The 57671-nt window shown below is 75.0% G+C and carries 51 protein-coding genes (1 of these 51 running past the window's edge); 31 read left to right on the top strand and 20 right to left on the bottom strand.

Going from position 1 to position 57671, the window contains the following annotated elements:
• A protein-coding gene (locus tag ACI78S_RS17540) for an acetyl-CoA C-acetyltransferase (protein WP_456975636.1) crosses the window boundary here: on the bottom strand, nucleotides 1-428 show its 5' end (the start). It extends 868 nt beyond the left edge of the window; only the first 428 of its 1296 coding nucleotides appear in the window; it begins with the start codon at nucleotides 426-428; the stop codon falls past the left edge of the window.
• A gap of 86 nt (nucleotides 429-514) precedes the next feature.
• On the opposite strand from ACI78S_RS17540, the gene ACI78S_RS17535 reads away from it, so the two are divergent.
• From ACI78S_RS17535 to ACI78S_RS17525, 3 genes are all read left to right on the top strand, one after another.
• Nucleotides 515-1192 carry a TetR family transcriptional regulator gene (locus ACI78S_RS17535; protein WP_456975634.1) on the top strand — a complete coding sequence of 226 codons (678 nt, stop codon included), beginning with the start codon at nucleotides 515-517 and terminating at the stop codon, nucleotides 1190-1192.
• Entirely contained in the window at nucleotides 1189-3198 is a 2010-nt protein-coding gene (locus tag ACI78S_RS17530; protein ID WP_456975632.1) for an acyl-CoA dehydrogenase family protein, read from the top strand. Before ACI78S_RS17535 ends, ACI78S_RS17530 begins: the two co-directional genes overlap by 4 nt.
• Nucleotides 3199-3278: 80 nt before the next feature.
• Nucleotides 3279-3968, top strand: a complete 690-nt coding sequence (locus ACI78S_RS17525) for a trimeric intracellular cation channel family protein (RefSeq protein WP_456975630.1) — start codon at nucleotides 3279-3281, stop codon at nucleotides 3966-3968.
• A 3-nt stretch (nucleotides 3969-3971) separates the two neighbouring features.
• Here the strand turns inward: ACI78S_RS17525 and ACI78S_RS17520 are convergent, their stop codons facing one another.
• Nucleotides 3972-6710, bottom strand: a complete 2739-nt coding sequence (locus ACI78S_RS17520) for a SpoIIE family protein phosphatase (protein ID WP_456975628.1) — start codon at nucleotides 6708-6710, stop codon at nucleotides 3972-3974.
• Between the two features lie 189 nt (nucleotides 6711-6899).
• Between ACI78S_RS17520 and ACI78S_RS17515 the strand changes: the two genes are divergently transcribed.
• Together ACI78S_RS17515 and ACI78S_RS17510 are read left to right on the top strand one after the other, a co-directional pair.
• Entirely contained in the window at nucleotides 6900-7988 is a 1089-nt protein-coding gene (locus ACI78S_RS17515) for an EAL domain-containing protein (RefSeq protein ID WP_456975626.1), read from the top strand.
• A 63-nt stretch (nucleotides 7989-8051) separates the two neighbouring features.
• Entirely contained in the window at nucleotides 8052-8225 is a 174-nt protein-coding gene (locus tag ACI78S_RS17510; RefSeq protein ID WP_456975624.1) for a DUF1059 domain-containing protein, read from the top strand.
• 51 nt (nucleotides 8226-8276) lie between these two features.
• Here the strand turns inward: ACI78S_RS17510 and ACI78S_RS17505 are convergent, their stop codons facing one another.
• Nucleotides 8277-9200: an aldo/keto reductase gene (locus tag ACI78S_RS17505; protein ID WP_456975622.1), complete on the bottom strand. Its 924-nt coding sequence runs from the start codon at nucleotides 9198-9200 to the stop codon at nucleotides 8277-8279.
• 306 nt (nucleotides 9201-9506) lie between these two features.
• Between ACI78S_RS17505 and ACI78S_RS17500 the strand changes: the two genes are divergently transcribed.
• From ACI78S_RS17500 to ACI78S_RS17470, 7 genes are all read left to right on the top strand, one after another.
• A complete protein-coding gene (locus ACI78S_RS17500; protein ID WP_456975620.1) occupies nucleotides 9507-9791 on the top strand; it encodes an HU family DNA-binding protein in 285 nt (94 codons plus the stop codon).
• Nucleotides 9792-9873: 82 nt separating this feature from the next.
• Nucleotides 9874-11118, top strand: coding sequence for a serine hydrolase domain-containing protein (locus ACI78S_RS17495; RefSeq protein ID WP_456975618.1), 1245 nt, complete (start codon nucleotides 9874-9876; stop codon nucleotides 11116-11118).
• A gap of 63 nt (nucleotides 11119-11181) precedes the next feature.
• The gene (gene folP / locus ACI78S_RS17490) at nucleotides 11182-12042 is read left to right on the top strand and encodes a dihydropteroate synthase (RefSeq protein WP_456975616.1); all 861 of its coding nucleotides are present in this window, start codon (nucleotides 11182-11184) and stop codon (nucleotides 12040-12042) included.
• Nucleotides 12043-12067: 25 nt separating this feature from the next.
• A complete protein-coding gene (locus ACI78S_RS17485) occupies nucleotides 12068-13003 on the top strand; it encodes an acetamidase/formamidase family protein (RefSeq protein WP_456975614.1) in 936 nt (311 codons plus the stop codon).
• Between the two features lie 38 nt (nucleotides 13004-13041).
• Nucleotides 13042-13422 carry a VOC family protein gene (locus tag ACI78S_RS17480; protein WP_456975612.1) on the top strand — a complete coding sequence of 127 codons (381 nt, stop codon included), beginning with the start codon at nucleotides 13042-13044 and terminating at the stop codon, nucleotides 13420-13422.
• A 72-nt stretch (nucleotides 13423-13494) separates the two neighbouring features.
• The gene (locus ACI78S_RS17475; protein ID WP_456975610.1) at nucleotides 13495-13920 is read left to right on the top strand and encodes a PaaI family thioesterase; all 426 of its coding nucleotides are present in this window, start codon (nucleotides 13495-13497) and stop codon (nucleotides 13918-13920) included.
• A 68-nt stretch (nucleotides 13921-13988) separates the two neighbouring features.
• On the top strand, nucleotides 13989-15584 hold the full coding sequence (locus ACI78S_RS17470) for a 4-coumarate--CoA ligase family protein (RefSeq protein ID WP_456975608.1): 1596 nt from the start codon (nucleotides 13989-13991) through the stop codon (nucleotides 15582-15584).
• 51 nt (nucleotides 15585-15635) lie between these two features.
• Here ACI78S_RS17470 and ACI78S_RS17465 read toward each other — a convergent pair whose 3' ends face one another.
• Nucleotides 15636-16331, bottom strand: coding sequence for a hemerythrin domain-containing protein (locus ACI78S_RS17465; RefSeq protein WP_456975606.1), 696 nt, complete (start codon nucleotides 16329-16331; stop codon nucleotides 15636-15638).
• 81 nt (nucleotides 16332-16412) lie between these two features.
• Here ACI78S_RS17465 and ACI78S_RS17460 point away from each other — a divergent pair, with 81 nt between their 5' ends.
• The gene (locus ACI78S_RS17460) at nucleotides 16413-19730 is read left to right on the top strand and encodes a BTAD domain-containing putative transcriptional regulator (RefSeq protein WP_456975604.1); all 3318 of its coding nucleotides are present in this window, start codon (nucleotides 16413-16415) and stop codon (nucleotides 19728-19730) included.
• Here ACI78S_RS17460 and ACI78S_RS17455 read toward each other — a convergent pair.
• The 3 genes from ACI78S_RS17455 to ACI78S_RS17445 are packed head-to-tail and all read right to left on the bottom strand — an operon-like array spanning nucleotide 19727 to nucleotide 21729.
• A complete protein-coding gene (locus ACI78S_RS17455; protein ID WP_456975602.1) occupies nucleotides 19727-20431 on the bottom strand; it encodes a hemerythrin domain-containing protein in 705 nt (234 codons plus the stop codon). The two genes, ACI78S_RS17460 and ACI78S_RS17455, sit on opposite strands and share 4 nt — an antisense overlap.
• Nucleotides 20432-20476: 45 nt before the next feature.
• Nucleotides 20477-20650 carry a hypothetical protein gene (locus ACI78S_RS17450; protein ID WP_456975600.1) on the bottom strand — a complete coding sequence of 58 codons (174 nt, stop codon included), beginning with the start codon at nucleotides 20648-20650 and terminating at the stop codon, nucleotides 20477-20479.
• 53 nt (nucleotides 20651-20703) lie between these two features.
• Nucleotides 20704-21729, bottom strand: a complete 1026-nt coding sequence (locus tag ACI78S_RS17445) for a nitronate monooxygenase (protein WP_456975598.1) — start codon at nucleotides 21727-21729, stop codon at nucleotides 20704-20706.
• Nucleotides 21730-21794: 65 nt separating this feature from the next.
• On the opposite strand from ACI78S_RS17445, the gene ACI78S_RS17440 reads away from it, so the two are divergent.
• Nucleotides 21795-22787 carry an NAD(P)H-quinone oxidoreductase gene (locus ACI78S_RS17440; protein WP_456975596.1) on the top strand — a complete coding sequence of 331 codons (993 nt, stop codon included), beginning with the start codon at nucleotides 21795-21797 and terminating at the stop codon, nucleotides 22785-22787.
• Here ACI78S_RS17440 and ACI78S_RS17435 read toward each other — a convergent pair.
• Entirely contained in the window at nucleotides 22774-23997 is a 1224-nt protein-coding gene (locus tag ACI78S_RS17435; protein ID WP_456975594.1) for a cysteine desulfurase-like protein, read from the bottom strand. The genes ACI78S_RS17440 and ACI78S_RS17435 overlap by 14 nt on opposite strands.
• Nucleotides 23998-24105: 108 nt before the next feature.
• Between ACI78S_RS17435 and ACI78S_RS17430 the strand changes: the two genes are divergently transcribed.
• Nucleotides 24106-24669, top strand: coding sequence for a bacterial proteasome activator family protein (locus ACI78S_RS17430; protein ID WP_456975592.1), 564 nt, complete (start codon nucleotides 24106-24108; stop codon nucleotides 24667-24669).
• Nucleotides 24670-24773: 104 nt separating this feature from the next.
• Here the strand turns inward: ACI78S_RS17430 and ACI78S_RS17425 are convergent, their stop codons facing one another.
• From ACI78S_RS17425 to serS, 5 genes are all read right to left on the bottom strand, one after another.
• Nucleotides 24774-26420 carry a methyl-accepting chemotaxis protein gene (locus ACI78S_RS17425; protein WP_456975590.1) on the bottom strand — a complete coding sequence of 549 codons (1647 nt, stop codon included), beginning with the start codon at nucleotides 26418-26420 and terminating at the stop codon, nucleotides 24774-24776.
• Nucleotides 26421-26573: 153 nt separating this feature from the next.
• Nucleotides 26574-28163 carry a methyl-accepting chemotaxis protein gene (locus ACI78S_RS17420; protein ID WP_456975588.1) on the bottom strand — a complete coding sequence of 530 codons (1590 nt, stop codon included), beginning with the start codon at nucleotides 28161-28163 and terminating at the stop codon, nucleotides 26574-26576.
• Nucleotides 28164-28422: 259 nt separating this feature from the next.
• A complete protein-coding gene (locus ACI78S_RS17415) occupies nucleotides 28423-29226 on the bottom strand; it encodes a Cof-type HAD-IIB family hydrolase (RefSeq protein ID WP_456975586.1) in 804 nt (267 codons plus the stop codon).
• Nucleotides 29219-30124, bottom strand: coding sequence for an HAD family hydrolase (locus ACI78S_RS17410; RefSeq protein WP_456975584.1), 906 nt, complete (start codon nucleotides 30122-30124; stop codon nucleotides 29219-29221). Before ACI78S_RS17410 ends, ACI78S_RS17415 begins: the two co-directional genes overlap by 8 nt.
• Nucleotides 30121-31413 (bottom strand): serine--tRNA ligase, encoded by a 1293-nt coding sequence (gene serS / locus ACI78S_RS17405; protein WP_456975582.1) that lies wholly within the window; start codon nucleotides 31411-31413, stop codon nucleotides 30121-30123. The genes ACI78S_RS17410 and serS overlap by 4 nt, the downstream gene beginning before the upstream one ends.
• Before the next feature lie 137 nt (nucleotides 31414-31550).
• Here serS and ACI78S_RS17400 point away from each other — a divergent pair, with 137 nt between their 5' ends.
• From ACI78S_RS17400 to ACI78S_RS17390, 3 genes are read left to right on the top strand one after another with little or no spacing between them, the layout of a single operon-like run.
• On the top strand, nucleotides 31551-32981 hold the full coding sequence (locus ACI78S_RS17400; protein WP_456975580.1) for a GuaB1 family IMP dehydrogenase-related protein: 1431 nt from the start codon (nucleotides 31551-31553) through the stop codon (nucleotides 32979-32981).
• On the top strand, nucleotides 32978-33325 hold the full coding sequence (locus ACI78S_RS17395) for a metallopeptidase family protein (protein WP_456975578.1): 348 nt from the start codon (nucleotides 32978-32980) through the stop codon (nucleotides 33323-33325). The genes ACI78S_RS17400 and ACI78S_RS17395 overlap by 4 nt, the downstream gene beginning before the upstream one ends.
• A gap of 20 nt (nucleotides 33326-33345) precedes the next feature.
• A complete protein-coding gene (locus ACI78S_RS17390) occupies nucleotides 33346-33672 on the top strand; it encodes a GroES family chaperonin (RefSeq protein ID WP_456975576.1) in 327 nt (108 codons plus the stop codon).
• On the opposite strand, the gene ACI78S_RS17385 is transcribed toward ACI78S_RS17390, so the two are convergent.
• Entirely contained in the window at nucleotides 33663-34127 is a 465-nt protein-coding gene (locus tag ACI78S_RS17385; RefSeq protein ID WP_456975574.1) for a MarR family winged helix-turn-helix transcriptional regulator, read from the bottom strand. The two genes, ACI78S_RS17390 and ACI78S_RS17385, sit on opposite strands and share 10 nt — an antisense overlap.
• Nucleotides 34128-34218: 91 nt before the next feature.
• Between ACI78S_RS17385 and ACI78S_RS17380 the strand changes: the two genes are divergently transcribed.
• The gene (locus ACI78S_RS17380; RefSeq protein WP_456975572.1) at nucleotides 34219-36315 is read left to right on the top strand and encodes an MMPL family transporter; all 2097 of its coding nucleotides are present in this window, start codon (nucleotides 34219-34221) and stop codon (nucleotides 36313-36315) included.
• A gap of 78 nt (nucleotides 36316-36393) precedes the next feature.
• Here ACI78S_RS17380 and pheA read toward each other — a convergent pair whose 3' ends face one another.
• Nucleotides 36394-37344: a prephenate dehydratase gene (gene pheA / locus ACI78S_RS17375; RefSeq protein WP_456975570.1), complete on the bottom strand. Its 951-nt coding sequence runs from the start codon at nucleotides 37342-37344 to the stop codon at nucleotides 36394-36396.
• A 110-nt stretch (nucleotides 37345-37454) separates the two neighbouring features.
• Here pheA and ACI78S_RS17370 point away from each other — a divergent pair, with 110 nt between their 5' ends.
• The 3 genes from ACI78S_RS17370 to larC all read left to right on the top strand — a co-directional run bounded on the left by ACI78S_RS17370 (nucleotide 37455) and on the right by larC (nucleotide 43150).
• A complete protein-coding gene (locus ACI78S_RS17370) occupies nucleotides 37455-39116 on the top strand; it encodes a diguanylate cyclase (RefSeq protein ID WP_456975568.1) in 1662 nt (553 codons plus the stop codon).
• A 95-nt stretch (nucleotides 39117-39211) separates the two neighbouring features.
• On the top strand, nucleotides 39212-41857 hold the full coding sequence (locus ACI78S_RS17365; protein WP_456975566.1) for a diguanylate cyclase domain-containing protein: 2646 nt from the start codon (nucleotides 39212-39214) through the stop codon (nucleotides 41855-41857).
• A 114-nt stretch (nucleotides 41858-41971) separates the two neighbouring features.
• Entirely contained in the window at nucleotides 41972-43150 is a 1179-nt protein-coding gene (gene larC / locus ACI78S_RS17360; protein WP_456975564.1) for a nickel pincer cofactor biosynthesis protein LarC, read from the top strand.
• A gap of 10 nt (nucleotides 43151-43160) precedes the next feature.
• Here the strand turns inward: larC and ACI78S_RS17355 are convergent, their stop codons facing one another.
• Together ACI78S_RS17355 and ACI78S_RS17350 are read right to left on the bottom strand one after the other, a co-directional pair.
• Complete coding sequence (locus tag ACI78S_RS17355; RefSeq protein ID WP_456975562.1) at nucleotides 43161-43580, bottom strand: ester cyclase; 420 nt, start codon at nucleotides 43578-43580, stop codon at nucleotides 43161-43163.
• Nucleotides 43581-43657: 77 nt separating this feature from the next.
• Complete coding sequence (locus tag ACI78S_RS17350) at nucleotides 43658-44749, bottom strand: MFS transporter (protein WP_456975560.1); 1092 nt, start codon at nucleotides 44747-44749, stop codon at nucleotides 43658-43660.
• Nucleotides 44750-44982: 233 nt separating this feature from the next.
• Between ACI78S_RS17350 and ACI78S_RS17345 the strand changes: the two genes are divergently transcribed.
• A complete protein-coding gene (locus tag ACI78S_RS17345; protein WP_456975558.1) occupies nucleotides 44983-45189 on the top strand; it encodes a hypothetical protein in 207 nt (68 codons plus the stop codon).
• 15 nt (nucleotides 45190-45204) lie between these two features.
• On the opposite strand, the gene ACI78S_RS17340 is transcribed toward ACI78S_RS17345, so the two are convergent.
• The 3 genes from ACI78S_RS17340 to ACI78S_RS17330 all read right to left on the bottom strand — a co-directional run bounded on the left by ACI78S_RS17340 (nucleotide 45205) and on the right by ACI78S_RS17330 (nucleotide 48076).
• Nucleotides 45205-45792, bottom strand: coding sequence for a TMEM165/GDT1 family protein (locus ACI78S_RS17340; protein WP_456975556.1), 588 nt, complete (start codon nucleotides 45790-45792; stop codon nucleotides 45205-45207).
• 214 nt (nucleotides 45793-46006) lie between these two features.
• The gene (locus ACI78S_RS17335; protein ID WP_456975554.1) at nucleotides 46007-46237 is read right to left on the bottom strand and encodes a hypothetical protein; all 231 of its coding nucleotides are present in this window, start codon (nucleotides 46235-46237) and stop codon (nucleotides 46007-46009) included.
• A gap of 15 nt (nucleotides 46238-46252) precedes the next feature.
• Nucleotides 46253-48076 carry a sigma-54-dependent Fis family transcriptional regulator gene (locus ACI78S_RS17330; protein WP_456975552.1) on the bottom strand — a complete coding sequence of 608 codons (1824 nt, stop codon included), beginning with the start codon at nucleotides 48074-48076 and terminating at the stop codon, nucleotides 46253-46255.
• A 345-nt stretch (nucleotides 48077-48421) separates the two neighbouring features.
• Between ACI78S_RS17330 and ACI78S_RS17325 the strand changes: the two genes are divergently transcribed.
• From ACI78S_RS17325 to ACI78S_RS17290, 8 genes are all read left to right on the top strand, one after another.
• Nucleotides 48422-50077 carry a hypothetical protein gene (locus tag ACI78S_RS17325; RefSeq protein WP_456975550.1) on the top strand — a complete coding sequence of 552 codons (1656 nt, stop codon included), beginning with the start codon at nucleotides 48422-48424 and terminating at the stop codon, nucleotides 50075-50077.
• A 129-nt stretch (nucleotides 50078-50206) separates the two neighbouring features.
• Nucleotides 50207-51247, top strand: coding sequence for an FAD-binding oxidoreductase (locus ACI78S_RS17320; RefSeq protein WP_456975548.1), 1041 nt, complete (start codon nucleotides 50207-50209; stop codon nucleotides 51245-51247).
• Between the two features lie 81 nt (nucleotides 51248-51328).
• Nucleotides 51329-52489: a hypothetical protein gene (locus ACI78S_RS17315; protein ID WP_456975547.1), complete on the top strand. Its 1161-nt coding sequence runs from the start codon at nucleotides 51329-51331 to the stop codon at nucleotides 52487-52489.
• Nucleotides 52486-52866 carry a propane 2-monooxygenase effector subunit MimD gene (gene mimD / locus ACI78S_RS17310; protein WP_456975545.1) on the top strand — a complete coding sequence of 127 codons (381 nt, stop codon included), beginning with the start codon at nucleotides 52486-52488 and terminating at the stop codon, nucleotides 52864-52866. The genes ACI78S_RS17315 and mimD overlap by 4 nt, the downstream gene beginning before the upstream one ends.
• Nucleotides 52867-52994: 128 nt before the next feature.
• Nucleotides 52995-54680 carry a chaperonin GroEL gene (gene groL / locus ACI78S_RS17305; RefSeq protein WP_456975543.1) on the top strand — a complete coding sequence of 562 codons (1686 nt, stop codon included), beginning with the start codon at nucleotides 52995-52997 and terminating at the stop codon, nucleotides 54678-54680.
• A gap of 152 nt (nucleotides 54681-54832) precedes the next feature.
• Entirely contained in the window at nucleotides 54833-55858 is a 1026-nt protein-coding gene (locus ACI78S_RS17300; protein WP_456975541.1) for an NAD(P)-dependent alcohol dehydrogenase, read from the top strand.
• Nucleotides 55859-55944: 86 nt separating this feature from the next.
• The gene (locus ACI78S_RS17295; RefSeq protein ID WP_456975539.1) at nucleotides 55945-57024 is read left to right on the top strand and encodes an amidohydrolase family protein; all 1080 of its coding nucleotides are present in this window, start codon (nucleotides 55945-55947) and stop codon (nucleotides 57022-57024) included.
• Nucleotides 57021-57671 (top strand): iron-sulfur cluster assembly protein (locus ACI78S_RS17290; RefSeq protein WP_456975537.1); only part of this gene is annotated, 651 nt, incomplete at its 3' end. The genes ACI78S_RS17295 and ACI78S_RS17290, both read left to right, overlap by 4 nt.

Here is a 57671-nt window from a genome sequence, read left to right as displayed (position 1 = left end):
GCGCCGTTGAGCGAGAGGAGCACCCGCCGCAGGTCGTCGTTGACGGCGAGCGGGGCGTCGGAGGTGGTGTCGACGCCGCCGGCGATGCCGGACTCGATCTGCCCCAGGGCGATCTTGTTGGCCACGAGGACCGCGGCCTCCAGGCCGGTGCCGCAGGCCTGCTGGACGTCGTAGGCGGGGGTGCTCGCCGCGAGGCGGGAGCCGAGGACGCTCTCGCGGGTCAGGTTGAAGTCCCGCGCGTGCTTGAGGACGGCGCCGGCGACGACCTCGCCCACCGGCTGCCCCTGCAGGCCGAAGCGCGCGACCAGCCCGTCGAGCGTCGCGGTCAGCATGTCCTGGTTCGAGGCCTGCGCGTACGCGGAGTTCGAGCGGGCGAACGGGATGCGGTTCCCGCCGACGATCGCTGCCTTGCGGGTGGGGCCTGCCATCGGGACCTCCGGGATGTCCGCCACCGAAATGGCCATTGTGGTGGATCCTTTGTTCGGTACCAACGGTATCAGGTACCGTTCTTCACATGAAACCGGAGGCGGTGGGACCTGCGTCGCAGGACGAGGCCGCCCGTTCTCGCGACCGCCGCGACTCGAGGTGGGACGAGCACCGCGCCGAACGACGCCGGCAGCTGGTCGACGCCACCCTCGCGGCGGTCGGCAGGCACGGCGCCGGCGTGGGCATGGAGGAGATCGCGGCCGAGGCCGGCACGAGCAAGACGGTCGTCTACCGGCACTTCGCCGACCGGGCCGAGCTGCACGTCGCCGTCTGCAACCGGGTGGCCTCCCAGCTGCTGCCCAGGCTGCGCGAGGCCTTCGAGAGCAGCACCGAGCCCCGGCAGATGCTGGCCGCGGCGATCGAGACGTACCTGGCGTTCCTCGAGGCCGATCCCGAGGTGTACCGCTTCGTCGTCCACCCGCCCCACCTCGACCGGCCCACCGGCCCGGACCCGGTCGCGACGCTGTCCGACCTCGTCGGCGACCAGGCCGCCGCGGCGGTGACCGTCGCCCTCCAGCATGCCGGGCGCGACCCGGCGGCCGCCGCGCCCTGGGGCCACGGCGTCGTCGGGCTGGTCCGCTCGGCCGCCGACTGGTGGCTCCGGGCCGAGCGCCCGATGCCCCGCGGCGCCCTCGCCGCCCACCTCACCGATCTCGCGTGGTCGGGCCTCTCGGCCATCGGCGCCGACCCCCAGGAGGAATCGTGACGACGTCCCTTCCCACGACCGTGGACCCCGAGGCGATCCGGGAGGTCCTCGACGGGCGCTGGGGGCACGTGCGCCGCGACGCCCGCGAGCACCTGGGCGACCCCGAGTTCGCGCCGGTCCACGGCGAGACGATGCAGGAGGCCCGCGCGCGGGTCACCCGGCTGGCGAGGAAGCTGGCCGCCACCGGCCGCGTCGGGCTCGGCTTCCCCGAGGAGTACGGGGGCCAGGACGACGCCGGCGGCTCGGTGGCCGCCATCGAGATGCTGGCGTTCGGCGACCTGTCGCTGATGGTCAAGGCCGGGGTCCAGTGGGGCCTGTTCGGCGGTGCCGTCCAGCTGCTGGGCACGCAGCGGCACCACGAGGCCTACCTGGCCGACATCATGAGCTTCGACCTGCCCGGCTGCTTCGCGATGACCGAGACCGGGCACGGCTCCGACGTCCAGCAGCTGCGCACCACCTGCACCTACGACCCCGAGACGCAGACCTTCGACCTGCACACCCCGCACGAGGCCGCGCGCAAGGACTACATCGGCAACGCGGCCCGGGACGGCCGGTTGGCCGTCGTCTTCGCCCAGCTGATCACCGGTGGGCGCAACCACGGCGTGCACGCCTGGCTGGTGCCCATCCGCGACGCCGACGGCAATCCGTGCGACGGCGTCACGATCGGCGACGACGGCCCGAAGGCCGGCCTGCTCGGCGTCGACAACGGCCGGCTGACCTTCGACCACGTGCGCGTCCCCCGCGACATGCTGCTCGACCGGTACGGGCAGGTGGCCGAGGACGGCACCTACACCTCGAGCATCGAGAACGAGACCCGCCGCTTCTTCACCATGCTGGGCACGCTGGTGCGCGGCCGGGTGAGCGTCGGCGGCTCGGCCGGCTCGGCGACGAAGCTGGCGCTCGACATCGCCGTCCGCTACGGCGACGTGCGCCGGCAGTTCGCCGCCCCCGGCCGGGACCGCGAGATCGTGGTCAACGACTACCTCGTGCACCAGCGCAAGCTGCTGCCGGCGCTGGCCACCTCCTACGCGCTGCACTTCGCGCAGGAGGAGCTGGTCAGCACGATGCACGACGTGCAGGCCGCGGACGTGGTCGACGAGAAGGCGCAGCGCGAGCTGGAGTCGCGGGCGGCCGGGCTCAAGGTGGCCAACACCTGGCACGCCACCCGCACCATCCAGACGTGCCGCGAGGCCTGCGGCGGCGCCGGCTACCTCGCCGAGAACCGGCTGCCCGCGCTCAAGGCCGACACCGACGTCTTCACCACCTTCGAGGGCGACAACACCGTCCTGCTGCAGCTGGTGGCCAAGGGCCTGCTCACCGGGTACCGCGACGCGTTCGGCTCCCTCGACGGCTGGGGCCGGGTCGGCTTCGTCGCCGACGTGGTGCGCGAGACCGTCCTCGAGCGGACGGCGGCCCGCAACCTCGTCGCGCGGCTGGTCGACGCGGTGCCGGGCCGGGACGACGACGTCCCGCTGCTCGACCGCGGCTGGCAGCTGAAAATGTTCGAGTTCCGCGAGAAGCACACCCTCGAGGGCGCGATCAAGCGGCTGCGGAAGAACGCGGCCACCGAGGGCATGGAACCGTTCGACGTGTTCAACGACGTCCAGGACCACGTCCTGCGGACGGCGCAGACCCACATCGACCGGATCGTGCTCGAGGCGTTCGTCGCCGGCGTCGACCGCACCGCCGACCCCGACGCCCGGCGGCTGCTCGACTCGCTCTGCGACCTGTACGCGCTGTGGACCATCGAGCAGGACAAGGGCTGGTTCCTCGAGCACGGCCGGCTGACCCCCACCCGCGCCAAGGCGCTCACCGCGACGGTGAACGCCCTGCTCAAGGAGCTGCGCCCGCACATGGTGACGCTGGTCGACGCGTTCGCCATCCCGGCCGCGTGGAAGGCCGCGCGCATCCTCGAGGAGGAGGGCGACCGGCAGGAGGCGATGGCCCGCGAGGACGCCACCGTCCGCGGCACCGCCACCGCCCTCGAGGTGCCGCCGGCCCGGTAGCCGCGGTGCTCACGGCCCGGAGGAGGCCGCACCCGGCCCCCTGACGGCCCCGGTACGGGCGCCCTCGACAATGTGCGGACGTGGAGCTCATCGCCGCCGTCGACGCGCTGCGGGTGCCGCTCGCCGTCGACCTCGTCGCGATCGTGATCGGCGCGCTCACCGGAGGACTGCTCGCCGCCCGCGAGGGTTTCGCGGTCTCCGGCGTGCTGCTGCTCGCGATCAGCGGGGGGCTCGGCGGCGGGCTGATCCGCGACGTGCTGCTGGCCGAGGGGCCGCCGATCGCGCTGACCAACGAGGCCTACCTGCCCACGGTGGCGATCACCGCGATGGTGACGTTCTTCTTCTCCGGCTGGCTGTCGCGGCTCACCGGCCTGCTCGTCGTCCTCGACGCGGTCACGCTCGGCTTCTTCACCGTGGTCGGCGCCCAGCGGGCGGAGCTGGCCGGGCTGCCGGTGGCCTCCGTGGTCTTCATCGGCACGATCACCGCGGTCGGCGGCGCGGTCATCCGCGACATGCTGCTGGCCCAGCGGGCCGACATCGTGCAGCCGGGCCCGTACAACGCCGTCGCCGCGCTGATCGGGGCGGCGCTGCTCAGCGTGCTCTCGGGGCCGCTCGACCTCGACCCGCTGCCGGTCGCCGCGACGGTGATCGCGGTCGTCGCCCTGCTGCGGGTGCTGTCGGTGTGGCGCGGCTGGGAGGCGCCGGTGGCGGTCGACCTGCCCGCGCGGGCCCGCACCCGGATGGCCGTCCGCAAGCGCCGGCGGGGGTGAGGGTCAGTCGTCCTCGGGGTGCAGGCGGACGGCGAGCAGGGCGACGTCGTCCTCGGTGTCGGGGAGGAACAGCCGGGTGAGCACCCGGTCGCACAGCTCGGCCAGCGGCAGCCCCGCGCACTCGCGCAGCACCTCGACCAGCTCCGCCGTCCCGGCGTCGATGTCGCGGTCGCGCCGCTCCACCAGGCCGTCGGTGTAGAGCAGGACGGTCGCGCCGCGCTCGATCTCGGCGACGTGGTCGCAGCGCTCGGTGTCGGGGGCGACGCCCAGCAGCAGGTCGAACGTCCCCCCGTCGAGCACGGTGACGGCGCCGTCGGCGTCCAGCACGATCGGCGGCAGGTGCCCGGCGTTGGACCAGCGCAGCCGGGTCCGCCCGCCGTCGTCCTTCTCCAGCCGGGCGACCAGGCAGGTCGCCATCGTGTCCAGCGCCAGGCCGTGGACGGCGCGGTCGAGCTCGGTGAGCACCCGCGCCGGCGCCGCGCCGCTGGAGTAGCTGATGCCGCGCAGCAGGCCCCGGACCTGCCCCATCGACGCGGCCGCGCGGCTGTCGTGCCCGACGACGTCGCCGATCGCCAGCACGGTGGCGCCGTCGGTCTGCAGGAAGGCGTCGTACCAGTCGCCGCCGATCTCGGCCCCGGTGGCCGCCGCGGCCGGCACGTAGCGGACGACGATCTCGCTGTGGTCGGGCTCCGGCGGCGCCGTGAGCATGCTGCGCTGCAGGGTCTCGGCCAGGGCGCGCTGCTGCACGAACAGGCGGGCGTGCTGCAGGGCCAGCCCGGCCCGGCGGCCCACCTCGACGGCGGTGTCCACCTCCGCCTGGGTGTGCGGGCCCCGGTCGGCGCCGTTGAGCAGACCGAGCGCGCCGAGGACCTGCCCGCGCGCGGCGAGCGGCACGACGGCGGTGGAGACCGCGCCCAGCCGGGCGAACAGCTCGCGCAGCGCCGGGTCGGGGAGGACCCGCTCCAGGTGGTCGCGCCCGATCTCGGGGATCACGACCGGGCGGCCGGTCCGCGACACGCGGTGCGGGGTGGCCTCCTCGGTCGCGCCCCCGAGCATCGCGCGCACGTACTCGTCCACCTCGCCGCGCCGGGCGGGGTCGCGGTGGCCGGTGGACATCTCGGTCAGCCGCCCCTGCTCGTCGGTGACCACCAGCCAGCACCAGTCGCCCAGGGCAGGGACGACGAGCGAGGTCAGCTGGTCGATCTGGGCGGAGATGTCGAGGGTGTCGGACAGCACCTCGCCGACGTCGGCCAGCAGCTGCAGGTGGCGGTTGGCCTCGGACATCGCCGCCACCGCGGCGTCGCGCTGGATGGCGGCCTGCAGCCGCGAGACCGACAGGGCGATCTGCGCGGTGAGCGCCTCGAGCACGTCCCAGTCATCACCGGCGAACGGGTGCTCGGTCTCCCACACCACGAGGAAGCTGCCGAGGACCCGCCCCTCCACCCGCAGCGGCAGCCCGGCCACCGCCTGCACCCCGAGCAGGCTGGTGATCTCGGCCATCTTGGGGAAGCGGGCGCGCGCCTCCTCGCCGGTGGCCAGGAAGATGCGGCGGCCGTGGCGGGCGACGTACTGCGTGGGCAGCGAGTCGTCCAGGTCGATCTCGACGCCCTCGGGCGGCAGCTCGATGTCGGCGCCGCTGCGCACGGCGTCGACCAGCCAGTTCGTCACGTGCAGCCGCAGCGGCCCACCGCCGGGGTCGAACACGGCCAGCGCGCTGGACTGGGCGCCGAGCACCTTCGCGCCGCGCTGGGCGATGCCCGCCAGGTCCTCCACGCGGGTGGCGTGCGCCAGCTCCGCGGCGACCTCGGCGATCGCGGCCGCGCGCTGCACCGCCGACAGCCGCCGCTCGGACTCCTCGCGGGCGTCGGTGACGTCGACGACCGTGCCGAGGACGCGCACCGCCTCGCCGCTGGGGTCGACGACGACGCGGGCCCGCGAGACGGTCCAGCGGATCGCGCCGTCCGCCCGCAGCACCCGGCACTCCGCGACGAACTCGCCGCGCTCGGCCAGGGCCGTCGCCATGGCCTCGTGCACGGTGGCGTGGTCGTCGGGGTGGATGTGCGCCATCAGCCGGTCCAGCGAGTCCAGCTGCACCGACCCCTCGAGGCCGAAGATGGCGGCGGCACGCTCGTCCCAGAACACCGTGTCGGAGCGCAGGTCGCGCTCCCAGATGCCGACCGAGCCCGCCTCCAGGGCGACGTCGAGCCGGGCCGAGGACGCGCCCACGGCCGACCGCGCGGCCGAGAGCTCGAGCTCGGCGACGACGGAGGCGGACAGCTGCTCGAGCAGGCGGGCGGCGTCCTCGCTCCACGAGCGCGGCGTGGAGTCGTAGACGGCCAGGACTCCGACGACGTGCCCGGACGCGGCGACCAGCGGCGCGCCGAGGTAGGCCTGGACCTGCCCGGAGGTGACCGCGGGGAGGCCGGCCACGCGCTCGTCCTCCTGCGCCGCGGGGACGTTCAGCGGCTCGCCGCGGCGGACGACGATGGCCGAGAGGGCACCGGTCAGCAGCGCCGGGCCGCCGATGACGCCGGCCGGCAGGCCGTGGCCGCCGATGACGGTGTCCTGGTCGGTGAACAGGGTCACCTTGGCGTGGCCGGCACCGACCAGGCGGGCGGCGAGGGCGGAGAGCCGGTCGAAGGCGGCCGGGCCGGGCACCTCGACGAGCAGGCGGCGCGCGCTGGCGATGCGGTGGGGGTCGCGGAGGACGTCGACCGACGCGGGGGACGGCAGTGCCGGCACGCACCTCTCCCCTCGGGCTCCGACGTCCGGCGGGCGCACTGCTGGACCCGGGGACCGCACCATGCTGTCACGTCGGCGGTGCGGAGCGGGATCGTCCCTCGTCGTGAGGGCGCGCCGCGCTCACCCGGAGGGGTGAACCGCGGCGCCGGGGACGTACACGTCCGGGGCGCCGGGGCCGATGCCCGAGCCATGCCCGGGACCCTCGCCCTGCCGGACTGCCGGCCGCTGCTGGCCTCCCCGGACGACCTGACGCTGGCCTTCCAGCCGATCGTCGACCTGGCCGCCGCCACCGTCGCCGGCTACGAGGCGCTGGCCCGCTTCCCGGGCACCGCCGGCCCCGACGTGTGGTTCGCCGCCGCCGCGGAGGCCGGGCTGGCCGCCGAGCTCGAGGCGCTGTCGGTCCACAAGGCGCTGGCCGCCGTCCCCGGGCTGCCCGACAACGCGTTCCTGACCGTCAACGTGAGCCCGCACCTGCTGGGCACCGCGCCGGTGCAGGAGGCCCTCGCCACCCGCCCCGACCTGGCCCGCGTGGTCGTCGAGCTCACCGAGCACACGCCGGTCGCCGACCGGGAGGCGCTGCTGCGGCAGACCGCCGAGCTGCGCGACCGCGGCGCGCTCATCGCCCTGGACGACGCCGGGTCCGGCTACTCCGGCCTGCAGCAGATGGCCGCGCTGCGCCCGCAGCTGGTCAAGCTCGACCGGGCCCTGGTCACCGACGCCGACACCGACCCGGTGCGCGCCGCGCTGGCCGAGATGGTCGGCGAGTTCGCCGGCCGGATCGACGCCTGGCTGCTCGCCGAGGGCATCGAGACCGCCGGCGAGCTGGCCGCGTTCGTGCGCCTGGGCGTCCCGCTGGGCCAGGGCTGGGTGCTCGGCCGCCCCAGCAGCCGGTTCGAGCCGCTGGCGCCCGAGGTGGTCCGGCTGCTCAAGGCGCAGGCGGCCCGCGTCCGGCTCACCGAGAGCGTGGCCAGCCTGATGCGACCCGTGCGCCAGGCGGCGGTCGCCGACGGCGCGGACGCCCCGCCGCCCGCCGTCCTCGTGGGTTCCTACGGCGAGCCGCTGCACCTGGTGCTGCGCGACCCGCGCACGGCGGAGACCTACGTGGCGCCGGTGTCGCTGCGGGTGCACCCGTCGGCCGACGTCGCCGAGACCCTGCAGCGCGCGCTCACCCGGGCGCCGGCGCAGCGCTTCGACCCCGTGCTCGTCACCGATCCGACCGGCGCCGTCCTGGGCCTGGTCCGGCTCGAGGACCTCGCCTCCGCCCGGCACGCGAGGTAGCACCCGGCCCCCGGGTGCCGGACCGGGCGCCCGGCCGTGCACCACCCCCGACAAGGAGTCCCCGTGAAGACCTTCGCCTGCGGCGACGTCATCCCCGGCTGCAGCGCCCGGTTCTCGGCCGCCGACGAGGCGGGCATCCTCAGCCAGGTGGCCGGCCACGCGGCGCACGACCACGGCGTCACCGACGTGACCCCGGAGCTGGTGCAGGCCGTCCGGGACCGCATCACCGGCTTCTGAAGCGCCGTTGCGGAGGATCCGTGCGGGTCAGCCGCACGGACCCACCCCGCGTCAGGCGGAGGCGTCGGTGAGGAGCTGCCGCTCGTCGTCGGCGAGCCGCAGGTCCTGCATCGGCAGCAGGTCGGCCAGCTGGTCGACGCTGCGCGCGCTGGCCAGCGGCGCGACCACGGTCGGCTGGTCGGCCAGCCACCGCAGCGCCACCGCCGCCACCGGCACGCCGTAGGAGTCGGCGACCCGGGCCAGGGCGGCCAGCACGCGGTCGCCCCTCTCCCCGACGTACTCGGCGGCCTTCGCCGCCCGCGGCGAGTCCACCCGCTCGCCGGCGCGGTACTTGCCGGTCAGGAACCCGCGCGCCAGGCCGAAGTACGGGAACGTGCCCAGCCCGTGCGCCTCGACGACGTCGCGCAGCTCCCCCTCGAACCGGTCGCGCTCCACCAGGTTGTAGTGCGTCTGCAGGCCCACGTACCGGGTGAGCCCGGCCTTCTCCGAGATCTCCAGCGCCTCGCCCAGCCGCGCCGCCGAGTAGTTCGACGCCGCCACGTGGCGCACCTTCCCGCTGGTCACCAGCTCGTCGAAGGCGGTCAGCGTCTCCTCGAGCGGCGTCGTCTCGTCGTCGTAGTGCGCGTAGTAGAGGTCGATCCGGTCGGTCCGCAGGTTGCGCAGCGACTGCTCGGCCGCCGTCCGGATCTCGACCGCCGACAGCGGGTGCTCCTTCTCCATCGGCGAGGCCTTGGTGGCGACGACGAAGCGGTCGCGGACGCCGCGCTCGGCCAGCCACGCCCCCAGCAGCTGCTCGGAGCGGCCGGAGCCGTACATCTCGGCGGTGTCGACGAACGGGCTCGCCGTGGACGGCGTCGCGTCGAGGTAGCGGTCGAGGACGGCGAACGTGCTGGGCTCGTCGGCCGTCCAGCCGAAGACGTTGCCGCCCAGGCACAGGTCGCTGACGGTCAGATCGGTCCCGGGGATCCGTGGCACGCCTCCACGCTAGACGAAGGACCCTCCTGCCCCCCGTCGCTCGCAGGCTCGCGACGGGCCCCTGCAGGAGGGCCGGCGGCTGTGGCGGCAGGGACCGCGTGCCGCCCGCACTGGCGGGACCCCGGCCTGTTCTGGCAGCGTGCCCCCCGGTTCCGGGCTCCTGCCGAGGTCCGGGCCGCCTCCGGGCGGTCCACGGGTCCGCGCAGACCCCCCGGGAACCCCCCCCGTGGCGCGCAAGCGTCGAGGGGCTGGAGCCGGCCGCGAGCGCCGAGCCCAGGCACGTGCCACCACACCGAGAGGAAACCTGTGAACAAGAGCGAACTGGTGTCCGCCATCGCCAAGCGCGCCGACGTCCCCGCCGCGACCGTGACCTCGGTCATCGACGGCCTCCAGGAGGAGCTGGTCGAGGCCATCACGCGCGGCGAGAAGGTCGCGGTCTCCGGCCTGCTGACCGTCGAGCGCACCCAGCGGTCCGCCCGGACCGGCCGCAACCCGCAGACCGGCGAGACCATCGACATCCCGGCCGCGAACACGGTCAAGGTCACCGCGGGCTCGAACCTGAAGAAGGCCGCCAGCAACGTCCCGGTCTGATCCCGGACGGCACGGCGCCTGCTCCCTGCGCCAGGATGCGGGGGCAGGCGCCGGTGCCCGACCGCATTCCCCCGGAGGAGACGTGACGGAACTCGAGGTGGACGCCGACCCCGCCGAGGTGGGTTTCGACCCGGCCCGGCTCGGCCGGCTCGACCGCCGGCTGGCCCGCTGGGTCGACGAGGGCCGCATGCCCGGCTACCTGGTCACCGTCTCCCGCCACGGCCGGCTGGTGCACGTCGGCACGGGCGGGCGGCGGGACGTCGAGGCGGGGCTGCCGGTGGAGACCGGCACCCGCTGGCGGATCTTCTCCATGACCAAGCCGGTCACCTCGGTCGCGGCGATGATGCTGTACGAGGAGGGCGCGTTCGAGCTGAACGACCCGATCGCGAGGTGGCTGCCCGAGTTCGCCCAGCCGCGCGTCTACGTGGCCGGCTCCGCGCAGAAGCCGGTGACCCAGCCGGCGCTGGAGCCGATCCGGGTGCGGCACCTGCTCACGCACACCTCCGGGCTCACCTACGGCTTCCACCACGCCCACCCGTGCGACGCGATGTACCGCGCGGCCGGGCACGAGTGGGGCACCCCGCCGGGCGCCGACTCCGCCGAGGTCTGCCGGCAGTGGGCGGCGATCCCGCTGGTCTTCCAGCCCGGCAGCGAGTGGAACTACGGCGTCTCCACCGACGTCCTCGGCCGGCTGGTCGAGGTGGTCTCCGGGCAGCCGCTCGACGAGTTCTTCGAGGAGCGGATCTTCGCGCCGCTGGGCATGCGGGACACCTCGTTCGGGCTGCGCGACGGCGACGACCCGGACTCGCTGGCCCGCCTCTACGCCGCCGTCCCCCGGGACGGCACGACGGGCTTCGCACCGCTGGACGCCATGGGGGCCGCCGCGCACTCGAAGCCGGCGTTCCTCTCCGGCGGCGGGGGCCTGGTCTCCACCGCCGGTGACTACCTGCGCTTCCTGGAGCTGCTGCGCCGCGGCGGCGACCACGACGGCGGGCGGCTGCTGGGCCCGCGCACGATCGCGCACATGGTGCGCAACCACCTGCCCGGCGGCCAGGACCTGGAGACCTTCGGCCGGCCGCTGTTCGCCGAGACGCCGCTGCGCGGGGTGGGCTTCGGGCTGGGCTTCTCGATGGTGATCGACCCGGTCCGCTACGGCGTGGTGGCCAGCGTCGGCGACTACAGCTGGGGCGGGGCGGCGTCCACCGCGTTCTACGTCGACCCGGTCGAGGACGTCGTCGTCAGCTTCTACACGCAGCTGCTGCCCTCGAGCACCCTGCCGATCCGCAACCACCTGCGCCAGCTGGTCAACCAGGCCCTCGTGGACTGAGAGGACCCGTCCTCCCCGCGCCCCGGACGGGGCCGGGAGTACAGCAGCGGAAGAGGGATCCACTTGCTGCGCATCGGCCCGCTCGACGTGCCCGACGGCGCGTTCGTCGTCATGGCGATCGTCAACCGCACGCCCGACTCGTTCTACGACCGCGGCGCCACCTACGAGCTGCGGGCCGCCGTCGAGCGGGTGCACCGGGTGGTCGCCGAGGGCGCCGACATGGTGGACGTCGGCGGCGTGAAGGCCGCGCCCGGCGAGGAGGTGGACGCGGCCGAGGAGATCCGCCGCACCGTCGACCTCGTCGCCGCGATCCGCGACGCCCACCCGGCGCTGCCGATCTCGATCGACACGTGGCGGGCCGAGGTCGCCCGGGAGGCGCTGGCCGCCGGCGCCGACGTCGTCAACGACGCCTGGGGCGGGGTGGACCCGGAGCTGGCCGGGGTGGCCGCCGAGGCCGGGGCCGGGCTGGTGTGCACGCACGCCGGCGGCCTGCCCCCGCGCACCCGGCCGCACCGGATCGCCTACGACGACGTCGTCGCCGACATCGTGGCCCGGACGACGGCGCTGGCCGAGGCGGCCGTGGCCGCCGGCGTCGACCGCGAGCGGGTCCTGGTCGACCCCGGCCACGACTTCGGCAAGAACACCCGCCACTCGCTGGAGGCCACCCGCCGGCTGGGCGAGCTGGTGGCCACCGGCTGGCCGGTGCTCGTGGCGCTGTCGAACAAGGACTTCGTCGGCGAGACGCTCGACGTCCCGCTGGAGGAGCGGCTCACCGGCACGCTGGCCACCACCGCGGTCAGCGCCTGGCTCGGGGCGCGGGTCTTCCGGGCGCACGACGTGGCGCCGACCCGGCAGACCCTCGACATGGTCGCCTCCGTCCAGGGCACCCGCCCGCCCGCGCGCACCACCCGCGGCCTCGCCTGAGACCCCGCCTGCGCAGGATGGGGGCATGGCGGAGACCCCCACGCTCGAGCCCGGCGCCCGCACCCTGCACGGCTGGTTCGACCGCGACCTGCCGCCCGTGCTCACCGTCGACCCGGGGACGACGGTCCGCTTCGGCACCCTCGACTCCGGCTGGTTCCTCGAGCCGCACACCGGCGACGTCGCCACCCGCCGCCGCGCGCCCGAGCACACCGCGGACGCCGGCCACGCGCTGACCGGCCCGGTCGAGGTCCGCGGCGCCCGCCCGGGCAGCGTGCTCGCCGTCCGCATCGACGAGGTGGTCCCCGGCGCGTGGGGGACGACGTACGCGGGCCTCCGGCCGACGGCGTGGAACGTGCGGCTCGGCATCGACCAGCCCGCCGTCGTCCCGTGGGAGCTCGACGCGGCCGCCGGCACCGCGAGCAGCGCGCTGGGCACCGTGGCGCTGCGGCCGTTCCTCGGGGTCATGGGCATGCCGCCGGCCGAGCCGGGCAGGCACTCGACGATCCCGCCGTACTGGCACGGCGGGAACCTCGACTGCCGCGAGCTGGTCGCCGGCGCCACGCTCTACCTGCCCGTCCCGGTCGACGGCGCGCTGCTCAGCGTCGGCGACGGGCACGCCGCCCAGGGCGACGGCGAGGTGAGCGGGACGGCGATCGAGTGCCCGATCGAGCGCGCCGACCTCACCCTCGACGTCCTGCCCGACCTGTTCGGCCGGCCGCTGACCACCCCGGTCGCCGACACCCCCGCCGGCTGGGTCGCCATGGGCCTGGGCGACGACCTCGACGAGGCCGCGGCCGACGCGCTGGACGCGATGCTGGGCCTGCTCGGCGCCCTGCACGGGATCGGCCGGTCGGAGGCGATGGCGCTGGCCAGCGTCGCGGTCGACCTGCGGGTCACGCAGGTGGCCAACCAGGTCTTCGGCGTGCACGCCCTCCTCCCGCACGGGGCGGTGCGGGTCTAGCGTTCCGCCGTCCGTCGAGACCACGAGGAGGTGGCGGGATGTCCGGTCGGGTCGTGCACTTCGAGATCCCCTTCGACGACGGGGACCGTGCGCGCAGCTTCTACAAGGAGGCGTTCGGCTGGCAGGTGGTGGAGATGCCCGAGATGAACTACACGATCGTCTCGACCGGTCCCAGCGGTGAGCAGGGACCGACCGAGGCCGGGTTCGTCAACGGCGGGATGCTCTCCCGGCAGACGGCCGCGGCGAACGGGCCGGTGATCGTCGTCGACGTGGAGAGCATCGAGGTCGCGCTGGAGCGCATCGGTGAGCTGGGTGGGTCGACCGTCGTGGGGAAGACGCCGGTCGGCGACATGGGCTTCGCCGCCTACGTGACCGATCCCGAGGGCAACGTCGTCGGCCTCTGGGAGACCGCCGCCTGAGTAAGGGGCTTCCTGCACCGAGAGCCCCCGGGGCTTTCGGTGCAGGAAGCCCGGCTCAGTAGGTTGCCCCGCATGGCCGCCACCGGGTTCCACACCGTCGACGAGCTCAACGACCTGCTCCCCGGCACGCTGCCCGGGCTGCTGGGCCTGCGGATCACCGCCCACGAATCCGGGCGGCTGGAGGCGCGCCTCGACGTCCGCCCCGAGGTGCTCGCGCCCAACGGCTACCTGCACGCGGCCACCGTCGTCGGCCTGGCCGACACCGCCTGCGGCCTGGCCACCCGCGCGCTGCTGCCCGAGGGCGCCAGCGGCTTCACCACGATCGAGCTCAAGTGCAACTACCTCGGGACGGCGCGCGACGGCGGCATCGCCGTCGTGGCCACCAACGCGCACGCCGGGCGGACGACGCAGGTGTGGGATGCCGTCGTCCGCGCCGAGGAAAGCGGCCGGACCATCGCGCTGTTCCGCTGCACCCAGTCGGTGCTCTGGCCGAAGTGACCCCCGGGTAACCCCGGTCACGCGGGATGTGAGACTGGCGCCACAACTCTCGAGGAGGAGGAGACCCCGTGGCGCTGGCCAGCCCCTATCCCGACGTCGAGATCCCCGACGTGTCGGTACCCGAGTTCGTCCTGGCCGCGGGGCGCGAGCGTCCGGACGCCCCGGCGCTGATCGACGGCCTCAAGGGCGACACGATCACCCACGGCCAGCTCGCCGCCTACGTCGACCGGGTCGCCGCCGCGCTGCACGAGCGGGGCCTGCGCAAGGGCGACGTCGTGGCCGTCTTCTGCCCGAACACGCCCTGGTACCCGGTGGTCTTCCACGGCATCGCCGCCGCCGGCTGCGTGATGACGCCGATCAACTCGCTCTACACGCCCGAGGAGATCGCCTTCCAGCTGCGCGACTCCGGCGCCAGGATCGTCATCACCATCTCGCTGTTCATGGACCGCGTCGCCGCCGCGATCGAGAAGACGCCGGTCGACGAGGTCGTCGTCATGGACGGCATGGAGGGGCACGCCTCGCTGCTCGACCTGCTGGGCAGCCAGGCCCCGTCGGTGCAGGTCGACATCGACCCGGCGGACGACCTGGTCACCCTGCCCTACTCCAGCGGCACCACCGGCCTGCCCAAGGGCGTGATGCTCACCCACCGCAACCTGGTGGCCAACGTCGCGCAGTGCCGGCCGCTGATCCAGCTCGGCGAGGACGAGCGGATCATCGCCGTCCTGCCGTTCTTCCACATCTACGGGCTGACCGTGCTGATGAACCAGGGCCTGGCCTGGGGCGGCGCGGTGGTCACCCTGCCGCGGTTCGACCTCGAGGACTTCCTGCGCACCATCCAGGACCACAAGATCACCCGCGCGTTCGTGGCGCCGCCCATCCTGCTGGCGCTGGCCAAGCACCCGGTGGTCGACCAGTACGACCTGTCCTCGCTGCGCTCCATCACCTCGGGCGCCGCCCCGCTCGACGCCGAGCTGGCCCTGGCCGCCCAGAGCCGGCTGCGCAAGGGCGCCGACGACGGCGTCACCGTCGCGCAGGGGTACGGGATGACCGAGCTCTCGCCGGTCTCGCACACCACGCCCGACCCGGACGCCATGCCGGCGGGCATCGCCGAGGTGCCCAAGGGCTCGGTCGGCTTCGCCGTCCCGAACACCGAGTGCCGGCTGGTCGACGCCGCCACCGGCGAGGACGCCGCCCCCGGCGAGCGCGGCGAGCTGTGGGTCCGCGGCCCGCAGGTGATGAAGGGCTACCTGAACAACCCGTCGGCCACCGCCGAGACCGTCGACGCCGAGGGCTGGCTGCACACCGGCGACGTCGCCGTCGTCGACGACAACGGCTGCTACACGGTCGTCGACCGGGTCAAGGAGCTGATCAAGTACAAGGGCTACCAGGTGGCCCCGGCCGAGCTCGAGGCGGTGCTGCTCACCAGCCCCGACATCGCCGACGCCGCCGTGATCGGGGTCAAGGACGACGACACCGGCGAGGAGCTGCCCAAGGCGTTCATCGTGCGGGCGCCGGGGTCGCAGATCTCCGAGCAGGAGGTCATGGACTACGCCGGCGCGCGGCTGGCCCCGCACAAGAAGATCCGCGCGGTGGAGTTCATCGAGCAGGTCCCGAAGTCGGCGGCCGGCAAGATCCTGCGCAAGGACCTCAAGGCCCGCGCCTGAGCCACCCGAGCGGAGTGGGAGGGCGCGGAGAGCGCGTCCCTCCCACTCCGCTCAGCCGAGGACGGCATCGCGGCGGCGGGCGTAGCGCTGCTGCCCCAGCCGCAGCACCAGCCGGGTGCGCGGGTCGGCGTCGGCGAGCACCTGCGCCAGCTCCGCCGGGTGGCACTGGTCGACCACCCACGGGACGACGAACAGCAGCCGGCCCAGCGAGGTGTCGGCGCGCAGCCGGTCGGTGGTGCGCGCCAGCGCGGCCCCCGACACCTGCGTGCGCAGCAGCGGGAAGACGAGGGCCTCCTCCGCGGCGAGGTGCTCCTCGACCAGGTCGGCGAGCTCGTGCAGCACGGGGGCCAGCAGCGGGGCGCCCGAGCTGGGGCAGCGGGCGAAGACCGGCAGCGCCGACCACGCCCGCGCCAGCAGCCGCTCGAGGGCGACGTGGTGGGCGGTCAGCGGCGCCAGGTCGGCCCAGTCGTCGGCGGAGACGACGGTGAGCGGCCACAGCGCGGCGTCCTCGTGCACGAGGTGCGCGCCGACCTCGCCGAGCACGGCCTGCGCGAACTCGGTGATGCCGCGCTGCCGCTGCCGGTCGCAGGCCTCGTCGCGGGCGATGCCGTCGACCGCCTCGGCCAGCATCCGGGTGCCGGAGCGCAGCGCCCGGTGGACCAGCGTGAAGCCGGTCAGGTCGGGGGTGGCGGGCTCGGTCCGGCTGGTCGCGGCCCGGTCGGAGGAGGTCGGCACGGTCGTCGTCATGGCGAGCACACTGGCCGGACCCGCTGGGAGCGCGCTTGCGTCCCGCTTGCGGCGCGGCTTGCACGTAGGCTGCCCGGCGCTATGACGGTCGAGTTCGGGGTGCTGGGCGGCGTGTGGGCCACCCACGACGGCGCGCCGGTCGACCTCGGCGGGCACCGGCAGCGCTCCGTCGTCGCCCGCCTGCTCGTGGCGCGCGGCGCCGTCGTCCCGGCCGACCTGCTGGTCGCCGACCTCTGGCACGCCGAGACCCCGCCGCGGGCGCAGGCCGCGCTGCAGGCGCACATCAGCCACCTGCGCCGGTCGCTCGAGCCCGACCGGCCGCCGCGCGCGCCGGCCCGGCTGCTGGTCACCGTGCCGCCGGGCTACGCCCTGCGCCCCGACGACGACGCCGTCGACGCCCTGCGGGCCGCGCGCCTGCTCGCGGAGGGCGACCGGCTGGCCGACGCCGACCCGGCCGCCGCCCGCGACCGCTACGCCGCCGCGCTGGACCTGTGGCGCGGGCCGGCCTACGCCGAGTACGCGGACGAGCCGTGGGCCGCGCCGGAGGCCGCCCGGCTCGACGAGCTGCGGCTCACCGCGGTCGAGCGCTGGGCCGCGGCGTCGCTGGACGTCCCGGGGGGTCCCGACCCGCTGGCCCGGCTGCGGGCGCACGTCGCCGAGCACCCGCTGCGCGAGGAGGGCTGGCGGCTGCTCGCGCTGGGCCTGTACCGGGCCGGCCGGCAGGCCGACGCGCTGGCCGCGCTGCGCGAGGTGCGCGCCCGGCTCGCCGACGAGCTCGGCGTCGACCCCGGCCCGGCGCTGCGCGCGCTGGAGGACGACGTCCTCGCCCAGGCGCCGCACCTCATGCACGCGCCCCGGGAGTCCGCGCCCGCCGGTGCTCTGCCCACCACGGTGGGCAGAGCACCAGCACCGCCGGAGGACGTGTCCCGCCCGGTCCTCGTCGGCCGGGACGACGAGCTGGCCGCCCTCCGCGCCGCGGCCGCCGACGCCGCCGCGGGCCGGCTGCGGGTCGCCGTGGTCACCGGTGAGGCCGGCGGCGGCAAGTCCGCGCTGGTCGAGCGGCTCGCCGCGGACCTCGCCGCGGCGGGGTGGACGACGTGCGTCGCCCGCTGCCCGGAGACCGACGGCGCGCCCAGCGGCTGGCCCTGGACCGAGGCGCTCGGCCGGCTGGCGCGCACCCACCCCCCGGCCGAGCCCGACCGGCTCGCCCCGCTCCTGCGGGACGCCCCTCCCGACCCGGCGGGCGACAGCGCCACCTCCCGGTTCCGGCTGCACCGCGCGGTCGCCGGCTGGCTGGCCGCGGTGGCCCGCGGCGCCCCGCTGCTCGTCGTCCTCGACGACCTGCACCGCGCCGACCAGGAGACCGCGGCCCTGCTGCTCGACGTCGTCGCCGGCCTCGAGGACGCGCCGGTCCTCGTCGTCGTCGCCACCCGGCCCGAGCCGCTGCCCGAGCTCGACGCCGTGCTCGCCGCCCTGGCCCGCCGCTCGCCGGTGCGGCTCGCGCTGGGCGGGCTCGACGACGACGCGGTCGGCCGCCTGGTGGACGACGTCTCGGCCACCCCGGTGGACGACGCCGTCCGCGCCGCCATCGCCGAGCGCACGGGCGGCAACCCCTTCCTGGTGCGCGAGCTGGCCCGGCTGGTCTCCGGCGGTGCCGACGTCGGCGCGGTGCCCGGCGGGGTGCGCGACGTCGTCCGGTCGCGGCTGGCGGCCCTGCCGGCGCAGACCGGGAGCCTGCTGCGGCTGGCCGCCGTCTGCGGCCGGGACGTCGACGTCGACGTCCTGCTGGCCGCCGCGCAGGTCGACCGGGACGACGACGAGCTCGTGGTCGACGCGCTGGAGTCGGCGCTGGTCAGCGGCCTGCTGGTGGAGCCGGGCCCGGGCCGGTTGCGGTTCGTGCACGCGCTGGTGCGCGACACCCTCTACGAGGACCTCTCGTCGCTGCGGGCGACCCGCCTGCACGACCGGGTGGCGCGGGCCCTGGAGCAGCTGCGGCCGGCCGACGTCACCGCGCTGGCGCACCACTCCGAGGCCGCCGGACCCGCGCGCGCCGCGGCGACCGCCCGCTGGGCCGCGGCCGCCGCGGAGCTCGCGGAGCGGCGGTTCTCCCACCGCGACGCGGCGCAGTGGTGGCAGCGGGCCGCGCGCGCCCTGGCCACCGCGCACCCGGAGGACGAGGCCGGCCGGCTGCGGCTGGTGGCGCGGGCGGCGCGCGCGGCCACGCTGGCCGGAGACATGCCCACCGGCCGCGAGCTGCGCAACACCGCGCTGCCGCGGGCGCGGGCGCTGGGCGATCCGCTGCTGACCGCCGAGGTGCTGCTCTCCTGCGACGTCCCGACCCTGTGGATCCCGCGCCACACGCCGATCGACGACCTGGTGGTCGCCGCGGCCGAGGAGGTGCTCGCGGCCCTGCCCGACCGCCCCGCGCTGCGGTCGCGGCTGCTGGGCGTCGTCGCGGTGGCGCTGGCCGGCGACCCGGACCCGCGCGGGTACGAGGCGAGCGTCGAGGCGGTCGAGCTGGCCCGGGCCACGGGCGATCCCGTCGTCCTCGCCTCGGCCCTCAACGCCCGCTACATCAACACCTACCGCTACGGCGGGCTGGAGGAGCGCGGGCGGCTGGGGCACGAGCTGCTGGAGCTGGCGCAGCGGGAGGGGCTGGGCCTGTTCGAGGCCAGCGCCCGCCTGGTGCTGGTGCAGCACGCCTGCGGGCTGCTCGACCTCGCGTCCGCCGACGCGCACGCGGCCGAGGCCGAGCGGCTGGCCGAGGCCTACGGGCTGCCGCTGCTGCGCGCGATCGCCACCTGGTACCGCGGCCTGCGGGGCGCGCTGGCCGGCCGGTACGACGAGGCGGAGGCCGCCTACGGCACCGCGGTCGCGCAGGTGGGCGAGACCGGGTTCTGGGCCGAGCAGGCGCACGGCCTGTGGTGGATCTCGGTGCTGTGCCTGCGCGTGGCCGCCGGCCGGTACGAGGGCCTGGCCGAGGCCACCCGGGCGATCTACGACGTCTCCCCCGAGGACGCGCACGAGGTGCTGGCGGCCACCCTGCTGCTGGAGGGCCGCGTCGACGAGGCGCGGGAGCTGGCCGCCACCCGCCACCCCGTCGGCCAGGACTTCTTCACGCCCGTGTGGCTGGGGTTCCGGGGGATCCTCGGGATGGGCCTGGGCGACGAGGAGCGGGTGGCGGAGGCCTACACCGGGCTGCTGGCGCACGAGGACGCCGTGTGCGGCGCCTGGACGGCGACGGTGGCCCTCGGCCCCACCGCCACCCTGCTGGCGCGGCTGGCCGCCTGCCGCGGGGACACCGCGGCGGCGGCCCGCCACCAGCGGACGGCGCTCGAGGTGGCCGGGCGGACGGGCAACCCCGACTGGATCGCCGCCGCCCAGCACGCCCTGGACTAACCGATCACCAGCGCCCGGCGGCGGTGCCAGCGGCGCTCGCTGACCGCCAGCAGCAGCCGCAGCGGCGCGCCGGCGATCCGGAGCATCTCCGCCCGCTCCTCGGGGGCGCACTGGGCGATCACCCAGGGCAGCACGAACAGCAGGTGCCCGACGCTCGAGCCCTTGCGGAACATGGCCTCGCAGGCGGCGTAGTCCTTCGCCGACACGTGCGTGCGGATCACCGGGAAGACCTCGGCCTCCTCCTCGGCGATGTGCTCGTCGAGCAGGTCGGCCATCCCGGTGAGCACCGCGCCCAGCGGCGCGGCGGTGGCCCGCGGATCGGCGCCGGGCGCGGCGAAGGCGGCCAGGGCCTGCTCGGCGCGCTCGAGGACGGCGTGCAGCTCGGTGTGGTCGTCGGTGAGCGGCTCGAGGTCGACCGCCGCGCCGGCGGAGGCGGCGATCACCGGCCACAGGACGTCGTCCTCGCGCTGGTGGTGGGTGTGGATCTCGGCCAGCACCTCGGTGGCGAAGCGGATCAGCGCCCTGCGGCGCTCCGGCGGGCACGGCGCCCCGGCGCCGATGGCGGTGGCGGCGTCGGCGAGCTCACGGGTGCCGGCGCGCAGCGCGCGGTGGATGAGGGCGAACCCGGACAGGTCGGCCTCGGGCTCGCCCGGGCGGCGGGGGGTCACGGGGAAGGGCAGGGGCGGGGTCTTCGTCGTCATGCCGGCACCGTCGCCCGCGGTTCTAGCGAGCGACTTGCCGGTGACTCAGCGCGGGGACGACGCCGACGCGGCGGCGCACCACAGGTAGGCCGCCGCCGTCGCCGAGCGGGTGGCCGCGGCCCGGCGGGCCCGGGTCCGGGCGCGCGCGATCACCCGCGCCCGCTCCGCCTCCCGCACCTGGGTCACGGGGAACGGGAGGTCAGGGGCCTGCAGCGTCATGGGAGCACCCTCGCGCCGGGCGCTTGCACGGAACTTGCGGCCCGCTAGAGCCGCTACAGGCGGCCCGCCAGCGCGGTGAGGACGCCGGCCGCGGGGCCGGTGCGGGCCAGCCGGTGACCGGTCCCGGCCCACAGGTGCAGCCGGTCGGCGTCGCCCGCCGCGGCCGCGGCCGCCCGCAGCTGCCGGGTCAGGTGGTGGACCTCGGGGTAGCCGAGCGGGGCGGTGGCGGAGTGCCGCTCGAGGAAGCCGTTGCGCAGGCCGCGGGCCGGGCGCCCGGTGAAGGCGCGGGTGAGCGCCGTGCCGGGGAACCTCGGGTCGAGCAGCGCATCCCGGTGGGTGCGGCCGGCGCCGCTCTCGTCGGTGCGCAGCAGGGCGGTGCCCACCACGGCCGCCGCGGCGCCGGCGGCGACGGCGTCGCGGACCTGCCCGGCGGTGGCCAGGCCGCCGGCGGCGAGCAGCGGCAGCGGCGTGACGGCGCGGACCCGGGGCAGCAGCTCCGCCAGCGGCGCCGGGGGCAGCGGCCGCGCCGGGTCGTGCACGCCGCTGTGCCCCCCGGCGTCGGTGCTCTGGACGACGAGCCCGTCGGCGCCGGCCTCCTCGGCGGCGCGGGCCTCGTCGGGGGCGGTGACGGTGACCAGCACGGCGCTGCCCGCCCGCCGCAGCGCCGTCACGACGTCGGCCGGCGGCACCGCGAAGGTGAAGCTGACGACGGGCACCGGGTCGGCGAGCAGCAGGTCGAGCTTGGCCCGCCAGCGGTCGTCCTCCCAGCGGGGCTCCGCGGCGGCGAGGTCCAGGCCGTAGGGCGCCCCTTCCGCGGCGATCTCCACCGCGTAGCGGCGGAAGTCCGCCTCCGGCATCGGGGCGGACGAGGGCAGGAAGAGGTTCACCCCGAACGCGACGCCGGCCGCCCGCACCTCCGCGATCTCGGCCGCGACCGCGTCGGGCGCCTCGTAGCCGGCGGCGAGGAAGCCGAGCCCGCCCGCCGACGCCGCGGCGAGCACCAGCGCCGGCGTGCCGGCGCCACCGGCCATCGGCGCGGCCACCACCGGCAGGTCGGTCCCGAGCAGGTCAGTGGCCACGCTGCAGGGTCCCACCGCGAGCGGGCGAGGGGTGGGGGGCGGCGTGGTCCTTCTAGGGTCGGCCCATGCGCGCGGTGACGATTCGCGAACCCGGCGGCCCGGAGGTGCTCGAGTGGGCCGAGGTCCCCGACCCGGTGTGCGGGCCCGGCGAGGTGGTGGTCGACGTCGCCGCGACCGCGGTGAACCGCGCCGACCTGCTGCAGCGGCAGGGCTTCTACCCGCCGCCCCCCGGCGCGAGCGACGTCCTCGGCCTGGAGTGCAGCGGGATCGTGAGCGAGGTCGGCGAGGGCGTGACCGGTTGGCGGGTCGGCGACGAGGTGTGCGCCCTGCTCGCCGGCGGCGGCTACGCCGAGCGGGTCGCCGTCCCGGCCGGGCAGCTGCTGCCCCGCCCGGCCGGCGTGGAGCTGGCCACGGCCGCGGCCCTGCCGGAGGTGACCTGCACGGTCTGGTCCAACGTGTTCCTGCTGGCCCGTCTGAAGCGCGGCGACAGCTTCCTCGTGCACGGCGGCTCCAGCGGCATCGGCACCATGGCCATCCAGCTCGCCGCCCGCGCCGGCGCCCGCGTGTTCACCACCGCCGGCACGCCGGAGAAGCTCGACGTCTGCCGCGAGCTCGGCGCGGAGGTGCTCGTCAACTACCGCGAGGAGGACTTCGTCGAGCGGGTGCGCGAGGAGACCGACGGCGCCGGCGTCGACGTCGTCCTGGACAACATGGGCGCGAAGTACCTGGCGCGCAACGTCGAGGTGCTGGCGATCGGCGGGCGGCTGGTGTGCATCGGCATGCAGGGCGGCACCAAGGCCGAGCTCGACCTCGGGAAGCTGATGCGCAAGCGGGCCGCGGTGCACGCCACCACGCTGCGCTCGCGACCGCCCGCCGGTCCGGGCGGCAAGGCCGAGATCGTCGCCGCGGTGCGCCACGACGTGTGGCCGGACGTCGAGCGCGGCGTGGTCCGCCCGATCGTCGACCGGCGGCTGCCGATGTCGCGGGCGGCCGAGGCGCACCGGGTGGTCGAGGCCAGCGAGCACGTCGGCAAGGTGCTGCTGCTCACCGACGCCTAGAGCGCAGCTCCGCGACGGAGTCGATCACGTAGCCGACCTCGTCGGCGGTGTTGTAGTGCAGCAGGCCGAGGCGCACCGCGCCGCCGGCCTCGTTGACCCCGAGCGCGTCGAACAGCTCGCGGGCGTAGTAGTCGCCGTCCCACGCGCAGATGCCGCGGCGGGACAGCTCCGCGGTGACCTGCCGCGGGGACATGCCGGCGACCCGGAACGACAGCGTCGGGGTGGGGGCGGCGGGCGAGCCGAGCACCTGCACGTGCCGCATCGCGCGCAGCGCGTCGTCCAGCCAGCCGAACAGCTGGCCCTCGTAGGCGGCCACCGCGGCCATCGAGGTGCGCAGCCGCTCCCGCCGCGGGCCGGTCGCCTCCCCGCACAGGTTCGCCAGGTGGTCGACGGCGGCCGGCACCCCGGCCAGCAGCTCGAACGGTGGGGTTCCGGTCTCGAACCGGTCGGGCACGCGGTCGGAGGCGGGCAGCACCTTGTCGGGCCACATCTGCTCGAGCAGCGCCGGGTCGGCGACGACGGCGCCGACGTGCGGCCCGCACCACTTGTACGCCGACAGCGCCAGGAAGTCCGCGCCGAGCTCCCGCCGGTCGAGCACCCCGTGCGGCGCGGCGTGCACGGCGTCGACGTAGACCAGGGCCCCGACGCCGTGCGCCCGCGCCGCGATCGCCGCGACGTCGGGCCGGGTGCCGATGGCGTTGCTGGCCGCGGTGACGGCGACCAGCCGGGTCCGCTGGTTGACCAGCCGGTCGTACTGCCACACCGGCAGCTCACCGGTCTCGATGTCGACCTCGGCCCAGCGCACCAGCACGCCGGCCTCCTCCGCGGCCTGGATCCACGGCCGGATGTTCGCGTCGTGGTCGAGCCGGCTGACCACGACCTCGTCGCCCGGCCGCCACGTGCGGGCCAGCGTGCGGGCGATGCGGTAGGTCAGCGTGGTCATGTTGGCGCCGAGGACGACGCCCCCGGCCACCCCGCCGACCAGCTCCGCGAGGGCGGAGCGCGCCGCCGACACGATGGCCTCGGCCCGTCCCGACGCCGGGAAGACACCGCCGCGGTTGGCGACCGGCATGCGCATCGCGTGGGCCACCGCGCGGGCCACGCTCTCGGGCACCAGCGAGCCGGCGGGGCCGTCGGTGTGCACGAAGCCGTCGGCGAGCGCGGGGAACAGGCCGCGGACCCGCGCGACGTCGAGCCGTGCCTCCCCCACGCTGGGCACCCTAGTGCGCGCCGGGGTTGCGGCGACCGCCCGTTCCGGTGCCGGCCCGACCCGCGGACCACCCGCGTGCCGGTTGCCGGCACGGGGCAGGATGGGGGCATGACCGCACCGGGGAACGGCAGCGAGCACCCGCAGCAGATCGTCGTGGTGGGGCCCGACGGGCGCCCGGTCGGCGCGATGCCGATGCCGGCGGCGCCGGACGCGGCCGGCGGCACGGCCGGGGACGACGCCCCGCAGGGCGTGGCCGCCATGGTCGAGGAGCCGGCCAAGGTCATGCGGATCGGCACGATGATCAAGCAGCTGCTCGAGGAGGTGCGCGCCGCTCCGCTGGACGAGGCCAGCCGCAGCCGGCTCCGCGACATCCACGCCGCGTCCATCCGCGAGCTCGAGGAGGGTCTCTCCCCCGACCTGCGCGAGGAGCTGGAGCGGATCACCCTGCCGTTCAGCGAGGACGCCACGCCGTCCGACGCCGAGCTGCGGATCGCGCAGGCGCAGCTGGTCGGCTGGCTGGAGGGCGTGTTCCACGGCATCCAGACGGCGCTGTTCGCGCAGCAGATGGCCGCCCGCGCCCAGCTGGAGGAGATGCGCCGGCGCGCCCTGCCCGGTGCCGCGCCGCAGGCCCCCCAGCCCGACTTCCGCCCCGGCGGGGGCCAGTACCTGTAGCGCCCGCCCGCGGCCACGATCAGCCTCCCTGGTCGTCACGGGTCCTCCCCCACGCTGCAGCGCGGGGAGGACCCCTCCGGATCAGGTGGGCTGATCCCGGCCGGTCACACGGTGAAGCGGGCGACCGCCGTCTGCAGCTCGCCGCTCATCCGCGCCAGCTCGGCGGCGGCCCGCTGGGCGTCCGCCACCCGCTGGTTGGTCTCCGCGGTGCCGGCGGCCAGGCCGCTGATGGCGTCGGCGATGTGCTGCGAACCGGTGGCCGCCTCGGCGACGTTGCGGTTCATCTCGTTCGTCGTCGCCGTCTGCTCCTCCACCGCCGCGGCGATGGTCGCCTGGAAGTCGTTGATCTCGGCGATCACCGTGCTGATCCGGCCGATCGCCTCGACCGCGCCGGCCGTGTCGGCCTGGATGGCCGCCACGCGCGTGGAGATGTCCTCGGTCGCCCGGGCGGTCTCCTGCGCCAGCTCCTTGACCTCCGAGGCGACGACGGCGAAGCCCTTGCCCGCCTCGCCGGCGCGCGCGGCCTCGATGGTGGCGTTGAGCGCCAGCAGGTTGGTCTGCTCGGCGATGCCGTTGATCAGCTTGACCACCGTGGCGATCTCCTGCGAGGAGTCGCCCAGCTTGCCCACGGTGCGCGTGGTGGTCTCGGCGACGGTCACGGCCTGGCCCGCGACGCGGGCCGCCTCGGTGGCGTTGTGCGCGATCTCGCGGATCGCCGACTCCATCTGCGACGAGCCGGTCGCCACGGTGTCGACGCTGGAGGCCACCTCGCCGGCGGAGGCCACGACGACGTCGGCCTGGCCGGCCGCCGTCCGCGCGTTGTCGGCGATCGCCTGGGAGGCGGTGTCGAGCTGGTGCGAGGCGTCGGCGAGCCGGGCGGCCGAGCCGCGCACCAGCCGCATGACGTCGCCCAGCGCGTCGAGCGTGTGGTCCAGCGAGCGGGCGACCTCGCCCAGCTCGGCGCCGCCGGTCTCCCCGGCCCGCACCGACAGGTCGCCGTCGGCCACCCGGCCGAGGACCTCGCGGATCCGCTGCACCGGCCGCATCACGCCCTGCGCGACGAACAGCGCGAGGACGACGGAGACGATCAGGCCGACGGCGATGATGACCAGGGTGAGGGTCCGCGCGGAGACGTAGGCCTCGTGGGCCTGCTCGGCGAGCTCGACGGCGTCGGCCGCGGCGGTGGCGGTCGCGGCCGCGAGGGACTCCTCGATGACCGTCTCCTGCTGGTCCATCGTCCGCAGCAGCCCCTGGATCTGCGCGGGGTCGCCGGTCAGCCCGAGGCCCTGCAGCTGCGTCAGCGCCTGCAGGTAGGTCTGCACCGCGGTGGCGAACTGCTCGAACGACTCCCGGGCCTCGGCCGACAGCGGCATCCCCGCCACCGCCTCGGTGTCGCCCGCCAGCTCCTCGCCGGCGGCGGCCGCGTTCTGCTGCGCCTGCTGGACCTGCGCCGGCGGCAGGCCGGCGATGTTGGCGCGGGCGGTGTGCGCGGAGAGCGCCCACCAGCCGGACTCCAGCTGCCGCAGCCCGTCCAGCGGCCGGGCGCCCTCGTCGTACACCCGCGCCGCCTCGTCGCTCAGCGTCGACATCCGGTCGATGCCGACGACGCCGACGGCGAGCGTCGTCAGCGCGACGACGAGGATCGCGCCGAGCAGGCGGGCCCGCAGACCGAGGCCGCCCCCGGCGGCCGCGGCCGGGCCGGCCTGGTCACCCCCCTCGGTGCGAGGTGCGGGCTCGTACGCGACGTCCATGTGCGGCCTCCGAGGGCTGGTGCGGTGGGAGTGGTCACAGCACCTATCGGCAGCACGGGCCCGGGGTCGTCCCGGGGCGGGGAACGTGGTGCGCGCGTGACGAGGGGCCGGGCACCCGTGACCGCACGGGCGACCGACCCCTCGTCGACGGCGTCAGAACCGGAAGCCGGCGACCAGGCCGTCGAGACGGGTGGAGACCTCGGCGAGCTCGTCGGCCGCCTGCTGCGACGCCGAGACGTGCTCGGTGGTGGCCCGGGCGACGGCGGCCACGGCGTCGATGTTCTCGGCGATCTGGGTGGTGCCGGTGGCGGCCTCCCCGACGCTGCGGTTCATCTCGTTGGTGGTCGCCGTCTGCTCCTCGACCGCCGAGGCGATGGTGGTCTGGTAGTCGTTGATCTGCGCGATCACCTCGGCGACCTCGGCGATGGCGCCGACCGCGCTGGTGGTGTCGACCTGGATGGCCTCGACCCGGCGGGCGATGTCCTCGGTGGCGCGGGCGGTCTCCTGGGACAGCTCCTTGACCTCGTTGGCCACGACCGCGAACCCCTTGCCGGCGTCGCCGGCGCGCGCGGCCTCGATCGTGGCGTTGAGGGCCAGCAGGTTGGTCTGCTCGGCGATCGAGGAGATGACCTTCACGACGTCGCCGATGGTCCGGCTGGACTCGCCGAGGCGCGACACCGTCTCGGTGGTCGCCCCGACGGCGACCACGGCCTTGCCGGCCACGCTCGCCGCCTCCTGCGCGTTGTGCGCGATCTCGCGGATGGAGGCCCCCATCTGCTGCGACCCGGCGGCGACGGTCTGCACGCTGCGGGAGACCTCCCCGGCGGCCGCGGCGACGACGCCCGCCTGCGCCGAGGACTCCTCCGCGCCCACCGAGATCTGCTGCGACAGCTGCCCCACCCGCCGGCTGGCGGCGTTGAGCGCGTCGACGGCGCCGCGGAAGGTGGACATGACCGTGCCCATCGAGGACAGCGCGGTGTTCATCGAGTCGGCCATGCGCCCGACCTCGTCCTTCGACGTGACCTCGAGACGCTGGGTCAGGTCGCCCTGGGCGACGGCGGCGAAGGCCTCCTCGGCCCGGGCCAGCGGCCGGGTGATCGACCGGGTCAGCCGCCACGCGATGACGGCGGCCAGGACCGCCGCCGCGGCGCAGAACAGCACCATCGTCAGCAGGAAGCCGGAGCCGACGCCGCGGGCCTCGGCCGACAGCTGCTGGTTCGCCGCCTCCTCCATGTCGATGAGCACGTTGATGACGCGCAGCCACTCCACGAACAGCGGCTTGGCCTCGGCCAGCGCCTGCCCGGCGACGGCGAGGTCCCCCGCCGACCTGGCCTGGACGATCCGGTCGATCAGCGGCAGGGTCTGCTGCTCGACCTGCTTGATCGCCTCCAGCGCCGCGCGCTCGTCGGCGTTCGCGTTCGACTCCACCGCGAACAGCTCGTCCATGGGGCCGGCCGAGTCGCTGTACTTGCGGGTGAGCTCCTCGATCAGGGCGATCTCGGTCCGCAGCTCGCCGGGGGTGGTGGCCATGACCACGTCGCGGACGGCGATCGCCCGGTCGTGCACGCTGCCCCGGAAGTTGATCGCGTACCGCTGCTTGACCGCGTTGAGGTCGTTGATCGTCTCGAGGTGACCGTTGATCGACTCCACCCGCGTCACACCGATGGCGGTGAGGCCGACCATGCTGAGGACGACGACGAGGAAGCCGAGGGCGAGGCGCCGGCTGATCGACAGGTTCTTCACGGGTTCTCCAGTGGACCGGGCACGAGGAGGGGACTGCTCTCGTGATCGGCCTCCGCTGGAGCGACTCAACCCATGCGAGGACGCGATCCGGTACCGGCCGTCCCACCCGTCCCGTCCGTCGCGCGCCGTCCCACGCCGGGACCGGCCGCCGGCCCCGCCGCGGGACGGCGACCGGCGACGAGGGCGGGTCCAGGGCGCGCCGACCAGCTGCCGCGGCGCCGGTGCCCGCTGCCGGGCGGCGGGGTCGGCGGAGGCGGGGTCAGAGGGCGGCGAGGAAGGCCGCGACGCCGTCGTCCTCGTTGCTGCCCGTGACGTCGGTGGCGGCGGCGAGCAGGTCGGGGTGGGCGTGCGCCATCGCGACCGCCCGGCCGCCGGCCTCGCGCACCCAGTCGAAGGCGGCGATGTCGTTGGGCATGTCCCCGAACACGACGACGTCCTCCGGGCCGACGCCGTACCGGGCGGCGACCTTCGCCAGCCCCGACGCCTTGGTGACGCCGAGGGCGCTGATCTCCGCCAGCGCCTCCTCCGACGAGTTGGTCACGGTGGCCCGGTCCCCGACGATCTCCTCGACGGCGGCGAGGAAGGGGTCGCGCGCCAGGTCCTCGTGGCGGGCCAGCAGCTTGGCGACGGGCTCGCGCACCAGCTCCTCGAGCGGGGCGGTGGCCACGCCCGGGGCGTCGACGTCCCACCGCGGGTGGTAGTCGGGCTCGTGCCGGAACTCCAGGCCGTACTCGACGCCGAACCGGGTGCCCGGCTGCCGGCGGCGCAGCTCGGCGACGACGTCCCGCATCACGTCCGGCGCGAGCGGGTCCTCGTCGACGACCGTGAACGTCTCCAGGTCCAGCAGCACCGCGCCGTTGCAGCAGACCGCCGTGCCGAACTCCAGGACCCGCCGGATGCGGCGCATCCAGCGCGGCGGCCGGCCGGTGGCGAGCACCACCGGCACGCCCTCGGCGCGCCAGCGGGCGAGCTCGGCCACGGTGGCGTCGCCGACCGTGTCGTCCCGGTGCAGCAGGGTGCCGTCCATGTCGCTGGCGATCAGCCTGGGTCTCCAGTCAGACACCCAGCACCGCCTCGAGGTAGCGCGCGACACCCTCGGCGTCGTTGCCGCTGGTCAGCTCCGGCGCCGCGGCCCGGACGGCGGGGTGGGCGTTGGCCACGGCGACCGCCCGGCCGCCCGCCTCGGTGACCGCGCCGATCATCGGCAGGTCGTTGGGCATGTCACCGAAGACCAGGACGTCGCCGAAGCCGACGCCGTAGCGGTCGAGGGCCACGGCCAGCCCGCTCGCCTTGGTGATGCCCGGCGGCAGCACCTCGATGAAGCCCAGCCCGGCGTGGGTCACCTCGGCGGCCTGCGGGTCGACGACCGCCCGCGCCCGGGCGAGCAGCTCGTCCTGGCCGAGCGCCGCCGAGCGCAGGAACACCTTGAGGACGGCGCCGTCGGGCAGCACGCGGTGCCGGGGCAGCAGGTGCGCCGGCTCGGGGTAGGGCCAGTCGAAGCCGTGCTGCACCCGCAGCGGCCGGCGGGCCTCGGCCTGCTCGGCGGCGTCCTCGACGGCGATCACCAGGTCGCCGGCGACCGCCTCGATCCGCTCGATCACCGCCATCGCCTGCGCCCGGGGCAGGCCGACGGTGCGCAGCACCTCGTCGCGCTCCAGGTCGACGACGTAGCCGCCCTGGGCCAGCACCGCGATGCCCCGCCGGTCGAGGGCCTCGCGGACGCTGTCGAGCAGCCGCGGCCCCCGGCCGGTGGCGCCGACGACCGGGATGCCGGCGTCCCAGCAGGCCTCCAGCGCCGCGCGGGTGCGGGGGCGGACCGTGCCGGCGGAGTCGAGCAGGGTGCCGTCGAGGTCGGTGGCCACCAGGCGGGGCCGCCACCCGCCGAGGTCGGGCGGCGCGACGACGACGTCGGAACCGGGGGCGGCGTGCCCGGAGGAGGGCAGCACGCCGGGAGCGCTCATGCGGGGACGGCCGCCGTCAGGTCCATGCCCGGCGTGAGCGCCTCGGCGCCGCCCAGCCAGGGCCGCAACGCCTTGGGCACGTGCACCGAGCCGTCGGCGCGCTGGTGCACCTCGAGCAGGCAGGCGATGGTGCGGGCGATCGCGCACAGGGTGCCGTTGAGGGTGGCCAGGACCTGCGGCTTGCCGTCGTCCCCCCGGTGGCGGATGTTGAGCCGGCGGGCCTGGAACGTCGTGCAGTCCGACGTGCTGGTCAGCTCGCGGTAGGTGCCCTGGCTCGGGAACCAGGCCTCGATGTCGAACTTGCGGGCGGCGCTGCTGCCCAGGTCGCCGGCGGCGATGTCGACCACCCGGTAGGGCAGCTCGAGCGCCTGGAGGAACTCCTCCTCCCAGGCGAGCAGCCGCTGGTGCTCGGCCGCGGACTCCTCCGGCCGCACGAAGCCGAACATCTCGACCTTGTCGAACTGGTGCACGCGGATGATGCCGCGGGTGTCCTTGCCGTAGGAGCCGGCCTCGCGGCGGAAGCAGGACGACCAGCCGGCGTAGCGCCGCGGCCCGGCGGAGAGGTCGAGCACCTCGTCCATGTGCATGCCGGCCAACGGCACCTCCGACGTCCCCACGAGGTAGAGGTCGTCGCGCTCGACCCGGTAGACCTCCTCGGCGTGCGCGCCGAGGAAGCCGGTGCCCTCCATCGCCTCGGGCCGCACCAGCGCCGGCGCGACGACCGGGGTGAACCCGGCGGCCACCGCCCGGGTGATCGCCAGCTGGGCGAGGGCGAACTCGAGCAGCGCGCCGGGGCCGGTGAGGAAGTAGAAGCGGGCGCCGGAGACCTTGGCGCCGCGCTCGAGGTCGATCGCGCCGAGCGCCTCGCCGATCTCGACGTGGTCGCGGACCGGGAAGTCGTAGGTGGGGACCTCGCCGACGGTGCGCAGCGTCACCGCGTCGTCCTCACCGCCCGGCGGGACGTCGGGGTGGACGACGTTCGGGATCTTCAGGTGCGCCTCGCGCAGGGCGACGTCGGCGGCGCGCTGCGCCTCCTCGGCCTCCTTGACCTCGGCGGCGAGGGCCTTGGCCCGCTCCAGGACGGCGGGGCGCTCCTCGGGGGAGGCCTTCTTCACCGCCTGCGACGCGGCCTTCTGCTCCCCGCGCAGCTGGTCGGCGCGCCCGACGGCCTGGCGGCGGGCCTCGTCGGCGGCGAGCAGCTGGTCGACCAGGGACTCGTCGGCGCCCCGGGCTCGCTGGCTGGCACGGACGACGTCGGGGTGCTCGCGCACGAGCCGCAGGTCGATCACGGGTCGATCGTAGGTCGCGCCGGGGAACGCCCCGGGCTCCGCCAGGCATAGGAGGCTGTGCATACGGATACCGTGCGGAAACCGTATGCACAGCCTCCTATGCCTCGCCGGCCGCCGGACTGCGGGACACTGGGGGCATGCGCTTCCTCGGCGACCGGCCGCAGCACGACCTCACGTACGCCGACGTCTTCATGGTGCCGAACCACTCGACGGTGGGCTCCCGGCTCGAGGTGGACCTGACCACGCCCGACCGGGTGGGGACGACGATCCCGGTCGTGGTCGCCAACATGACGGCGATCTCCGGCCGGCGGATGGCCGAGACCGTCGCCCGCCGCGGCGGCCTCGCCGTGATCCCGCAGGACATCCCGGTCGACGTCGTCGGCGAGGTGCTCACCTGGATCAAGGCGCGCCACCCGGTCTACGACACCGCGATCACGCTCGGCCCCACCTCGACCGTCGCCGACGCGCTGTCGCTGCTCACCAAGCGCGCGCACGGCATCGTCGCCGTGGTGGAGGACGGCGTGCCCGTCGGCGTGGTCACCGACGGCGCCTGCCAGGGCGTGGACCGGTTCACCCAGCTCTCGCAGGTCATGTCGCCGGACCCGCTGACGGTCCCCGCCGGCACCGACCTGCCCAAGATCTTCGACGTCCTCTCCGACGCGCGGGTCAACGCCGCCCCCGTCGTCGAGGGCGACCGGCTGGTCGGCGTGATCACCCGCAAGGGCGCGCTGCGCTCGGCGCTGTACCTGCCGGCGGTCAACGACCGCGGCCAGCTGCTCACCTCCGCCGCCGTCGGCATCAACGGCGACGTGCGCGGCAAGGCCGAGGCGCTGCTGTCCCACGGCGTCGACGTCCTCGTCGTCGACACCGCGCACGGCCACCAGGAGAAGGCGGTCGAGGCGGTCCGCACGGTGCGGTCGGTGGCCGGCGACGTCCCGGTCGTCGCGGGCAACGTGGTCACCGCCGGAGGGACGACGGACCTGATCGAGGCGGGCGCCGACGTCGTCAAGGTGGGTGTGGGCCCCGGCGCGATGTGCACCACCCGGATGATGACCGGCGTCGGCCGGCCGCAGTTCTCAGCCGTGGAGGAGTGCGCCGCGGCGGCCCGTGCGCTGGGCAAGCACGTCTGGGCCGACGGCGGCGTGCGGCACCCGCGCGACGTGGCGCTGGCGCTGGCGGCGGGCGCGGCCAACGTCATGGTCGGCTCCTGGTTCGCCGGCACCTACGAGAGCGCCGGCGACATGAACCACGACGGCTCGGGCCGGCTCTACAAGGAGTCGTTCGGCATGGCGTCGGCGCGCGCGGTCAAGGCGCGGACGTCGTCGCAGGGCGCCTTCGAGCGCGCCCGCGCCGGCCTGTTCGAGGAGGGCATCAGCTCCTCGCGCATGTACCTCGACCCGGAGCGGCCCGGTGTCGAGGACCTGATCGACGGCATCGTCGCCGGGGTGCGCTCGGCGTGCACCTACGCCGGCGCCCGCACGGTCGACCAGCTGCACGAGCGCGCGGTGCTGGGGGTGCAGAGCGCGGCCGGCTACGAGGAGGGCCGGCCGCTGCCGACCAGCTGGTGAAGCCCCTTCCGCGCGAGCAGTTCGAGGAGCTGGTCGCCGACGCCCTCGACGAGGTGCCGGCCGAGCTCATGGCGCTGCTGGACAACGTCGTCGTCCTGGTCGAGGACCGCAACGAGGAGGAGCCCGAGCTGCTCGGGCTCTACGAGGGCTACGCGCTCCCCGAGCGCGGCTGGCAGTACGGCGGGGCGCTGCCCGACCGGATCATGATCTACCGCGAGGCCATCTGCGACGTCTGCGAGACCGAGGACGAGGTGGTCGAGGAGGTCACGATCACCGTCGTCCACGAGATCGCGCACCACTTCGGCATCGACGACGCCCGCCTCCACGAGCTGGGCTGGGGCTGAGCGCAGGTACCGTGAGCGCTGTGCCGGACACCGCGGGCAAGCTCCCGATCAAGATGCTGCACGACCGCATCCTGGTCGCCCTGCGCAAGGAGGACGGCGAGCGGCGGTCGACCGGCGGCATCCTCATCCCGGCGACCGCGCAGGTCGCCAAGCGGCTGGTGTGGGGTGAGGCCCGCGGCGTCGGCGCCAACGTCCGCCAGGTCAAGGTGGGCGACCAGGTGCTGTTCTCCCCCGAGGACCAGCACGAGGTCGAGGTGCACGGCGAGGACCTGATCATCCTGCGCGAGCGCGACGTGCACGCCGTCGCCGCCGAGCGCATCGAGGAGTCGACCGGCCTCTACCTCTGAACGTCCGCCCCCTGGTGGCGGACGATCACCTCGGTCATCTCCGCCAGGAACCGGCGGACGACGGCGAGCTCCTCGTCGGTGTAGCCCTCCATCGCGGCCACCAGGTCGCGCTGCAGCCCGCCGAAGAACTCCGCGCCCGCCGCCATCGCGGTCGGCGACATCTCCAGCACCACCCGCCGGCGGTCGGCCTCGTCGCGCACCCGGCGCAGGTGCCCGACCCGTTCCAGCCGGTCGACCAGCGCCGTCACCGACGCCGACGAGAGCTCCACCGCCGCGCCCAGCGCCCCCGCCGTCATCGGCCGGCCCGCGCGGGCGGCGTCCATGATCGCCACGAGCGCCCGGACGTCGGTGCGGTTGAGCCCGTGCAGGCCGGCGAACCGCTGCCCGACGGCGTCGAGCTCGACGGTGAGCCGGCGCAGCATCAGCGCCAGCTCCTGCCGCGCGGCTGCATCCACCAGGTCTCCCCTCCCCGAATTGCCGGCAGTGTCACACCGGCCCTAACATCTCGATCGCCGAGATTATCGAGCATCGAGGGATATTCTCACCATGCAACGGCTCCGCTGGCTGCTCCCCCTGCTCGTCGTCCTCGTGTGGCTGGGCGGCGCCGCCCCGCTGGGCAGCCTCAGCGGCAAGCTCACCGGCCTGCAGGAGAACGACAACGCCGCGTTCCTGCCCGACAGCGCCGAGTCCACCCGCGTCACCGAGCTGCAGCAGGCGTTCGCGGCCACCGAGGCGATCCCCGCGGTCCTGCTGTGGGAGAGCACCGACGGCCCCGTGGACGAGGCCGCGCTCGGCGCGATCGCGGAGCGGCTCTCGGCGGCCACCCGGGTGGCCGAGGACGCCGACGCGCTCGCCGGCGAGGCCTCGCCGCCCATCCCGTCGGAGGACGGCGAGGCGGTGCAGGCGTTCCTCCCGCTGTCGCCCGACCTCGGCGACGAGATCGTGCCCGTGGTCGAGGACCTCCGCGCCGCGATCCCGGTCGAGGGCACCGACTCCTTCGTCACCGGTCCCGGCGGGATCTTCGCCGACTTCGCCAACGGGTTCGCCGGCATCGACGGCATCCTGCTGCTGGCCGCGTTCGGCGTCGTCCTGCTCATCCTGCTGGTGGTCTACCGCAGCCCGCTGCTGCCGTTCCTCGTCATCGGGACGGCGGGGCTGGCGCTGACCGCCGCCAACGCCGTGTCCTACTTGCTCGCCGACGCCGGCGTGATCACCGTCAACGGCCAGAGCCAGGGCATCGCCGCGATCCTCGTCGTCGGCGCCGCGACCGACTACGGGCTGCTGCTGGTCGCCCGGTTCCGCGAGGAGCTGCGCCGCGAGCGGTCGAAGTACGCCGCGATGCGCACCGCGCTGCGCCGCTCGTGGGAGCCGATCGTCGCCTCCGGCGCCACCGTCGTGCTCGGCGTGCTCTGCCTGCTCTTCTCCGACCTCGCGTCCAACCGCGGCCTCGGCCCGATCTCGGCGGTCAGCGTCTGCCTCGCCGTGGTCGCCGCGCTGTCGTTCCTGCCGGCGGCGCTCGTGCTGCTCGGGCGCGCCGCGTTCTGGCCGTTCCGGCCGAAGTACGGCGTCGAGCCGCGGGAGGGCCGGGGATGGCAGCGGGTGGCGGCGCTGGTCGGCCGCCGGCCGCGCCGGGTTCTGGCCGTCAGCGTGCTCGCCCTGGTCGCCGCGGCGGTGTTCGCGCCCACCTACCAGGCCGACGGCATCACCTTCTCCGACGCCATCAGGGGCGAGTCGAACGGCGTCGACGGGCAGGAGGCCCTCGCCCGGCACTACGACGCCGGCGTCTCCAGCCCCACCGTGATCGTCACGCCCGAGGCGAGCTGGCCGCAGGTGGCCGAGGCGGCCGCCGCCACCGACGGCGTCGCCGCCGTCGTCCCGTTCACCGGCGGGCAGCCGGGCGCGGAGCCGGTCGTCGCCGACGGCCTGGTCCGGCTCGACGCCACCCTCGCCGTGGCGCCCGACAGCGTCGAGGCGATCGAGGTGGTCAAGGACCTGCGCGCGGAGCTCGACGCGGCCGACCCCGAGGCGCTCGTCGGCGGCGACACGGCCGCCAACCTCGACGCCCGCGAGAGCGCCGCGCACGACCTGCGGCTGATCGTGCCCGCCGTGCTGGTCGTGATCACCATCGTGCTCGCGGTGCTGCTGCGCGCGATCGTGGCACCGCTGCTGCTGGTGGCGACCGTCGTGCTCAGCGTCCTGGCGACGGCCGGGGTGGCGGCGCTGCTGTTCGAGAACGTCTTCGGCTTCCCGGGCAGCGATCCCGGCATCCTGCTGATCGCCTTCGTGTTCCTGGTCGCCCTGGGCATCGACTACAACATCTTCCTGATGACCCGGGCGCGGGAGGAGTCGGCGCGGCACGGCACCCGGGACGGCGTCCTGCGGGCGCTGGCGGTCACCGGCGGGGTGATCACCAGCGCCGGCCTGGTGCTGGCCGCCACCTTCGGCGCGCTGTCGGTGCTGCCCCTGCTGTTCCTCGCCCAGTTGGCGTTCCTCGTGGGTTTCGGCGTCCTGCTCGACACCTTCGTCGTCCGCTCCCTGGTCGTGCCGGCGGCGGTGGCGCTGCTCGGCGACCGGACCTGGTGGCCGAGCCGGCTCGCCCGGCGGCGGGCGGCCGAACCGGAGCGCACGCTCGAGCCGGTATGAGCGGACCGGTTCGTCACACCCCGGTGCGCCGCCTTGGCCCGACCGCGCGGGACCGGGACACTGGCCGGGATGCCGCAGTCAGGAGGCCTCACCGGCGCGCACGCGCGCCAGCCACGCCTCCGCGTCGGCGAAGGCGGCGTCCTCCGCCGTGCCGGGCACCGGCTTGTTCCGCCGCTCGTCGGTGCGCGCGTAGGAGCCCAGGAAGCGGACGTCGTCGCAGACCCGGTGCAGCGCGGCCAGCGCCTCCCCCACCCGCCGGTCGAGGACGTGCCCCTCGCAGTCCAGCGAGAAGGAGTAGACGCCGAGCCGCTCGCGGGTGGGCCGCGACTCGATCCGGGTGAGGCTGATCCCGCGGACGGCGAACTCGCCGAGCAGGCCCAGCAGCGAGCCCGGCCGGTCGCCGATCACGGCCACCAGCGAGGTCTTGTCGTTGCCCGTCGGCTCCGGCAGCGCGCCGGGCGGTTGCACGAGGACGAACCGGGTGACCGCGCCGGGGTGGTCGGCGATGTCGGGCTCCAGGGTGGCCAGGCCGTACCGCTCGGCGGCGATCGGCGCGCAGACCGCGGCGTCGACCTCACCCTCGGCGACGGCGCGGGCGGCGGCCGCGGTGGAGGTCATCGGCAGCGGCGTCACCCCGGGCAGGTTCTCCGCCAGCCAGCGGGCCGACTGCGCGAGGGCGTGCGGGTGGCTGCCCAGCGACCGGACGGCCGGCAGCGGCGTGCCCTCGCGGGCGACCAGCGTCATCGTGACCGGCAGGAACACCTCGCGGGTGATCACCAGCGGCTCGCCGTAGGCCAGGCCGTCCATCGTCGCCGGGACCGAGCCCTCCACCGAGTTCTCCAGCGGCACCAGCGCCGCGTCGGCCTCCCCCGAGCGGACGGCGGCCAGGGCGGCCGCGACGCTCGGCTGGGGGTACCGCCGTCCCTCGCCCGACGTAACTGCCCTGCTCAGGGCCGCTTCGGCGAAGGTACCCTCGGGGCCGAGATAGGCGTACCGCGTCGGGTGCTGGCGGGCGGGAGATCCGGGCACCCGGCGAGGGTAGTGCGGGCGGGTGGGGCCGGGTTCCCCACCCGGGGGAAGCCTCACTACCGGCAGCGCCGGCCGGTCGGGCCGGCGGAGACCGTCGAGTGGAGGAACGCGTGACCCCCGGCTCCGCCCGAGTCACCCAGAGTGACCTCGAGGCTGCGCTGTGGCGTCTGCTGGCCGCCGGTGACCGCGACGACACCTCCGCCTTCCTCGCCGGCCTGGACGACGCCGAGGCCGCGCTCACCACGGCCACCGAGCCGCGCTGGCTGGCCTGGCGGCACGCCCTGGCCGCCCGGCGCGGGCTGGTCGAGTCCGACCCCCGGGCGGTGAGCGACGCGGTCGCCGCCGCCCGCGAGGCGCTGGAGAAGTGCCCGCCGACGGCCGACACCGCGCTGGCCATGGCCTACCTGGCGCACGTCGAGGTCACCGCCGACCGCTTCGACGCGGCGATGCTGCTGGCCGTCGACGCCAGCCTGCTCGTCGAGGCCCCGGCCGCGCGCACCCCCACCCGCGCCCTGCACCAGGCCCACTTCTGGCTGTCCCGCACCCTCACCGGCCTCGACCTGGAGGAGCTCGCCGTCGCCCACGCCCTGCGCGGGCACGGGGTGGCGCTCCAGCTCGACGACCTCGGCGACCAGTGGCGGCTGCTGCTGCTGGTCGCCCAGCAGCAGACCGAGCTGGCGCAGACCCTGCGCCGGCGGGGCGAGATCGACCGCGCCCGGGAGCTGGCCTACACCGCGATCGACTGCGCCGCGGCCGCCCGCGAGCTGGACTGGGATCCCTCGCGCGGCGAGCAGGACCTGCTCGACGTCGTCCAGTCGTGGGCGCTGACCTGCCGCGACGACCTCGACGCCGCGCTCGGCCCGATGCGCAGCGCCCACCGGCGGGTGCAGCAGGAGGGCGGGGTGTGGCTGCGCGGCTACGCCGACCTCGCGCTGGCCCGGCTGCTGGCGCTGCTCGCCGCCCGCGACGCGGCCCCGGCCCTCGGCGAGCAGGCCATCGACCTGCTGGTCGACGCCTCCGGCGCGTTCGCGGCCGCCGGCGACCGGCGGCGCTACCGGCACTGCCTCCTGGAGCTCGGCCAGGCCACCGCCGCCCTGGGCCGCCCCGCGGAGGCGCTGCACTGGCTGGAGGCCTACCGCGCCGACACCGGCCGCGCCCAGGCCCGCGGCCGCGAGCTCTGGGCGGAGATGTTCGTCCAGCGCAGCCGGCTGCGGGAGGCCGAGCGGCAGGCCGCGCTGCTGCGCCGGCACGCGCTGGAGGACCCGCTCACCGGCCTGGGCAACCGGCGCAGCGCCGAGCGGCGGCTGGGCGACCTCGAGCGCGCCGCGGCCCCGCTGTCGCTGGCCGTCGTCGACGTCGACCGGTTCAAGGAGGTCAACGACGAGGGCTCGCACTCCTCGGGCGACGCCGTCCTCAAGCGGGTCGCCGACCTGCTGCGCGAGCACAGCCGCACCGGTGACGAGGTCTACCGGTGGGCCGGTGACGAGTTCCTCGTCGTCCTGCCCACCGCGACCGAGGAGCAGGCGCTCGCCGTCATGGACCGGCTGCGGACGGCCGTCGAGCAGGCCGACTGGTCCGACCTGCCCCTGTCGTCGCCGGTGACGGTGAGCATCGGGGTGGCGACGGCGCCGGCGGCCGACGGCGCGGCGACGGACCCGGTGGGCTGGCGCGCGCTGTTCGACACCGCCGACCTCGAGCTGTTCTCCGCCAAGCGCGGCGGGCGCAACCGCGTGCGGGCGCCGGGCGGCATGCTGCCGGACGTCCCCGCATGACCGCCGGTTGGGGCGCGTGGGACGCGACGGACGAGGGACGGCGTGGCTCCGGTCGGGTGCTCGACTCCGGCCGGGGCGGCGTGCACAGTGCGCTCGTGCCACCGGGAGCCCTGCACCACCGGGTGACCGCTGCCCTCGCCAACTGGCAGCTCGACGCCGCCGAGGAACTGCTGGCCGACGTCGAACTCGCGCCGTCGCCGTACGAGGCACCCGAGACCGACGCCCGGCCCGACCTCGGCCGCGCCTGGGCCGACACCCTGCGCGCCGAGCTGCTCGTGCGCCGGCTGCGGGTCGCCGGGTTCACGCTGGTCGGCGACCCCCTCGGCCCGCCGTCGGAGGCCGCGCCGGCCCCGCTCGACCTGCACGCCGGCGTCGCCGAGCTGATCGAGGGCCCCGCCGACGACGCCGCCGGCGACCCGCGCGCCGAGTCGGCGTCGCGCGCGGCGCTGGCGATCGCGCTGGTCCGCTCGGCCAAGGCCGCCTTCGACGCGATCGACGACGACCTGCAGCGCGCCGCCGGCCTCGCCCGGCACGCCCGCATCGAGCTGCTGTCCCGCCGGATCGACGCGGCCATGGACGAGGCGGTCGAGGCGGCCAGCCTCCTCGACCCCGCCCTCCCGCCGAGCGGCCTGCTGGTCGACACGCTGTCCACGCTGGCCGGCGTCCTCGCCGACCTCGAGCTCATGCCGCTGGCGCTGGACTACCAGCGCCGCGCCTACGAGACCGCCATCGCCGCGGCCGCCGACCCCGAGGCGCTCACCACCGACGACGGCGACCCCGACGTCCTCGTCGCCGCGCACGCCACCCGGCTGGGCGAGCTGTGCGCCGAGCTGGGCGAGGGCCTGCTCGACGACGGCGCCCCCGAGTCGGCCGCCCCGCACTTCGCCGAGGCCCGCCGGATGGCCGAGCGCGCCCTGGAGCTGCTGCCGCCGGAGGAGCCCGGCGTCGTCGCCGCGCAGGTGGTGCACGGGTGGGCGCTGGTCGGGCTGGGCGAGCAGGCCGCCGCGACCGGCCCGCTGCGCGCCGCCGTCCGGATCACCTCGGCGCGGGCTGACCGCGCGCTGCTCTCTTCCGCGCAGCTGGCGCTGGGCCGGGCGCTGCGCCGGCAGGGCGACGGCCGCGGCGCCGACGAGCACCTCACCCAGGCGCTGGGCCTGGCCACCGAGCACGGGCTGCCCCGCGTGCGCCGGGCCGTGCTGCGCGAGCTGTGCACGCTGCACTCCGAGCTCGACGACGCCGGCCGCGCGCTGCCGTACCTGCAGGCCTACATCTCCGACGAGCTCGACCGCGTCGACGAGCGGCGCACCCGCTGGGTGGAGCTGTTCGGCCGGCGCAAGAGCCTGCTGGAGACCGAGCGCGCCGCCGGGCAGCTGCGCCGGCAGGCGTACGAGGACCCGCTGACCCACCTGCCCAACCGGCGCTACGCCGAGGCGCGGCTGGACGGGTTGCTGTCGGCCGGGTCCGCCCCGGCGCTCGCGGTGGTCGACGTCGACCACTTCAAGGAGATCAACGACGCCGTCGGCCACCCGGGCGGGGACGCCGTGCTGCGCGTGGTCGCCGAGCTGCTGGTCGCCGGGGTCCGCGACACCGACGAGGTGTGCCGCTGGGCCGGCGACGAGTTCGTCATCCTGCTGCCCGACACCACCGCGGAGCAGGGCGAGCGGGCGCTGGAGCGGATCCGCCGGGCGATCGCCGCCCACGACTGGTCGGAGATCGGGCTCCCGCGGCCGGTCACCATCAGCGTCGGCATCGCCTCCGCCGCCCGCGGCGACGACCGCCGCACGCTCTTCGCCGCCGCCGACGGCGTCCTCTACGACGCCAAGCGCAGCGGCCGCGACCGCGTGGTGCGGCTCTCCGGCGTCACCCAGACGCGGGCCGGCGCCGGGTCGCCGGACGGCGGGTCGGAGCGGCCGGATCCGGAGCCCACCGGGCCGGCGGCTACGGTCGCCGACGTGCCCCCCGCCCCGCTGGTCGACGACGGCTTCGCCCCGCTGGTCGACGACGGCTTCGCCCCGCTGGTCACCGACGCCCTCCCCGCCGCCCCGCGCGGGCTGGGCGGCGCGGCCGACCCGCCGCTGGCCCCCCTCGCGCCCGCGCCCGCCGCGCGGGTCGCGGTGCCGCCGGCCGCCGAGCCCGAGGTCGTGTGGGGCACCGGGCGCGGCACCGAGCAGGTGCTGGCGCTGGTCCGCGAAGCGCTCGGGGCGCACCCCGACCGGCCGGCCGTGGTGCTGCGCGCCGCCCCGGAGACCCTGGTCGCCCTGGCCGCGGAGCACGAGGCGGGCACGACGATGGACCCCGCCGCGATGGCCGCCGCCGTCGGCCCGCTGCCCGAGCCGGTCGGCCGCGTGGTGGTGCTCAGCGGGGCCGGCGCGGACGCGCCGGTCGCGGCCGAGGCCGCCTTCGTCTCGCGGGTCGCCGGCGCCGAGGTGGTCCGCGTCGCGGACGTCGGCGGCGGCCGCCTGCGCCCGTTCCTCGCCGACCCCTCGCCGCTGGCCGACGCCGACTGCGTGGTCGTCGTCGGCGGCCAGGACGCCGCGCTCGCCGGGACCGTGGCCGCGCTGACCGACGTGCCCGTGGTCGCCGTCCCCACCTCCACAGGGCAGCCCGGCGGGTTCGGCGCCCTCGGCGCGGTGCTGACCGTGCTGGGCTCCGGTGCGCCCGGGGTGGTGGTCAGCGCCGTCGACAACGGCTGGGCCGCCGGCGTCTTCGCCGCCCGCCTGGCCCGCCGCGTTCCGCGCTGACCCCGCTCCCGGGGTCGAACTGGCCCTCCCGGGGTCCTGCACCGCCCCACCGCCACGAGCTGGACCCCACCAGCGCCCCCCTCTCCCGGCGGACCGGCCAGGCATGATCGCCGGGTGACGATCGGCTGGCTGGACCTGGCGGCGGGCGCGAGCGGGGACATGCTGCTCGGCGCGCTCGTCGACGCCGGGGTGCCGCTCGAGGTGCCGGCCCGGGCGGTGGCCGCGCTGGCCGTCGAGCCGATCGCCCTCGCCACCGAGCAGGTCACCCGGCACGGCGTGGGCGCCACCCGCGTGCACGTGTCCGCGCCGCCGTCGCCGGTGCACCGCACGTGGGCCGACGTGCGCGCGATCCTCACCGCCGCCGAACTGCCCGACGCCGTCCGCGACCGGGCGCTGGCGGTGTTCGAGCGGCTGGCGCACGCCGAGGGCCGGGTGCACCGCACCTCCCCCGAGGACGTGCACTTCCACGAGGTGGGCGCCCTGGACGCGCTGGCCGACGTCGTCGGCGTCGTCGCGGGGTTCGCCCACCTGGCGCTCGACCGGCTGGCCGCCTCACCCGTGGCGCTGGGCAGCGGCTCCACGCGCGGCGCGCACGGGGTCGTCCCGGTCCCGGCGCCGGCGGTGCTCGAGCTGCTCGCCGGCGTCCCGGTGCTGGCCGGCCCCGTGCCGGCCGAGGCGTGCACGCCCACCGGCGCGGCGCTGCTCGCCGAGCTGGTCGGCGAGTGGACGGCGCTGCCGCCCATGCGGGTGCGGCGGACCGGCTACGGCGCCGGCGGTCGCGACCCGGTGGAGCTGCCGAACGTCGTCCGCCTGGTCCTGGGCGAGCCCGCGACCGCACCGGCGGCGCCCGTCGTGCTCGAGGCCAACGTCGACGACCTCGACCCGCGGCTGTGGCCGGGCGTGCTCGACGCCCTGCTCGCCGCCGGGGCCTCGGACGCCTGGCTGACCCCGATCGTCATGAAGAAGGGCCGCCCTGCGCACACCGTCTCGGCGCTGTGCCCGCCGGGGGCGGTGGCCGCGGTGCAGGCGGCGGTGTTCGCGACGACGTCGACGATCGGGCTGCGCGTGGTCCCCGTGGCCAAGGTGGCGCTGGAGCGCACGGCGACCTCCGTGGAGGTGCTCGGCGCGGCGGTGGGCGTGAAGGTGGCCCGCCTCGACGGCCGCGTGGTGAACGTGAGCGTCGAGTACGAGGACGTCGTCGCAGTGGCGCGGGCGCACGGGCTCCCGGTCAAGGAGGTGCTGCGCGCCGCCACCGCGGCCGCCGCGGCCGCGCACCCGGTGACCGGGGCGTGAGCCCCGCCGGTCAGGCGGGTGCCGGCTGGGCGGACGTCAGCTGCGCGACCATGGCCGTGACGGGGAGGTAGGCCCGCAGCGCGGTGATCGCGCCGTCCCGGACGTCGTAGGCCATGCAGTAGGGCACGTCCACCTGCCGGCCGGTCGCCGGGACGCCGGCGAAGTCGCCGCGGTGCGTGCCGACGAAGCGCGCCTCCGCCATCGCCACGCCGTCGCCGAACACGAGCCCGTGCAGCTCCGGGCGGGCGTCGAAGAGCTGGGTGTGGAAGGCGACGATCAGGTCGCGCACCGCGTCCCGCCCCTGCAGCTGCTCGCCGGTCTCCATCGTCGTCCAGAGGACGTCCGGGGCGAAGAAGGCGGCGAAGTCCGCCCGGTCGAGCAGCGCCCTCAGGTACGCCTCCATGACCTCACGCGTCTCGACGTCCGACATCGCCGCCTCCTGCACCGATCGGGACCGTCCAGGCCGCCAACCTCCTCCGCGCCCCCGGCGCCGCCCAGGGCCGAACGTCACCGCGGCGGGCGGCGCAGGCCGGCCGCCACCACGGGGACGACGGCGAGCACCAGCAGCGCCACCGCCCCCGTGCCGCCCAGCGCGAAGACCGCGAACACCGGCAGCGAGGCCAGCTCCGTCCCGAGCCCGGCGACCGAGGTGACCGTCGCCCGCCGCGGCCCGGTGATCCGGTCCTGCAGCCGGGCCTCGGCGACGACCAGCACCGCGCAGTACAGCCCGTAGAAGAGGGCGACGGCGGCCAGCGCGGCCGGGCGGGCCCACAGCGCCGCGGCTCCCAGCAGCAGCCCGGAGAGCACCAGCAGGGCCAGCAGCCACCGGGTCGCCAGCTCCCCCGCGCGGCCGCCGAGCGCGGCGCCGACCGCGCCGGCCAGCGGGATCGCCAGCGTGGCCACCGGGACGGCGGTGGCGGGGACGCCCCAGGTGCCGGCCATGAGCGGCCAGTACTCCTCGATCGCGTCCAGGCCGCCGAGCAGGGCCGCGGCCACCACGACCGCGCGCAGCGCCCGGCTGCGCACCACGTCGGTGACGCCGGCCCAGAGGGTGCGGGCGAAGCCCACCACCTCCGCCACGCCGTCGCCGTCCGGGGGGCGCGGCGGCTCCGGGAACCGGGTGGCCAGCGCCGCGGTGACCAGGCAGGTCCCCACGCTGGCCCAGCCCACGAGTGCGTAGCCGCCGAGGGCGAACAGCCCGGTCGCGACGAACGCCGTCGGCACCTGCGCGCCCAGCATGGCCGCGCCCATCCAGCCGTTCACCCGGGCGTAGCGGTCCCGGGCGCCGGCCGCGTCGAGGCCCTCGTAGACCAGCGCCTCGGCCGCGCCCGAGGCCAGCGCCCCGCCGATGCCCCAGAGCACGAACCCGGCGGCGAACGACCAGGTCTCGGGCACCGCCGTCCAGAGCGCGAAACCGGCCGCCTCCAGCAGCGAGGCCAGCACCAGCGCGCCGCGGCGCGACCAGCGGTCGGCGAGGGCCCCGGTGGGCACCTCGGCCACGAAGGCGGTCACCGACCACACCGCGAACAGCGCCGAGACCTCCGCCTCCGACAACCCGGCGTCGGCGAAGAGCAGGGCGTAGAGGGGGTAGAGCGGCACCAGCGAGTCGGCGATCGACCAGGCCAGCGCAAGGCGGGTCAGCGAGCGCGCCGGCGTCGGGGTCGCGGGCAGGCGGGGTCAACGGAACGGCATGCCGGGGACCGTAGACCGGCGGCCGCGACGCGCGCACCCGGATTTCTGGCCCGGCCGGGCCAACGGTTGGCCCCACTGGACGGCGGCGGCCGGGAAGGAGCAGGCTGGAACCGCCGTCGCCGCCGAGAGGACGTGCCCCTGTGACCGCACCGTCGACCCCCACCGTCTGCCGCACGACCGTCGTCCTGGGCTTCCTGGTCACCCTGGCCCTGGTCGGCCGCCCCGCGTGGCTGAGCACGGTCCTCGGGCTGGCGCTGGTCGCCGTCTGGGCCGCCCCGCTGGTGGTCCGCCGGCACCACGTGGTGGAGGTCGCGGCCGAGGCGCCCGCGGAGGCCGGAGCGGTCTGACCCGGGCCGTCCGGGTCAGGTCAGCTCGACGAGGGCCTCGATGCCGAGCCACAGGCCGAAGACGAAGAACAGCACCGCGGCGCCGATGGCGATGACCCGCTCCGGCAGCCGCTTGCCCAGCGCCCGGCCCACCACGATGGCCAGCGCGTCGGCGGCCACCATGCCGAGCGTCGAGCCCAGCCAGGTGCCGAACCAGCCGTAGTCGGTGGCCAGCGTGATGGTCGCGAGCATGGTCTTGTCGCCCAGCTCGGCCAGGAAGAACGCCGTCCCGACGGCGATGATCGCCCGCTTGCCGGCCCGGTTGACCTTGTCCTGCTCGTCCTCGGTGAGCTCGTCCCCGCGCAGCGTCCACACGCCGAAGGCGACGAAGGCCAGCGCGGCGGCCAGGTTGATCCAGCCGGTGGGCAGCGCGGCGCCCAGCCCGAATCCGATCGCCACCGAGGCGAGGTGCACGACCGCCGTGGCGATCGTGATGCCCACCAGCACCGGCCACACCCGGAACCGGGTGGCGAAGGTCAGGGCCATGAGCTGGGACTTGTCCCCGAGCTCGGCGACGAAGATGACGCCGAAGGAGACGAGCGTGCTGACGAGAACTGCGTCCACGGGAGCGGGTCGGGCCTCTCTGGTCCGGCCGGGGGAGACGCGAGACCTCGACCCGGCACGTACTGCCTGGATCGAAGGTCTCGCCCGCCCCGCCTGGACGAGGCCGCGCGGCCGGACCGGCTCCCGGCGGACCGGGACGGTCAGTGTGTCGACCGCGACATTGGGGGCTACTCCCCTTCGCTGCGTCCCAGGGTAGCGGCCGGGCCCCCGCAGGTCACCGTGACGGTCGACTCACCCCGCGCGCCGGGGCCTCGCGCCCGCCCGCGGCGCGCGACGAGGGCCGCCGGTTGGTGGCCAGGAGGAACGGCGCGGCCCACACGGCGGCGAGCAGGACCACCAGCAGCGCGGCCAGCCAGCCGGGCCGGCCGGCCACGGCGAGGACGACGACGTACACCCCGACGACGGCGGTCCGGGCGGCTGTCCGGGTGGAGAGCGGGTGTCCCACGGCGTCCCTCCTGGCTCAGGGAACGGACAGCTCGGCCGACGGCACCGAGATCCCGTAGTCGCGGATCTTGCGGTAGATGGTCGCCCGCGACATCGCCAGCCGGCGGGCCGCCTCGACCTTGTTCCCCCCGGCGTCGACCAGCGCCTCGACGATGGCGTCGCACTCCAGCGCCTCCAGCGGCGTGAGCATCCGCTTGGTGGTCGAGCGGCACTCCGGCGGCAGGTCCCGCACCCCGACCACCCCGGAGCGGCGCTTCGCCACGACCTTGCGCAGCACGGCGACGAGCTGGTCGACGTTGCCCGGCCAGCGGTTGTGCGTCAGCACCCGCATCGCCTCGGGCGAGCAGCTCAGCGACCCGTGCCCGAGGCGGGCGAGCAGGTGCGGCACCAGCTCGGCGAGGTCGTCGAGGCGGTGCCGCAGCGGCGGGACGGGCACGGTCCAGGGGAAGCAGGACAGCAGCGCGGCCAGCTCGGGCCCGGGGTCGTGCCCGAGCACCCCGACGGTGGCCACGACCCACGGCCGGCCGGCCCCGGTGGGCTCGCGGTGGGGCTCCAGCACGTCGGCCAGCTCGGCCTGCAGCGGCCGGGGGACCCGGTCGACGTCGGTGAGCACGACGGTGCCGCCCTCGACGGTGAGCTCCTCGGCGATCTCGGCCAGCCAGTCCGGCCCGGCGTCCTCGCCGCGCAGCACCCGCAGCCGCGCGGCCGGCGTGCGCGCCTGGTGGACGGCGCGGGCGACGGTCTCCCGGCCGGACCCGGGTTCGCCCTCCAGCACCAGCCACTCGCCGGCCTGCTGGTGGCGGTCCACCGCCGTCCGGCACTTGGTCCAGGCCGCGCCGGAGCCGACGGCGGCCGACGGCGGCGCCGGGACGGCCCGCGGCGGCCGCCTCTGGGCCACGGGCGCCGTGCTGATCAGCTGCACGTCCAGGACGCCGCCGACGATCCCGCTCCCGCTCACGGTGGGCCGGCAGTGCACCCGGGCGGTCCGCCCGCTCGGCAGGTCGATCAGCAGCGGGTGCCGCCGGCCCTCGGCGAGGGCCTCGCCGGCCTCGGCGAGCAGCGGCTCCTGGTCGGCCGGGTCGAGCAGCTCGCGCGCCCGGTCGTTCATCATGAGCAGGTCCTCGCCGATGGCGAGGACCGGGCCGCGGTTGCGGCGGCAGGCCAGCAGGTAGTCGTTGAGGACGGCGAGCTCCCGCTCCCCCGACTGCTCCAGCAGCACCTGCTCGATCTGGCGGGTGAGCGTGCCGGCGGTCGCGACCAGCAGCGGCCCGGCGTCGCGCCGCCAGCAGGTCAGGTCGACCACGCCGAGGACCTTGCCGGTGACCGGGTGGCGGATCGGGGCGCCGGCGCAGGCCAGCTCCTCCAGCCGCTCCACGTAGTGCTCGTGGCCGAACACCTGCGCCGGTCCGCGCGCCTCCAGCGCCGTGCCGATGCCGTTGGTGCCGACGAACTGCTCCGCGTAGCTGAACCCGGGGGCCAGGCACACCCGGTCCAGGTGGTGCTCCAGGCCGGAGTCGCCGGTGCGCCGGCTGAGCACGACGCCGTCGTTGTCGCAGAGGATCACGCTCACCGGCTCGGTGGCGAACAGGTCGGCGATCTCCCGCAGCACCGGCTCGGCCGCCCGCGTGAGGACCGTGTCACCGCCCGCCCCGGGCTCGAAGGGCAGGTCCAGGTGGTCGGTGCGCACCCGCCAGAGCCGGGAGCGGGTCCAGGAGGCCAGGATCGGCTCGCGCACCACCCCGGGGACGACCGGCTCGTCGACGAGGAACGACGTCCGGGCCCGTGCCACGTCGGCGCCGCCGACCGGTTCCTCGGACTGCGCCGACCGCCTGCTCGGCACCGGTCGGAGCCCGGACCCCTTCGAAGCCGTCACCGTCGACCCCCTCGACCCTGAGGAGCGCACGTGGCACCGCGCCCGGGCGGCGCACCCGGACGACCCACTGTAGGGAAGCCAACACTAGGAACGGGCCGCTCGGCCGACGTCTCATATTGAGACCCCGGAGTGCGCGGCGAGCCACTGTGATCCGTATCACGAGGAGCACGGTGCAGAGGGACCGCGCCGGGCTCCTCGCCGCCTCCGGGGTCCACGACGCCCGCGTCCGTCGCGGCTTCCGAGGAACCGAGAACGCGCTGCCGCCCGTCGGCAGACGACCGAGTCCCCGACCCCCGATCGTGAGGAGTCGACGTGAGTCGACAGAGCCTGGCGAAGGCCCACCAGAAGATCCAGGAACTGGCCTGGGAGCCCGTCTACCACGAGCCGTACATGAAGTACGGCACCGACTACACCTTCCGGAAGGCGCAGAAGAAGGACCCGCTCAAGCAGATCCTGCGGTCCTACTTCCCCATGGAGGAGGAGAAGGACAACCGCGTCTACGGCGCCGAGGACGGCGCCATCCGCGGCAACATGTTCCGCCAGGTGCAGGAGCGCTGGCTGGAGTGGCAGAAGCTGTTCCTGTCGATCATCCCGCTGCCGGAGATCTCGGCCGCCCGCTCGATGCCGATGCTGTTCCACGCGGTGCCCAACCCGGAGCTGCACAACGGCCAGGCGATCCAGATGATCGACGAGGTACGGCACTCGACGATCCAGCAGAACCTGAAGCGCCTGTACATGACCAACTACATCGACCCGGCCGGCTTCAACAACAGCCTGCGGAACTTCCACAACGACTACGCCGGCACCATCGGCCGGCAGTTCGCCGAGGGGTTCATCACCGGGGACGCGATCACCGCGGCGAGCATCTACCTGACCATCGTCGCGGAGACCGCGTTCACCAACACGCTGTTCGTGGCCATGCCGGCCGAGGCGGCGGCCAACGGCGACTACCTGCTGCCGACGGTCTTCCACTCGGTGCAGTCCGACGAGTCGCGGCACATCTCCAACGGCTACGCCACGCTGCTCATGGCGCTGTCCGACGAGGGCAACCGGCAGCTGCTCGAGCGCGACCTGCGCTACGCGTGGTGGAACAACCACGCCGTCGTCGACGCCGCGATCGGCACCTTCATCGAGTACGGCACCAAGGACCGGCGCAAGGACCGCGAGTCCTACGCGGAGATGTGGCGGCGCTGGATCTACGACGACTACTACCGCAGCTACCTGGTCCCGCTGGAGAAGTACGGCCTCACGGTGCCGCACGACCTCGTCGAGGAGGCCTGGAACCGCATCTGGAACAAGGGCTACGTGCACGAGGTGGCGCAGTTCTTCGCCACCGGGTGGCTGGCGAACTACTGGCGCATCGACGGCATGACCGACGAGGACTTCGAGTGGTTCGAGCACAAGTACCCGGGCTGGTACGACAAGTACGGCAAGTGGTGGGAGAACTACAGCCGGCTGGCCATCCCCAACGGCCACAAGCCGATCGTCGGCGAGGACGTCGACTACGTGTACCCGAACCGCTGCTGGACCTGCATGGTGCCCTGCCTCATCCGTGAGGACATCCAGACCGCCTACGTCGACGGCGTGCACCGCACCTACTGCAGCGAGACCTGCAAGTGGACCGACGTCGAGGCGTTCCGGCCGGTCTACCAGGGCCGGGAGACCCCGAACATGGGCCGCCTGGTCGGGCACCGCGAGTGGGAGACGCTGTACCACGGCTGGACGTGGGACAAGGTGGTCGAGGACATGGGCTACGTCCGCGACGACGGGAAGACGATGACGGCGCAGCCGCACCTCAACCTCGACCCGAAGAAGATGTGGACGACGGAGCACATGAAGCGGCTGCCGGCGCTGCAGAGCCCGAACGTCCTGTTCAACGAGATGAGCGACGCCGAGCGCGAGGCGTTCATCGCCGACTACCGGCGTCAGGGCCCGGCCGGGCGACCGGCCCCCGCACAGAGCGCCTGAGCGCGGGTCAGGCGAGGGGGAGGGTCGGGTGCCCCCCGGCCCTCCCCCGCCACTCCCTCCCTCGTGGCTGAGGGCTGCCCGCGACCGGCCGCACGAGGGATCCGACCCGCACACCGCCAGGGGTGAGTGATGGGCGAGAAGCACCACGTCCGGTTCGAACCGGTCGGGATCGAGATCGAGGTCGACTCCGACCAGACGATCCTGCGCGCCGCCGCCGAGCAGGGCGTCCAGCTCATGCACGGCTGCAAGGAGGGCCAGTGCGCCTCCTGCAAGTCGTTCGTGCTGGAGGGCGAGGACATCGAGCTGGACAGCTACTCGACCTTCGCCCTCCCCGAGTTCGAGAGAGAGGAGGGGCAGACCCTGCTCTGCCGGGCGCACGCCTACGAGGACCTCGTCATCGAGCTGCTCAACTACGACGAGGAGATCATCGCCTCGGGGCTGCCGCTGCGGCAGGGCACGGTCGAGGTGGTCGCCAACGACCCGGTCACGCACGACATGCGGCACCTCGTCGTCCGGCTGCTCGAGCCCGAGGAGATCAAGTACTTCCCGGGCCAGTACATGGACTTCCGGGTGCCGGGCCACGACGAGACCCGGTCGTTCTCGATGGCGAACACCCCGAACCGGGAGGGCGTCTTTGAGTTCGTCATCAAGGTGTACCCGGGCGGTCTGTTCTCGGGGCTGCTGGCCGACGGCATCGTGCCCGGCGACCGGCTCGCCGTGGAGGGGCCCTTCGGCGCCTTCCGGCTCCGCGAGAGCAGCACCGCCGACCTGCTGTTCCTCGGCGGCGGGGCAGGCATCGCGCCGCTGCTGGCCCTGCTGCGGTCGATGGCCGAACGCGGCATCGACCGCAGGGTGACCTTCTACTACGGGGCGCGGACCCTGCGGGACCTGTGCTTCCTGGAGGAGATCGCCAAGCTCGGCGAGCAGCTGCCCGGCTTCACGTTCGTGCCCGCGCTGTCCGAGCCGGCCGGGGACGAGTGGGACGGGGAGACCGGCCTCATCACCGACGTCGTCGCGCGCCGGGAGGCCGACCTCTCCCGGGTGGACGCCTACGTGTGCGGCCCACCCCCGATGGTCGAGGCGGCCCTCGTCGTGCTCCCCCGGCTGGGGCGCAGCGAGGACCACATCTTCTACGACAAGTTCACCACCACCGGTGAACCGGAAGGCTGACTCGAGAAAGGGCAGCGACTGACCATGACAGCCACCACCGAGCCCCGGGTCGAGGAAGTTCCCGGGCGCCCCGAGCGGAGCGTGCCGAAGCCCCAGTTCACCGACGCGGAGGCCGGCGCCAAGGAGTTCCCGGACTCCGGTCCCAGCGCCCGGCGCTACAACTACTACAAGCCGGCGAAGCGGAAGCAGACGCACTACGAGGACGTCACCGTCGAGGTGCAGCCCGACCCGCGGCACTACCTCATGCAGGGCTGGATCTACGGCTTCGCCGACGGGCAGACCGGCTACCCGCTGACCTGGACCAAGCTCAAGGCCTGGGGCGTCGACGACCCACCGCCCGAGCGCGGCGTGGGCACCGGCGGTGGCGGCAAGGACCTCGACTGGCCGGCCCACGGGTGGCACGAGTTCCGCGACCCCAACGAGGAGTGGGAGCAGACGATCTACCGGTACAACGCCAACGTCGTCCGGCAGATCAACCAGAACATCGAGAACGCGCGCAACGCCAAGGCCTTCGACCAGTGGAACAAGAACTGGGTGACCTTCGTCGAGCGCAGCGTCGGCGCCTGGATGCACGTCGAGCACATCCTCGGCCTGTACGTGTTCGCGGGGAACGAGCGCTCCGGCCCGACCAACATGCACAACACCGCGATGGCGGTGAACAGCGCGCACAAGATCCGCTTCGCCCAGGACCTGGCGCTCTACAACCTCACGCTCACCGAGGAGGTACCGGGCTTCGACGGCTCGGCCCACCTGGCCGCGTGGAACGGCGACGCCGAGTGGCAGGGCGTGCGGGAGGTGACCGAGGCGCTGCCGGCGATCGAGGACGACTGGGGCGAGGCGATCTTCGCCACCAACATCGTCTTCGAGCCGCTGATCGGTGAGCTGTTCCGCTCCGGCCTGGTCATGCAGGCCGCGCCCGGCAACGGCGACTTCGTGACACCGACCGTCATCGGCGCCGGCGAGTACGACTACGCCCAGCGCGACCTGCGCTGGACGCAGGCGTGCTTCGGCCCGCTGGTGCAGGACCGCGAGTTCGCCGACCACAACAAGCAGCTCATGCAGGGCTGGCTGGCGCACTGGGTGCCGCGGTGCCTGGGTGCGGCCCGGACCATGCAGCCGCTGTGGTCGCAGCCGGACGCCCGGCCGCCCCGGTTCGAGGACTCCCTCGACCACGCCAAGAACCGCTTCGCCGGGATCGTCACCGACCTCGGCCTGGACGTCCCGAAGGAGCTGACCCAGTGAGCACGACCGCCAGCCCGGCCACCGACCGGTTCGCCGCGAACGCCACGTCGTCGAACCAGTGCGGCATCACCCTGATGAACGACCAGGTCGGCGAGGTGATCGCCGCGGTCATGAAGGAGAAGCCGGGCGTCAGCGTGCGCTACCTGCCCTCGATGATCCGCGTCGACGCCACCCAGACGATGGTCTTCGACTACGACGAGCTCGCCGAGGCGCTCGGCGAGGAGCCCGGCTCGTTCACCTCGGCCGACCTCGAGGAGAGCATGTCGACCCACTACGGGCGGATGGTCCACGAGGACGACCGGACGATCATGTTCGCCAACCCCGAGGACGCCGCCGAGTACCTGGGCTTCGACCTCAAGCCGGTCGCCGCCGGCTGACCCGTGTCCCGGGGCCGCCTCCCGCAGGCCGGGGGGCGGCCCCGCGTCGGCCCGGCGGTCCCGCCCGGCCGGTTCCCACCCGCGCAGAACGACCGACCGACCCACCCCCGTGGCCCCTGGAGGACACCATGGCCAAGGAACTGCGATTCGGCGCCGACGCGCGGCGCCTCCTGCAAGCCGGCGTCGAGCAGCTCGCCGCCTCGGTCAAGCCGACCCTCGGCCCCAAGGGCCGCAACGTGATCCTCGAGCGGATCACCGGCTCCCCCGAGGTGACCAATGACGGCGTCACCATCGCCCGGGAGATCCACCTGCGCGACCAGTTCGAGAACATGGGCGCCCAGCTGGTCAAGGAAGCGGCGATCAAGACCAACGACACCGTCGGCGACGGGACGACGACGGCGATCGTGCTGGCCGAGGCGATCGTCCGCCAGGGCATGGCCGCGATCGCCGACGGCGGCAACCCGGTCCTGGTCAAGCGGGGCATCGACATCGCCGTCGCCCGGCTCGTCCAGCACCTGGCGGCGGTGGCCCACCCGCTGCGCGACGAGCAGGACTACGCCCGGGTGGCCGCCATCTCGGCCAACGACGACGACGTGATCGGCGGCGCGGTGGCGCGGGCGCTGCACACGGTCGGCGAGGGCGGCGTGGTCACCGTGGAGGACTCCCCGGTGCTGGGCATCGACGTCGACTTCGTCGAGGACTTCGAGTTCGACAACGGCTACGTCTCCCCGTACATGGTCACCGACGTCGGCCGGCTGGAGGCCGTGATCGAGGACTGCTACGTCCTGCTCACCGCGCACAAGATCACCGACGTCAAGTCGCTGATGCCGGTGCTGGACAGCATCATGCGCGCGCCCCGACCGCTGGTGATCATCGCCGAGACGGTCGAGGGCACGGCCCTGCAGATGCTGGTGCACAACCACGTCAACGGGCTGTTCCGGTGCGTGGCCGTGCAGGCCCCGGGCTTCGGCGAGAAGCGCATCCACCTGCTCGAGGACGTCGCCGCGCTGACCGGCGGGCAGGTCCACTCCCGGGCGTCGGCGTTCTCCCTGGAGCAGATGACCACCGCGCACCTCGGCCGCGCCGACCAGGTGCGGGTCACCAGCGACCACACCACGATCATCGGGGGGCACGGGGCGCCGGAGGCCCGCGAGCGGCGGCTGACCCAGCTGCGCGCCGAGCTGGAGCGGGCCACCATCGGCACCGACGAGGACTTCCTGTCCGAGCGGATCGCCCGCCTGTCCGGCAAGGCCGCCGTCATCCGCGTCGGCGCGCCGACCAACGCCGAGGCCAAGGAGATCCGCCACCGGGTGGACGACTCGCTGCAGGCCACCCGCGCGGCGATGGCCGAGGGCATCCTGGCCGGCGGCGGCGCGGCGCTGCTGCACGCCGAGCCCGCGCTCGACGACCTCGACGTCACCGGCGACTACCGGGTCGGGGTGGAGATCGTGCGCCGGGCGCTCAGCGACCCGGTTCAGCTGATCGCCGCCAACGCCGGGTACGACGCCGAGGACGTGGTCAAGCACGTGAGCACCATGGCCGTCGACGAGGGCTTCGACGCCCTGCAGGGCCGCTACGGCGACATGGTGGAGATGGGCGTGATCGACCCGCTGCGCGTGGTCCGCTCCGCGCTGCAGAACGGCGCCTCCGTCGCCGGCCTGGTGCTGACCACCGACTCGCTCGTGGCCGAGGAGCAGACCCCCTGGAACAAGTCCCTGATGACCGAGTTCGGCCAGCTGGACGAGGGGCTGCCCCAGCCGTCGCCGGACCCCAGCACCCCGCAGTCCCTGGGCCTCGGCCCGTCCATGGGGTGAGGCCGGCCAGGACGCAGGGGGCTCTCGGTGCCGAGAGCCCCCTGCGCCGACCGGCGATCAGGGCCTCGACCCCTGTCTCACATTGAGACGCACGCCGCACCGGGGGATCCGTACGTTCCCGTCCACGAGGTCTCCGAGCCCGAGGAGCGCGCATGCGAGCCGTCCGCGTCCACCGCTACCACGAAGACCCCAGCGTCGACGACATCGGCGAGCCCAAGCTCCAGGGGCCGCTGGACGTCATCGTCAAGATCGGCGGCGCCGGCGTCTGCCGCACGGACCTGCACATCATCGAGGGGCAGTGGGACGAGATCCAGCACCCCGAGCTGCCGTACGTGATCGGGCACGAGAACGCCGGCTGGGTGCACGAGGTCGGTGAGGGCGTCACGAACGTCGCCGTCGGCGACACGGTGATCCTGCACCCGCAGCCCAGCTGCGGGCTGTGCGCCGCCTGCCGCGCCGGCGACGACATGCACTGCGAGAACGCGTTCTTCCCGGGCCTGTCCGACAACGACGGCGGCATGGCCGAGTACCTGCGCACCTCCGCGCGGGCCTGCGTGAAGCTCGACCCCAGCACCAACCCGGCCGACGTCGCCGCGCTGGCCGACGCCGGGATCACCGCCTACCACGCCGTGCGCAAGGCCGTGCCGCTGCTGCACCCCGGGACGACCACCGTGGTCCAGGGCGCCGGCGGCCTCGGGCACATCGGCATCCAGTGCCTCAAGGCGCTCACCGCCACGCGGGTCGTCGTCGTCGACAAGAACCCCGACGCGCTGGCGCTGGCCACGCAGATCGGCGCCGACGAGACCGTCGTCGCCGACGGCGACCACGTCGCCGCCGTCACCGAGCTCACCGGGGGCGGCGCGACGGTCGTGCTCGACTTCGTCGCCGAGCAGGGCGCGGAGATGGACGGCTGGCACATGACCGGCCCCGGGGGCTCGCTGTTCGTCATCGGCTACGGCGGCGAGCTGCGCATCCCCACGCTCGACTTCGTGGCCGGGGAGAAGAACATCGTCGGCAACATCGTCGGCACGTACACCGACCTGTCCGAGCTCATGGTCCTGGCCCAGGCGGGCAAGGTCACGCTGCACACCCAGCAGTACCCGCTCGACCGGGCGGTGGAAGCCCTGCACGACCTCGACGCCGGGAAGGTGCGGGGTCGCGCCATCCTCGTCCCCTGATCCCGCTGCCCGGATCCCGCTGTCCGGATCCCGCTGTCCGAATCCGCACTGCCTGATTTCCGCAACGACGCGAGAGGTGTCCGCACATGTACGAGAAGGATGGCGAGAAGTACTTCGTCGTTGATTCCCACATGCACTTCTGGGACGCCAGCCGGGAGAACTGGGTCGAAGGTCGGGAAGACCTGGCCAAGGGCTGGATCGACTGCTTCTACGGCTACCACAAGCTGGCCCCGGAGGACACCCACTGGGACTGGGAGCGGTACCTCAAGGTCTCCGAGGACGACCTGATGCGGGACGTCTTCGAGGAGGGCTACGTCGACAAGGCCATCTTCCAGTCGACGTACCTGAAGTACTGGTACAAGAACGGCTTCAACACCGCCGAGCAGAACGGCTCGCTGCTCGAGAAGCACCCCGACAAGTTCATCGTCAACGGCCGCTGGGACCCGCGCGACGGCGACGAGGGGATGCGGCAGCTGGAGGAGGACGCCCGGCGCTGGAACCTCAAGGGCGTCAAGCTCTACACCGCCGAGTGGCACGAGAACGGCTCGCGCGGCTGGAAGCTCACCGACCCCGAGTCCTACCGGTTCCTGGAGAAGTGCCGCGAGCTGGGCATCACGAACGTCCACGCGCACAAGGGCCCGACGATCTGGCCGCTGAACAAGGACGCGTTCTCCATGGACGACGTCGACCAGGCCGCCACCGACTTCCCCGACCTGAACTTCATCATCGAGCACGCCGGCATCCCGCGGATCGACGACTTCGCCTACATGGCCGTCCAGGAGCCCAACGTGTACGCCGGGCTGTCGGTGGTCATCGGCGGCCTCATGCACGCCCGGCCGAAGTTCTTCGCCAAGTGCATGGGTGAGCTGCTGTTCTGGGTCGGCGAGGACCGGCTCACGTTCGGCAGCGACTACAACATCTGGACGCCGAAGTGGCAGGTGGAGGGCTTCGTCGACTGGCAGATGCCCGACGACGAGGCGTTCACCGACTACCCGCGGCTCACCACGGCGACCAAGAAGAAGATCCTGGGCCTCAACGCCGCCAAGCTCTACGGCATCGAGGTGCCGGAGGAGTGCCGGCTGCCCGAGCCGCCGGCCATCCCGCAGCAGCAGCCCGGCGAGCAGCTGCTCACCGAGTCGGCCGCACCCGCGGGGGCGCAGGCGTGACCCTGCGCGACTCCGTCTGGGAGGCGCTGGCGACGGTGCTCGACCCGGAGCTCGACGAGCCCATCACGGCCCTCGACTTCGTGGCCTCCTGCACCGTCTCCGGCGACGGGGTCGCGTCGGTGCACCTGCGTCTGCCGACGTTCTTCTGCGCGCCCAACTTCTCGTTCCTGATGGTCGCCGACGCCTACGACGCGGTGACGGCGGTGGACGGGGTGACGCGGGCGGAGATCGTCCTCGACGACCACCACGCCGCGCCGGAGATCAACGGCGGGGTCGCCGCCCAGGCCGGGTTCGCCGAGACGTTCCGCGGCGAGGCCGACGCCGAGCTGGCCGAGCTGCGGCGGTACTTCCTCGAGAAGGCCGTCGTCGCCGGGCAGGACCGGGTGGCCCGGCCGCTGGTGGACGCCGGCGCGGGCCCCGACGAGCTGGCCCGGCTCACCCTCGGGGCGGCGCCGCCCTCGCGCGACCTGGACCGGCTCCGGCAGCGCCGGGCCGCGCTCGGCCTCCCGGCCGGCGACGACGCGCCGCTGCTGGTCCACCCGGACGGCAGCCGGGTCGCCGCGGGGGGGCGGGCTCGGGCTCCGGCGGGCGCCCCCACGACCCCCCCGGGGGGCGGATGTCACACCACCGGCTGTCGCGGCGGAGAC

The organism is Geodermatophilus sp. SYSU D00815 (assembly GCF_054050035.1).
This window is presented reverse-complemented; position numbering and strand designations above follow the sequence as displayed.

What these genes read in the sequence shown, in the direction of transcription:
- ACI78S_RS17535 (WP_456975634.1), top strand. Translation starts at nt 515, where the DNA reads ATGAAACCGGAGGCGGTGGGACCTGCGTCGCAGGACGAGGCCGCCCGT.
- ACI78S_RS17515 (WP_456975626.1), top strand. Translation starts at nt 6,900, where the DNA reads ATGCCCGGGACCCTCGCCCTGCCGGACTGCCGGCCGCTGCTGGCCTCC.
- ACI78S_RS17485 (WP_456975614.1), top strand. Translation starts at nt 12,068, where the DNA reads ATGGCGGAGACCCCCACGCTCGAGCCCGGCGCCCGCACCCTGCACGGC.
- ACI78S_RS17480 (WP_456975612.1), top strand. Translation starts at nt 13,042, where the DNA reads ATGTCCGGTCGGGTCGTGCACTTCGAGATCCCCTTCGACGACGGGGAC.
- ACI78S_RS17475 (WP_456975610.1), top strand. Translation starts at nt 13,495, where the DNA reads ATGGCCGCCACCGGGTTCCACACCGTCGACGAGCTCAACGACCTGCTC.
- ACI78S_RS17465 (WP_456975606.1), bottom strand. Translation starts at nt 16,331, where the DNA reads ATGACGACGACCGTGCCGACCTCCTCCGACCGGGCCGCGACCAGCCGG.
- ACI78S_RS17460 (WP_456975604.1), top strand. Translation starts at nt 16,413, where the DNA reads ATGACGGTCGAGTTCGGGGTGCTGGGCGGCGTGTGGGCCACCCACGAC.
- ACI78S_RS17455 (WP_456975602.1), bottom strand. Translation starts at nt 20,431, where the DNA reads ATGACGACGAAGACCCCGCCCCTGCCCTTCCCCGTGACCCCCCGCCGC.
- ACI78S_RS17450 (WP_456975600.1), bottom strand. Translation starts at nt 20,650, where the DNA reads ATGACGCTGCAGGCCCCTGACCTCCCGTTCCCCGTGACCCAGGTGCGG.
- ACI78S_RS17440 (WP_456975596.1), top strand. Translation starts at nt 21,795, where the DNA reads ATGCGCGCGGTGACGATTCGCGAACCCGGCGGCCCGGAGGTGCTCGAG.
- ACI78S_RS17430 (WP_456975592.1), top strand. Translation starts at nt 24,106, where the DNA reads ATGACCGCACCGGGGAACGGCAGCGAGCACCCGCAGCAGATCGTCGTG.
- ACI78S_RS17425 (WP_456975590.1), bottom strand. Translation starts at nt 26,420, where the DNA reads ATGGACGTCGCGTACGAGCCCGCACCTCGCACCGAGGGGGGTGACCAG.
- ACI78S_RS17410 (WP_456975584.1), bottom strand. Translation starts at nt 30,124, where the DNA reads ATGAGCGCTCCCGGCGTGCTGCCCTCCTCCGGGCACGCCGCCCCCGGT.
- ACI78S_RS17400 (WP_456975580.1), top strand. Translation starts at nt 31,551, where the DNA reads ATGCGCTTCCTCGGCGACCGGCCGCAGCACGACCTCACGTACGCCGAC.
- ACI78S_RS17380 (WP_456975572.1), top strand. Translation starts at nt 34,219, where the DNA reads ATGCAACGGCTCCGCTGGCTGCTCCCCCTGCTCGTCGTCCTCGTGTGG.
- ACI78S_RS17355 (WP_456975562.1), bottom strand. Translation starts at nt 43,580, where the DNA reads ATGTCGGACGTCGAGACGCGTGAGGTCATGGAGGCGTACCTGAGGGCG.
- ACI78S_RS17320 (WP_456975548.1), top strand. Translation starts at nt 50,207, where the DNA reads ATGGGCGAGAAGCACCACGTCCGGTTCGAACCGGTCGGGATCGAGATC.
- groL (WP_456975543.1), top strand. Translation starts at nt 52,995, where the DNA reads ATGGCCAAGGAACTGCGATTCGGCGCCGACGCGCGGCGCCTCCTGCAA.
- ACI78S_RS17300 (WP_456975541.1), top strand. Translation starts at nt 54,833, where the DNA reads ATGCGAGCCGTCCGCGTCCACCGCTACCACGAAGACCCCAGCGTCGAC.
- ACI78S_RS17295 (WP_456975539.1), top strand. Translation starts at nt 55,945, where the DNA reads ATGTACGAGAAGGATGGCGAGAAGTACTTCGTCGTTGATTCCCACATG.